We start from the raw sequence: 46,886 nt of genomic DNA, 5'->3' as shown, positions 1-46,886 counted from the left end.
GAGACGAGGGGGAGCGGCGCACGGCCGTCGCGCAGGACCACGGTGCCGCCGTCGGGGGAGCGGGTGGTGAGCACCAGCGTGCCGCCGCGCCGCACGGAGCCTGTGAGCCCGCGGGCCGGTCCGGTTCCGAGCGGTCCGGCCCGCGGGCGGTCGGTGGGGCGGTCAGGCCCTGGGCCGTCAGGCCTCCAGCGCGGCGCGCGCGTCCACGAAGGCCGCGACGGCGCGCTCGACGTCCTCGGTGGAGTGCGCCGCGGACAGCTGGACCCGGATCCGGGCCTGGCCGTGCGGCACCACCGGGTAGGAGAAGCCGATCACGTACACGCCGCGCTCCAGCAGCAGTTCGGCGAGCCGCCCGGCCTTGGCCGCGTCGCCGATCATCACCGGGGCGATCGGGTGGTCGCCGGGCAGGATCTCGAACCCGGCCTCGGTCATCTTCGAGCGGAACAGCGCGGTGTTGGCCGCCAGCCGCTCGCGCAGCTCGTTGGACTGCTCGACCAGGTCGAGCACCTTCAGCGAGGCGGCCGCGATCACCGGGGCCAGCGAGTTGGAGAACAGGTACGGGCGCGAGCGCTGGCGCAGCAGGGCGACGATCTCCCGGCGGGCGGCGACGTAGCCGCCGGAGGCGCCGCCGAGCGCCTTGCCCAGGGTGCCGGTGATGATGTCCACCCGGTCCATCACGCCGTGCAGTTCGGGGGTGCCGCGGCCGCCCGCGCCGACGAAGCCGACGGCGTGCGAGTCGTCGACCATGACCATCGCGTCGTAGCGGTCGGCCAGGTCGCAGATCTCGCGCAGCGGGGCGACGTAGCCGTCCATCGAGAACACGCCGTCGGTGACGATCAGGCGGCGGCGGGCGTCCTGGGTCTCCTTGAGCTGCTGCTCCAGGTCGGCCAGGTCGCGGTTGGCGTAGCGGTGGCGGCGGGCCTTGCTGAGCCGGATGCCGTCGATGATGCTGGCGTGGTTGAGCGCGTCGGAGATGACCGCGTCGCGGTCGTCCAGCAGGGTCTCGAACACGCCGCCGTTGGCGTCGAAGCACGAGGAGTAGAGGATGGTGTCCTCCTGGCCGAGGAAGGCCGAGAGGCGGTCCTCCAGCTCCTTGTGCACGTCCTGGGTGCCGCAGATGAAGCGGACCGAGGCCATCCCGTAGCCCCAGCGGTCCAGCGCGTCCTTCGCCGCGGCCAGCACCTCGGGGTGGTCGGCCAGGCCGAGGTAGTTGTTGGCGCAGAAGTTCAGCACCCCGCCGGGGCGGCCGCCGGAGGTGACGGTGACCTCGGCGCTCTGCGGGCTGCCGATCACCCGCTCCGGCTTGAACAGCCCGGCCTCGCGGATCTCGTCGAGGGTGGTGGCGATGTCGGCGCGCACGTTGTCGAACACGAACGGTCTCCTAGTCGGTCGCGGGGGCTCAGGCGGTCCAGTCGAGGATGATCTTGCCGCAGTTGCCGCCGGCCGCGTCGTCGAAGGCGGCCTCGAAGTCGTCGGCGGCGTAGCGGCCGGTGATCACCGGGCTGAGGTCCAGGCCGCCCTCCAGCAGCACGGACATCGCGTACCAGGTCTCGAACATCTCACGGCCGTAGATGCCCTTGATGGTGATCATCGAGGTGACGATCGAGGCCCAGTCCACCGGGAAGTCCTCGGCCGGCAGGCCCAGCATGGCGATCTTCCCGCCGTGGGTCATGTTGGCGATCATCGACTGCATCGCCTCGGGGCGGCCGGACATCTCCAGGCCGACGTCGAAGCCCTCGCGCAGGCCCAGCTTCTGCTGGCCCTCCTCGATGGTGTGCTCGGCGACGTTCAGCGCCAGCGTCACGCCGACCTTGCGGGCCAGGTCCAGGCGGTACGGGGAGACGTCGGTGATCATCACGTTGCGGGCACCGGCGTGCTTGGCGACCGCGGCGGCCATGATGCCGATCGGGCCCGCGCCGGTGACCAGCACGTCCTCACCGACCAGCGGGAAGGAGAGCGCGGTGTGCACGGCGTTGCCGAAGGGGTCGAAGATCGCGGCCACGTCGAGGTCGACCGGCACCCGGTGCACCCAGACGTTGGAGGCGGGCAGCGCCACGTACTCGGCGAACGCGCCGTCCCGGTTGACGCCCAGGCCGACGGTGTTGCGGCACAGGTGGCGGCGCCCGGCCAGGCAGTTGCGGCACTTGCCGCAGACCAGGTGGCCCTCGCCGCTGACCAGGTCGCCGATCGCGATGTCCGCGACCCCGGCGCCGATCTCGGCGACCTCGCCGACGAACTCGTGGCCGATCACCATCGGGGTCCGGATGGTCTGCTGCGCCCAGCCGTCCCACTTGCGGATGTGCAGGTCGGTGCCGCAGATGCCGGTGCGCAGCACCTTGATCAGCACCTCGCCGGGGCCGATCTCGGGCTTCGGGACATCGATCATCCAGAGGCCGGGCTCGGCGTTCTGCTTGACGAGTGCCTTCACGGGCGACGGCTCCTGACGTGCTTCGGGAACGGCCTTCGAGGGTTGCGGGGCCGTGGTGGCGCGGTTCGGCCGCTCCTGACGGGCACGCTCCGGCAGGCAGAAATCTGCCTGGTGGGAGGGGGTGCGGTCCATCGAGGAATTCTTAAGGGCGGCCACAGCTGGGCTAAACGATCGTGCCCGAGCAGCGGCCGGGGACGGCCGCGGCGTGCCGCCGCTCACCCGTCCGGCCGAGCGCGGGCCACCCGTCCCGACACCAACCGACCGCCCGGCCCGGGTACTTGACAGCGGTCGCCACCCGGGTTGGGGCAGTCGGCTGACGGCGCTCCCGTTCGGATCAGCCGGGCCCCGACCCGCGCGCGGCCGGGCCCCGACGGTGCTTACGGTGGCGACGCTCCGTGCGGCCCCGTGGAGCAGCGGCCGGTGTGCGCGCTCCGGGGCCCTTCGCCCCAGAGAGGCGCCTCGACCCATGACCAAGACCCGACGGCCGCGTCCGGCCGCCCCCCGCCCCGCCGGCCGCGCCGCCGTCCGCCGCGCCACCGCCGCCGCCCTGGCCCTGACCGGTCTGCTCGCGACCGCGGCCTGCTCCGGCTCCTCCTCCGCGCCGCGGGCCGACCGCCCGGCGCTGACCGCCGAGCCGGCCGCGCTCAGCCCCTCCGGCGGCCCGGGCTCGCCCGGCCCCTCCGGATCCGCCTCCAGCAAGGTGGTGCCGCTGACCTCGGACGTCACCGCCAAGCTGGACAGCGCGATCCAGCAGGTGATGAGCCAGGCCTCGATCCCCGGTGTGACGGTCGGCTACACCACCCCCGACGGCAGCTACCAGAAGTCCTTCGGGGTGGCCGACAAGAGCGCCGGCACCCCCATGTCGACCGACCTCTACACCCGGATCGGCAGTGTCACCAAGACCTTCACCGCCACCGCCGTGCTGGAGCTGGTCGACCAGGGCAAGGTCGGCCTGGACGACCCGGTCTCCAAGTACGTCCCCAACGTGCCGAACGGCGGCGGCATCACCATCCGCCAGCTCGGCGACATGCGCAGCGGGCTGTACAACTACAGCGACGACCCGGACTTCCAGCAGGCCTTCTTCAAGGACCCGAACCAGGTCTTCACCCCGGACCAGTTGCTGGCGTACTCCTTCAAGCACCCGGCGAACTTCCCGCCGGACAGCAACTTCGAGTACTCCAACACGAATTACGTGCTGCTGGGGCTGGTCGTCGAGAAGGCCGGCGGCCGGCCGCTGGGCGACTACCTGAAGGCCCAGGTGTTCACCCCGGCCGGGCTGACCAAGACGGTCTTCCCGACCGACGCGACCTTCCCGGACCCGCACGCCCACGGCTACACCGACCAGAGCGCGAGCGGGCAGCTCACCGACGCCACCACCTGGAACCCGTCCTGGGGCTGGGCGGCCGGCGCCGCGATCTCCAACCTGGCCGACCTGACCACCTGGTCCAAGGCACTGGCCACCGGGAACCCGCTGCTCAAGCCCGCCACCCAGGCCGAACGGCTCAAGGGGCGCTCCACCGGCACGCCGGGCATCGGCTACGGCTTCGGGATCTTCAACACCCACGGCTGGATCGGCCACAACGGCTCGCTGCCCGGGTACGAGAGCGTCGTGGTGTACCTGCCGGACGCCCAGGCCAGCCTGGTGATCCTGCTCAACACCGATGTGCAGTACCAGGGTGCGGAGCCGTCGACGCTGCTGGCCAAGGCGGTCACCCAGATCGTGTCGCCGAACAACGTCTACACGCTGCCCGCCACGGCCACCGCGCCGCCGAGCGGTACGGCGTCCGGCTCGCCCTCCGGTTCGGCGTCGGGCTCGGCGTCGGGCTCGGCGTCCGGTTCGGCCTCGGGGTCCGGCTCGCCGTCCACCGGCGCGACGGCCAGCGGCACCGCCCCGGGCTCGCTGCGCGTCTCCTGAACCCGCCGAGCACACCGAGGGCCCGACCGGGACGACCGGTCGGGCCCTCGCACTCCTCGTCAGATCCCCAGCACCTTGCCGAGGTCGTACGAGACCGGCTCCTCCAACTGCTCGTAGGTGCAGCTCTCCGGCGCGCGGTCCGGCCGCCAGCGACGGAACTGCGCGGTGTGCCGGAACCGGCTGCCCTCCATGTGGTCGTACGCCACCTCGACCACCCGCTCGGGGCGCAGCGGGATCCAGGACAGGTCCTTGCCGCCGGTCCAGCGGCTGACCGCCCCCGGCAGCCGGCCCTCGGCGTGCGCGGACTCCTCCGCCCAGGCGCCCCAGGGGTGTCCGGCCAGGTCGTCGGTGCGCAGCGGGGCCAGCTCCTCGACCAGTTCGCGACGGCGGGCCATCGGGAAGGCCGCGCAGACGCCGACGTGCTGGAGCCTGCCCCGGTCGTCGTGGATGCCCAGCAGCAGCGAGCCGACCACCGGGCCGCTCTTGTGCTCGCGGTAGCCGGCCACCACGCAGTCGGCGGTGCGCTCGTGCTTGATCTTGTACATGGTCCGCTCCCCCGGCCGGTACGGCTGGTCCAGCGGTTTGGCCACCACCCCGTCCAGCCCGGCGCCCTCGAACTCGGCGAACCAGCTCTGCGCCAGGTCGCGGTCGGTCGAGGCGGGGGCGGTGAACACCGGGTCGGCGGCGTGCGCGAGGGCCGCCTCCAGGGCCGGTCGGCGCTCCGAGAGCGGCCGGTCCACCAGCGATGCGTCGCCCAGGGCGAGCAGGTCGAAGGCGACGAAGGAGGCGGGCGTCCGCTCGGCGAGCAGCCTGACCCGGCTCGCCGCCGGGTGGATCCGCTCCAGCAGTTCCTCGAAGCGCAGCCGCCCGTCCCGGGCGATCACCACCTCGCCGTCCAGCACGCAGCGCGGCGGCAGCTCCCGCCGGAGGGCCTCGACCAGCTCGGGGAAGTACCTGGTCAGCGGCTTCCCGGTGCGGCTGCCGAGTTCCACCTCGTCGCCGTCGCGGAACACGATCGTGCGGAAGCCGTCCCACTTGGCCTCGTACTGCATCCCCGGCGGGATCCTGGCCACCGACTTGGCGAGCATCGGCGCCACCGGCGGCATCACGGGCAGGTCCATGCGTCCGATCCTCGCCCCGTTCGCCCCGGGGCGCGCGCCGGGCGCGGCGCCCTTAGCGTGGGGGGATGGGCGCAGCCGTGGAACTGGAAGTCGCCGGGCGCACCGTCCGGCTGTCGAACCCTGACAAGGTCTACTACCCCGAGCGCGGCTTCACCAAGCTGGACGTCGCGCAGTACTACCTGGCCGTGGCCGACGGGGTGCTGCGCGGACTGCGGGACCGGCCGACCACCCTGCAGCGCTTCCCGGACGGCGTGGACGGCGAGTTCTTCTACCAGAAGCGGGCGCCCAAGGGCCTGCCGGACTGGCTGCCCACCGCCCGGATCGAGTTCCCCAGCGGCCGCTCCGCCGACGAGGTCTGCCCCACCGAGCCCGCCGCCGTGCTGTGGGCCGCCAACCTGGGCTGCCTCACCTTCCACCCCTGGCCGGTGCGGCGTTCCGACACCGACCACATCGACGAACTGCGCATCGACCTGGACCCGCAGCCCGGCACCGACTTCCACGACGCCGTCCGCGCCGCCCACGAACTGCGCGCCCTGCTCGCCGAGTTCGGGCTGCGCGGCTGGCCCAAGTCCTCCGGCGGGCGCGGCCTGCACGTGTACGTCCCGCTGGTGCCCGAGTGGACCTTCACCGACGGCCGGCACGCGGTGATCGCCCTCGGCCGGGCGCTGGAGCAGCGGATGCCCGGCCGGGTCACCACCGCCTGGTGGAAGGAGGAGCGCGGCGAGCGGATCTTCGTCGACTACAACCAGATGGCCCGCGACCGCACCATCGCCTCCGCCTACTCGCTGCGCGCCCGCCCCCGGGCCACCGCCTCCGCCCCGCTGCACTGGGAGGAGCTGGACGACGCCTCCCCCGAGGACTTCGACCTGCGCACCCTCCCCGCCCGCTTCGCCGAACTCGGCGACCCCAACGCGGAGATGGAGGAGCACGCGTTCCGGCTGGACGCCCTGCTGGAGCTGTACGACAAGCAGCTGCACGACGAGGGCCTCGGCGAACTCCCGTACCCGCCCGACCACCCGAAGGCCGCCGGCGAACCACCCCGGGTCCAGCCGAGCCGGGCCCGGAAGAAGCCCTGACGCGGCGGAGGCCCTCCGCCCCCGCACTGTTCACCGCCCGGTCAGCGCGGAGGCCCCGCCGCCGCCCCGGGGCGCCCGAAGCGGACCCGGTCCGCCGAGTGGTCGTACCAGAGGAACGGGCCCGTACCGCGGTCGGGCGTCGGCACCGACCGGCCCAGCCGCCGCCCGACCTTGGCCAGGAAGCCGCACAGCACGGCCAGGCCCTCCTGACCGCCGAGTCGCTCCACGTTGATGCCGAGGTCGATCCGCTCCGCGCTGCGGAACCGGAGGACGACCGCCACCTCCGGGCCCGGGAGCACGCTCAGCACCGGCCGTGCCGCCCCGTGCGGCCAGGACAGGATCTCCTCGGCCCGCGGCAGCGGCATCTCGAAGCAGCCCACCAGGAACGTCCGGTCCCAGCCCCGCTCCACCACCAGGTCGAGCAGCGCCTGCCAGTCCGCCACCGTGGTGTCCGCGACGCCCTCGCCGGGCAGCCACCCGTCGGAGGCCGGGTCGAGCAGCCACCCGGCGTGGTCCTCCCGGCTCGGCCCGAACACCTCAGTCCCCCTCCGGCGTCCACAGCACCCGCACCCGGTCGGCGTCGGGGTCGTACCCGAGGAACGGCGCCCGGGTGTCGCCCTGGAAGTACAGCGGGACCGGCTTGCCCAGCCGCCGCCCGATCGCGGCCAGGAAGCCGCACAGCACGTCCAGCCGCTCCTGGCCCTGGAGTTCGCGCAGGTCCAGGTCGAAGTCGATCTCCTGCTCGCCGAGGAACCGGAAGATCGCGCAGACCTCCGGGGCGGGCCGGACCTGCAGGGTGGGGCACTCGGCGTCGGCCGTCCGGGACAACACCGCCTCCGCCCGGGGCAGCGGCAGCACCGCGGCCCCCTCCGCGTACTCGACGGCCCAGCCCCGCTCCACCACCAGATCGAGCAGCGCCTGCCAGTCCGCCACCGTGGTGTCGGGGACGTACCCGTCGGGCAGGCAGCCGGATTCCGAGGGGTCGAGCAGCCACGCCACGTGGGCGTCCCACGGCAGATCGGTCATGCCGACATCCTGCCCGGCAGGGCACGGGCCGCCGAGCGGTTTTCGGCGGCCCGGACCGTACGCGGTCCGCGGAGCTCGGTCGCGCACCGCTCGACGTTCTCGGCCCCCGACCTCACGCCCTGATCCGCGGTCAGCCCCGGGCGGCCGGTGGGGCCAGGTCAGCGATGGTCCGGACGGCCTGGACGATCTGAGCGTCCGTGAGGTCCGCGCGGGCGGTCAGCCGCAGCCGGGAGATGCCGTCCGGGACGGACGGCGGGCGGAAGCAGCCCACCGCGAGGCCGGCCCGGCGGCAGTCGGCCGCCCAGGCGAGGGCCTCCTCCGGGCCCGGGGCGCGGACCGAGACCACGGCCGCGTCCGGCTCGCAGGCGTGCAGGCCCGCCGCGGTCAGCCCGGCGGCCAGGGCCCGGGCCACCTCGCGGGCCCGCTCGGCGCGCTCCGGTTCGGCGCGCAGCAGGCGCAGCGCCGCGAGGGCGGCGCCGGCCGCCGCCGGGGCGAGACCGGTGTCGAAGATGAAGCTGCGGGCGGTCTCGGTCAGGTGCCGGATCACCCGGCGCGGGCCGAGCACGGCGCCGCCCTGGGAGCCGAGCGACTTGGACAGGGTGACGGTGACGACGGTGTCCGGCTGTCCGGCCAGCCCGGCCGCGGCCGGCGCGCCGCGGCCGCCCGCGCCGAGCACGCCCAGCCCGTGCGCGTCGTCCACCAGCAGCGCGGCGCCGTGCGCCCGGACCGCCTCGGACAGTCCGCGCAGCGGCGCGGCGTCGCCGTCCACCGAGAACACCGAGTCGGTCACCACCAGCGCCCGCGGCTGCGCCCGCCCGGCCAGCGCCTCGGCGACCGCCGCCGGGTCGCTGTGCGGCGCCCGGTGCACGTCGGCGCGGGCGAGCCGGCAGCCGTCGATCAGCGAGGCGTGGTTGTAGGCGTCGGAGACGATCAGGGTGTCCGGGTCGGTCAGCGCGGTGAGCGCGGCCAGGTTCGCCGTGTACCCGGAGGAGAACACCAGCGCGGCCTCCGTCCCGCAGAACTCGGCCAGCTCCCGCTCCAGTTCGGTGTGCAGCGCGGTCGTGCCGGTGACCAGCCGGGATCCCGTCGCGCCGCCGCCCCAGCGCAGCGCCGCCGCCCCGGCCGCCCGGGTGACGGCCGGGTGCCTGGTCAGCCCGAGGTAGTCGTTCCCGGCCAGGTCGAGCACCGGGTCCTCGGCCGCCCGGCTGTTCAGCGTGCGGGTCAGCCCGGCGTCGGCCCGCAGCGCGGCGGCCTCGTCGAGCCAGTCGAAGACGTCTGCCGGGGCGGGTGGGGCGGCGGGGCGGGGCTGGGACGCGAGGGGGTGGGCCATGCCCGGCACTCTGGCACGGGCCGCGAGACGGCGGCAATGTGCGACTCGGCACAACTGACCGGCGGATTCCTGTCGGCGTCCTCACCGGTTCACCCCGCGTGAATACCGAAAATGCCGAATCGACCGTTCCGCATTCTCATTCGACCGTTCCCGTCCGATTCACCGACGGAGCGTCGATGAATTCGATACGCTCCGTGCTTGTCTCCCTTGGAGGACAGGCACATGCCAAAGTTCGAATTCGATCGTCGAATGCGTCCCCGGCACTTAGCCGGCACGGCCGATTCGGCCGGGACAGCGAGACGACCATTCCCGGCACCGGCCCCCACACCCTCGATACGGACGGAAAGCTGAACCATGGTCGACGTCGCGCACATCGTTCCGAACCCGTCCGACGCCGCACGGCCCCGGCGACGCTGGGTGCCCTGGTCGGTGGGGGTCCTCGGGGTGTCCCTCATCGCGGGCAGCGTGCTGTGGGTGTGGCGGCCGTGGCAATCCCTGGAGATTCCGCCCAGCGCCTGCTGGTCGGCGCTCTCCGGATCGGACCTCCGACCGCTCGCCGGTACGCACGGAAAGGTTTCCGAAGTCGCACCGCGCCCCCGGATCCAGACCCCGGCCTCGCCGGAGGAGAACGAGATCCGCAGCAATGCGTGCCACCTCTCCTGGCACGGCGAGGACGGCCGCCAGGGCCGCATGCTGGCCGTGCGGGTCGAACCCGCGTGGAACGGCATCGAGGCGGACCGCGCCCAGGATTCCGCGCACGACCGCCGGGTGACCGCACTCGACGGCGGCCCCGGCGCGACCTGGCTGGCCACCGCCGACGGCAGCCACCGCGTCCGGCTGTACGTGCGCTGCGACTTCCAGGTCCCCGCCGGGAACGACCCCAAGCGCAAGGCCCCGCCGTACTTCCGCGTCGACGTCGGCAGTGACGCGGCCTTCGCCTCACCCTCCGAGCAGAACCGCCAGGCGTACGGCGACATCGCGCTGAAGATCGCCCGGGCCGCCGCCGCCGAGTACCAGTGCGCCAACCAGGTGCAGCTGCCCGCCACCGCACCGGCGCTGCCCGACCTGGTGCAGGAGAAGACCCATGGCTGAGCGCCCGCGCCGGCGCGCGCTGCCGGCCGCCCTCGGCGCGGCGGTGCTGGCCGCCGGCCTCGGCGGCGGCACCTGGTGGTGGCGGGCCACCCAGTCCGTCGACGTGCCCCGCGACGCCTGCTGGAACGCCTTCACCCACGACGACCTCGCGGCACTGTCCGGCAAGGGGCACGAGGCCGTCGTCTGGCAGGGGAAGGACCGGCTCGACAGCCGGGACGCGCTCGCCGATCCGGTCTGCGCCGTGGACTGGAAGGGCGACGACGCCCGGACCCACTGGGTCGCGAAGATCGAGGTCGCGCACGCGGACGAGCGGTTCCAGCGGGCGAAGTCCGACGCGGAGTCCCTCGGCTGGGCGCCGGTCCGCCCCGCCCAGCTGGCGTTCGGCGCCGACGCCCAGGGCTGGCTCTTCCACGACGGCACGGTGCAGTTGCTGCTCCACTGCGTCACCCCGAGCCCGACCGCCACCACGGCCGCCAAGCCCGGTGCACCCGCCACACCGGCCGCCAAGGACGCCGCCACCGCGCTCGCGTACCGGAAGATCACGATCACCGGCGACCGGGGGTCCGCCGGGACCCCCGCCGCCCGGGTCCACCAGATCCGGGTGGACGCCGCGCTGCGCACCGCCCGGGAACTGGTCCGCGCCCAGGGCTGTACCAACGACCCCCAACTGCCCGGGCAGCCCCCCACCGCACCGTTCTGACGCCGCCGCCCCGCCCCCGGGCTTTGCCCGGGGTGGCGGCGAGCAGGCAAGATAGCCCGGTGACCCTCCTTGATCTGATGCCGAAGCCCGCCACCCCCGATGCGCTGTACGAGACGTTCGCAGCCTGGGCGGAGGAGCGCGGGATCACGCTCTACCCGGCTCAGGAGGAGGCCCTGATCGAGCTGGTCTCCGGGAACAACGTGATCCTGGCGACGCCGACCGGCTCGGGCAAGTCCCTGGTGGCGGCGGGCGCCCACTTCGCGGCGCTGGCCGAGGGGCAGCGGACGTTCTACACCGCACCGATCAAGGCGCTGGTGTCGGAGAAGTTCTTCGACCTGGTGAAGATGTTCGGCACCGAGCAGGTCGGCATGATGACCGGCGACGCGAGCGTCAACCCGACCGCGCCGATCATCTGCTGCACGGCCGAGGTGCTGGCCCAGATCGCGCTGCGGGACGGCCTGCGGGCGGACATCGGCCAGGTCGTGATGGACGAGTTCCACTTCTACGCGGAGCCGGACCGCGGCTGGGCCTGGCAGATCCCGCTGCTGGAACTGCCGCAGGCGCAGTTCCTGCTGATGTCGGCGACCCTCGGCGACGTGCGCCGCTTCGAGGAGGACCTGACCCGCCGCACCGGCCGGCCGACGACCGTGGTGCGCAACGCGACCCGCCCGGTCCCGCTGTTCTACGAGTACCGCCGCACCACCATGCACGACACCCTGGAGGAGCTGCTGACGACCGGTCAGGCGCCGGTCTACGTCGTGCACTTCACCCAGAAGGAGGCGGTGGAGCGGGCGCAGTCGCTGATGAGCATCAACATGTGCTCGAAGGCGGAGAAGGACGCCATCGCCGAGCTGATCGGCAACTTCCGCTTCACCACCAAGTTCGGCCGCAACCTGTCCCGGTTCGTCCGCCACGGCATCGGCGTGCACCACGCGGGCATGCTGCCGAAGTACCGCCGACTGGTCGAACGCCTCGCCCAGGCAGGCCTGTTGAAGGTGATCTGCGGGACGGACACGCTGGGCGTGGGCGTCAACGTGCCGATCCGCACGGTGCTGTTCACCGCGCTGTCGAAGTACGACGGGCAGCGCGTGCGGATCCTGCGCGCCCGGGAGTTCCACCAGATCGCCGGGCGGGCCGGCCGGGCCGGCTTCGACACCGTCGGCCAGGTGGTCGCCCAGGCGCCGGAGCACGTGATCGAGAACGACAAGGCGATCGCCAAGGCCGGGGACGACCCGAAGAAGAAGCGCAAGGTGGTGCGGAAGAAGGCGCCGGAGGGCTTCGTCGGCTGGACCGAGGAGACCTTCGAGAAGCTGATCGCCGCCGACCCGGAGCCGCTGGTCTCCCGCTTCAAGGTCAGCCACGCGATGCTGCTGTCGGTGATCGGCCGCCCGGGCAACGCCTTCGAGGCGATGCGCAAGCTGCTGACCGACAACCACGAGGACAAGGCCGCCCAGCGCCGCCACATCCGCACCGCGATCGCCATCTACCGCTCGCTGCTGGAGGGCGGCGTGGTGGAGCGGCTGCCGGAGCCGGACGCCGAGGGCCGGATCGTCCGCCTGACCCTGGACCTCCAGGAGAACTTCGCGCTCAACCAGCCGCTGTCCACCTTCGCGCTGGCCTCCTTCGAACTCCTCGACCCGACCTCGCCCTCGTACGCGATGGACGTCGTCTCGGTCGTCGAGGCGACCCTCGACGACCCGCGCCAGATCCTCGCCGCCCAGCAGAACAAGGCGCGCGGCGAGGCGATCGGCGAGATGAAGCGCGACGGCATCGAGTACGAGGAGCGGATGGAGCGGCTCCAGGAGATCACCTACCCGAAGCCGCTGGAGGAACTGCTCACCCACGCGTACGAGGTGTACCGGCGGGCGCACCCGTGGATCGGCGACCACCAGCTCCAGCCCAAGTCCGTGGTGCGCGACCTGTACGAGCGGGCGATGACCTTCTCGGACTACGTCGGCTTCTACGAACTCGCCCGCACCGAGGGCATCGTGCTGCGCTACCTGGCCGGGGCGTACAAGGCGCTGGAGCAGACCGTCCCCGAGGACGTGAAGACCGACGACCTGAAGGACGTCATCGCCTGGCTCGGCGAGCTGGTCCGCCAGGTCGACTCCAGCCTGCTGGACGAGTGGGAGCAGCTGGCCAACCCGACCGAGGCGGCCACCGCCGAGGTCACCCTGGACGACAAGCCGGCGCCGGTCACCGCCAACGCCCGGGCGTTCCGGGTGCTGGTGCGCAACGAGATGTTCCGCCGGGTCGAGCTGTGCGCCCTGGAGCACTGGAACGAACTCGGCGACCTGGACGGCGAGTACGGCTGGGACGCGGACCGCTGGGCGGACGCCATGGACGGCTACTGGGACGAGTACGACGACCTCGGCACCGGTCCGAACGCACGCGGCCCCAAGATGCTGATCATCGAGGAGGAGGACTCCGCCTGGAAGGTCCGGCAGATCTTCGACGACCCGGAGGGCGACCACGACTGGGGCATCAGCGCCGAGGTCGACCTGTACGGCTCGGACGAGGAGGGCCGCGCGGTGGTCCGGGTGACCGCCGTGGACCGCCTCGGCGGCTGACCCGCCGTCGGTGGACGACCGCCTGGGCCCGGTGCGCGTGCGCACCGGGCCCGGGTCCGTTCGGGCGCGCGGGACCGGATCGGGTCCGTTAGGGCGGGCGGGACCGGATCGGACCCGACCTGAGCGGATCAGATCCAGACGAGGGGCTGGCCCGCCGCGTACGACAGCGCGCGGGTGGCCTCCTCCAGGTTCGGCTCGCCGCCGGAGGTCGGGGTGGGGGACGCCGGGGTCGAGGCGGTGCCGCTCGGGCGGCTGTCGCCGGTGCGGGAGGCGGTGACGGTCACGTAGTGCCCGACCGCCTCGACCCGGGGCACGCTGCCCGGCTTGGCGTCGCCGCCGGTCAGGGCGGGCGCGATGTTGGTGTCGGCGAGCATGAAGGCGACCGCGCCGGGCTTGGCCCGCAGGGCGTCGGCGGCCCGGGCGGCGGTGGACTGGTCGGCGAAGCGCAGCAGGGTGACGCTGCTGCGCACCGGGTGGTCGACGCCGGTGAAGCTGACGATCAGGTAGGCCTGGCAGCCGCTGTCCTTGAGCAGCTCCTGGGTACGGTCCTGGAGCACCTCGTCGCACTTCTCACCCTGCCGGATGCCGCCGCGCCGGGCCTTGTAGCCGGCGACCTCGACCGGGCGCTGGGCGGGGAAGAGGTTGTCGGCGTTGAGCGCCTCGGGGTCGGTGGTGGCGGGCGGGGAGCCGACCACCGGCGGCAGCCGGGCCTGGTCCTTCTTGGAGGGCCCGAGGCCGGGTATGTAGTCGCCGGGCGTCGGGCGGGTGATGATCCATCCGCCGGCGACGACCACGCCCACCACGGCGACCCAGCCGACCGCGCGACGGCCGGTCAGCCGCCGACCGCGCTTGGGCCCGGTCGGTGCCGCCCCGCCGGCGCCCCCGCCGGTCCGCTGTCCTGCCCGGCCGTCCTGGCCCTCTCCCGGAGTCGGGGTGCGCTCCCCCTGCGTGGTCATGGCGCAGATTCTAAGCACCCGTCGAGTGGCCGGGATCACTGGGTCGGGGCTTGTCGATCTTCGCCCCGACGCCCCCTCCGGCACGTCCTGCGCCGCCGCCGGGCCACCCGCTCGACTACTCGTCGGTAACCTTCGGTCGAGGCCGTCGTCAAGCGCGTGACCAGCGCCGACGCCGTGAGCTTCGACACTGTGGCAATCGGCACATCCTCACCGGGATCTTCTGGTGGGTTTGCTCTGGCGCCATTCGCGCGCCAGCAGGCAGGATCGGCCCCATGGATCTGCTCGATACCCTCACCGCCAAGGGCCTGCGCGGCGACGTCCCGACCCGCGAGGAGGCCCTGGCCGTCCTCGCCACCACCGACGACGAGCTGCTCGACGTGGTCGCCGCGGCCGGCAAGGTGCGCCGCCGCTGGTTCGGCCGCCGGGTCAAGCTCAACTACCTGGTGAACCTGAAGAGCGGCCTCTGCCCCGAGGACTGCTCCTACTGCTCGCAGCGGCTGGGGTCCAAGGCCGAGATCCTCAAGTACACCTGGCTCAAGCCGGAGCAGGCCGCCGACGCCGCCCGTGCCGGGGTGGCCGGCGGCGCCAAGCGGGTCTGCCTGGTCGCCAGCGGCCGCGGCCCGACGGACCGTGACATCGACCGGGTGACGGACACCATGGCGGCCATCAAGGACGCCGACCCCGCGGTGGAGATCTGCGTCTGCCTCGGCCTGCTCTCCGACAACCAGGCCGAGCGGCTCAAGGCGGCGGGCGCCGACGCCTACAACCACAACCTGAACACCTCCGAGAACACCTACGGGCAGATCACCAAGACCCACACCTACGCGGACCGGGTCGACACCGTCCAGAAGGCGCACGGCGCCGGGCTGTCCGCCTGCTCCGGCCTGATCGCCGGCATGGGCGAGAGCGACGAGGACCTGGTCGACGTGGTCTTCGCGCTGCGCGAGCTCGGCTCGGACTCCGTCCCGGTCAACTTCCTGATCCCGTTCGAGGGCACCCCGCTGGCCAAGGAGTGGAACCTCACCCCGCAGCGCTGCCTGCGGATCCTGGCGATGGTCCGCTTCGTCAACCCGGACACCGAGGTGCGGATCGCGGGCGGCCGCGAGGTGCACCTGCGCTCGATGCAGCCGCTGGGCCTGCACATCGCCAACTCGATCTTCCTCGGCGACTACCTGACCAGCGAGGGCCAGGCCGGGCAGACCGACCTCGACATGATCAAGGACGCCGGCTTCGAGGTCGAGGGCGCCGGCGAGGCCACCCTGCCGCGCCACCGCGCCGACGTCGCCGAGGCCGTCGCCGCCTCGGGCTGCGGCACCACGGCCGGGGGCTGCGGCACCGCGGCTCCGTCCTGCGGCAGCGGCGGCGGCTGCGGGCCGTGCGGCGGTCACGCGGAGCACGCGGCCGCCCCCGCCACCCCGGCGGAGGCGACCAACGACGAGCTCCGCGACGACCTCGTCAAGGTCCGCCGCCGCGGCGCCGGCACCGAACTCGCCCCCAACGCCTGACCGTTCGGCGCCCGACCGCGCACCGCCCCACCGCCCGGCGCCCGACCCTCCGGAGAGATCCCACCATGCCCCAGCTGTCCGCGGACACGCTGCTCGCCCTCGACCGGGCGCACGTCTGGCACCCGTACGGGCCGATGCCCGGCACCGCCACCCCGTACGTGGTCGAGTCCGCCTCCGGCGTCCGGCTGCGCCTGGCCGCACCCGTCGCGGGCGGCCGGCGCGAGCTGGTCGACGGGATGTCCTCCTGGTGGGCGGCGATCCACGGCTACCGGCACCCGGTGCTGGACGAGGCGGTGCGCGAGCAGTTGGGGCGGATGAGCCACGTGATGTTCGGCGGGCTCACCCACGAGCCCGCCGTCCGGCTCGCCACCCGCCTGGTGGAGATCACCCCGGAGCCGTTGCAGCACGTCTTCCTCGCCGACTCCGGCTCGGTCGCGGTCGAGGTCGCGCTGAAGATGTGTCTCCAGTACTGGCGGTCGACCGGGCGCCCGCAGAAGCACCGGCTGCTGACCTGGCGCGGCGGCTACCACGGCGACACCTTCCACCCGATGTCGGTCTGCGACCCGGAGGGCGGGATGCACCACCTGTGGGGCGGGGTGCTGCCCGGGCAGCTGTTCGCCCCGGAGCCGCCGGCCGGCTTCGACGCCCCGCTCGACCCCGCGTACGCCGCCCGGTTCGAGGAGTTGATGGCCCGCCACGCGGACGAGCTGGCCGCCGTCATCGTCGAACCGGTGGTCCAGGGCGCGGGCGGGATGCGCTTCCACTCCCCCGCCTACCTGCGGATGCTGCGCGAACTCTGCGACCGGTACGGGGTGTTGCTGGTCTTCGACGAGATCGCCACCGGATTCGGCCGCAGCGGCGCCCTGTTCGCCGCCGACCACGCCGGCGTCTCGCCGGACGTGATGTGCCTGGGCAAGGCGCTCACCGGCGGGTACCTGACCCTGGCCGCCACCCTGTGCAGCGGCGAGGTCGCCGACGGCATCAGCCGGGGCGAGGTGCCGGTGCTGGCCCACGGGCCGACCTTCATGGGCAACCCGCTGGCCTGTGCGGTCGCCGACGCCTCGCTGGACCTGCTGCTCGGGCAGGACTGGACGGTGCCGGTCAAGCGCATCGAGGCCGGGCTGCGGGACGGCCTGGCCGCCGCCGCGGGCCTTCCCGGCGTCCTGGACGTACGGGTCCAGGGGGCCATCGGCGTCGTGCAGTTGGACCACCCGGTGGACGTCCGGGCGGCGACCGAGGCGGCCGCCCGCGAGGGCGTCTGGCTGCGGCCCTTCCGGGATCTGGTCTACACCATGCCCCCCTATGTGACGGAGGACGAGGACGTGGCCCGGATCGCCGCCGCCGTGACCGCCGCGGCGGTGGCCGGATGAGCGCCCGCATCCTGTTCGTGACCGGCACCAACACGGACGTCGGCAAGACGGTCGCCACCGCGGCCGTCGCCTCGGCCGCCCTGCGGGCCGGCCGGAGGGTCGCCGTGCTCAAGCCCGGACAGACCGGCGTCGCCCCGGGCGAGCCCGGGGACGCGGCCGAAGTGGGGCGCCTGGCCGGTGAACTGACGGTCCGTGAGCTGGTGCGCTATCCCGAGCCGCTGGCCCCGGACACCGCCGCCCGCCGGGCCGCGATGCCCTATCTCGCGCCCGCCGACGTGGTCGCCGAGGTCCGCGCGCTCGCGGCCGACCACGACCTGGTGCTGGTCGAGGGCGCCGGCGGCCTGCTGGTCCGCTACGACGACCGCGGCCGCACCCTCGCCGACCAGGCCCGGGCCGTGCTCGACGCGGGCCTGGACGCCGAGGTCCTGCTGATCGCCTCGGCCGGGCTCGGCACCCTGAACATCGTCTCGCTCACAGCGGAGGCGCTGGCCGCCCGCGCGCTCCCGCTGGCCGGTGTGCTGATCGGCTCCTGGCCGGCCGACCCCGGCCTCGCCGAGCGCTGCAACCTCGCCGACCTGCCCCGCTCCGCGGGCGCCCCGCTGCTCGGCGCCCTGCCGGAACGCGCGGGCACGGCACGGGACTTCGCGGCCCTGGCGGCCGCCTCGCTGGCCCCCGCCCTCGGCGGCAGCTGGGACCCGGAGCACTTCACCCGCGCCCACCGGCCGGAACCGGCCCCGCTTCGCTCGAAGGTGTGAAGCCGGTCCCCGAACCGGGCACGGTGCGGGTACCGGCTCAATACCGTTCCTTCCATGACAGACGGGCTGACCATGGACGAGGCCCTGCGGGCCTTGGCCGCCCTGGAGGCGGCGTGGAAGGACGACGACGAGGCGCTGTCCGCCCTGGCGGTGGGCCGGGCCGACGAGCGTCCGCTGCCGTCGCTGGTCGCCGCGTACGGCGAGCACGCGATGGACACCCTGATGGCGCTGGCCTTCGGGCTCAGGTCGACCATGAGCGACGAGGAGATCGCCGAGCTCACGGACGCCGTCAGCGCCAACATCGGCGCGCGGATGAGCGCCCTGCTCACCCAGACCCTCAAGGCCTGGGGCACGGTCTCCGCCCCCGACGACCTCTCCGTCACGAAGATCATCGCCCACACGGTGATCGACGCGATGCGGGCCGTCACGGAGGACCCGAGCAAGACCGAGGTGCTGCCGCTGCTGGCGACCTTCCGCACGTACGCCCTCAACGGCGTCTGAGCGGCACCGGCCGGTCCGCGCCGCCCCCCGGCCGCCGTCAGAGCGGCCGGGACATCACCAGATCGGTGGTGGCGAAGCCGAGCGAGGTGTAGAGCGCGACCGCCACCTCGTTGTGGGCGAACACGTGCAGTCCGATCCGCACCGCACCGAGCCCGCGGGCGAGGTCCGCGCCCGCGAGCATCACCGCCCGGCCGTAACCGCGACCGCGCAACCCGGCGTCGACCTCGATGTCGTGGACGAAGGCGGCGGTCTCCGTGCCGTGCGGGCGCAGGTGCAGCCAGAAGATGCCGACCCGCTCGCCGCTCACCGCGTCCCGGGCCAGGCAGAGCCGGGTGTCGGGGGTGGCGAGCCCCCCGGGCAGCAGTTCGCGCAGCTTCCGGTCGGACTTCGCGGCGGCCTCCTCGGCCGCCCAGTTCCCCGATGTCACGTTGCTGGCGGCGTACTTGGCCACGATGTGGTCGAAGTAGGCCTGGAATTCGGCCTCGGTCATCGGGTCGAGTCGCACCTGCGCGGTTGTCATCGTCCGGACGCTACCCGAACCCCTGCCACCGATCCAGACCGATCCGGACCGTGCCGGACCAGGGCCTTCCCGGTAGCCGCTCGGCGCGCGGACCCCGAACACCCGAGGCCATCCGTTCGTCGAAGCGAACGAGGCGACGGCCGGGCGCACCTCACCTCCCCGGGCAGGGCGGCGCCTGCTCCCCCGCCTCCCCCGCCCCGCCCGGCTCCGCGAGGTGCAGCCGCTGCTCGGCGCGGTACTGCAGCAGGAGCACCGAGCGCACCGGCTCCCCGCTGAGCGCGGTGTAGGAGTGCGGGAGCGAGGCGTCGAACCCGATGTAGTCGCCCGGGTCGAGCTCCACCTCGCAGCGGCCCGCCCGGACCCGCAGCCGGCCGGACTGCACGACGGTGTGCTCGGTGCCGGTGTGGCCGCCGGAGATCTGCGTGCCGTCGGTGCGCACCTGCTGGTCGTAGACCTCGAACACCACGTCCCCGGCCTCGATCCGGCGCAGCGGGCGCAGGTCGACGCCGCGCCCGCTGAGCACCTCGGCGTCGGCCGCCCGGACCACCGTCACCTCGCCGGACGACCGCCCCTCGACCAGGTCGGAGATCGGCACGCCGAGCACCCGGGAGAGCCCGAGCACCGTCTCCAGGGTCGGGTTCCCGGCGCCGGACTCCAGCTGGGAGAGCGTCGCCTTGCCGATGCCCGCACGCCGGGAGAGCTCGGACAGCGACAGTCCGCGCTGGGTCCGGATCCACTTCAGATTGGCGGCCAGGACACCCCGCACCGATCCCTCGGAGTCGTTCATCCTCAGCCTCTTCTCTCCGGGCGCCGTTCGATATACCGTACAAAACGCTTGTTGCGCACCCGGCAGGACAGCGTAGCGAAGCACCCGGCTTTCCCCCTCCCCCGACTGGAGAGTTCGCAGTGACCGAGCCCACCGAGCCGATCAAGTACCGCAAGAACGGCCTGACCCGCGGGGTCACCGACGAACTCGCCCGGAACATGACCCAGGGCTGGGCCGACACCGAGCGCCACGCGCTGGCGCCGATCGCCCAGTCCGAGCACACCGCGCGCCGCCGGGCCGCGCTCTCCGCCGCCTTCCCCGGCGAGCTGCTGGTCGTCCCGTCCGGCAACCCCAAGGTGCGGGCCAACGACACCGACTACCCGTTCCGCCCGTCCTCCGACTACGCCTACCTGACCGGCGACCAGTCCCAGGACGCCGTGCTGGTCCTGGAGCCCACCGGGGAGAGCGGCCACCTCCCCGTGCTCTACCTGCGCGACCGCTCCCGCACCGACAACGGCGAGTTCTGGCTGGACACCCACGGCGAGCTGTGGGACGGCCGCCGCAACAGCCTCACCGAGAGCGAGAAGCTGTTCGGCCTGCCCTGCCGGGACGTCCGCACGGTGCGCGCCGACCTGGCCGCGGCCACCGCCCCGGTCCGGGTGCTGCGCGGGCACGACGCCGGGGTGGAGGCCGCGCTCCGGACCGCGGCGGTCGCCGACCGGGACGCCGCGTTCGAGGTCTTCCTGTCCGGGATGCGCCTGGTCAAGGACGAGTTCGAGATCAACGAGCTGCGCTCCGCCTGCGAGGCGACCGCCCGCGGCTTCGAGGACGTGGTGCGCGTCCTCGGCACCGACACGGCGACCCCGGAGCGGCTGATCGAGGGGACGTTCTTCGTCCGGGCCCGGCTGGAGGGCAACGACGTCGGTTACAGCAGCATCGCCGCCGCCGGCCCGCACGCCACCACCCTGCACTGGGTCCGCAACACCGGCCGGGCCCGCCCCGGCGACCTGCTGCTGCTCGACGCGGGCGTGGAGACCAATGAGCTCTACACCGCCGACATCACCCGCACCCTGCCGGTCTCCGGCCGCTTCACCGACATCCAGCGCAAGGTCTACGACGCGGTGTACGCCGCCCAGGAGGCCGGCATCGCCGCCGTCCGGCCCGGCGGCGACTTCCGCGACTTCCACCGCGCCGCCCAGCGCGAGCTGGCCGAACACCTCACCGCCTGGGGCCTGTTCGGCGACCTCACCGCCGACCGGGTGTACGAGCTGGGCCTGCACCGCCGGTTCTCGCTCGCCGGGACGGGCCACATGCTCGGCATCGACGTCCACGACTGCGCCCACTCCCGCACCGAGGAGCACCTCGACGGGCAGCTGCTGCCGGGCATGGTCCTCACCGTCGAGCCCGGCCTGTACTTCCAGCCGAACGACCTGACCGTGCCGGAGGAGTACCGCGGCATCGGCGTCCGGATCGAGGACGACATCCTGGTCACCGCCGACGGCAACGAGAACCTCTCGGCCGCCCTCCCCCGCCGCTCCGACGAGGTCGAGGCCTGGCTGGCCCGCCTGCGCGGCTGACGGCCGGACCGCCCCCGGTTACCGGGTGCCGGGGCCGCTCCCGTGGACGGCCGGCGCGCTACCCCGCCCCGCCGGGCAGGGGCTTGACCCAGCGGGTCCACTGGGGTTCGGGGCGGTAGCCGGCGGCCTGCCAGGTGCGGTGGCCGAGGGTGTTGTCGTCCAGCACCATGGCGTCGGCCCGGCGGCCGCCGAGGGCGGCGAAGCGCTGCTCGGCGGCCGCCAGCAGGGCGGTGCCGATGCCCCGGCGGCGGTGGGCCGGGTCGACGGCGAGGCGGTAGAGGTGGCAGCGCCAGCCGTCCCAGCCGGCGATCACGGTGCCGAGCGGGGTGCCCGGGTCGTCGGCCGCGGCGGCGACGATCAGGCACTCCCCGTCCCGGGCGAGCAGCGCGGCCACGCCCGCCTCGTCGTCGGTGATGCTGGTGCCCTTGGCGGCCCGGGCCCAGAGGGCGAGCAGCGCGGGGATCTCCTCGGGCGCGGCGGGGCGCAGCACGATCGGTGGGGTCATGTCGGCCTGTCTAGCAGGGAGTTCGGCCGCGCCGCCGGGATTTTCGGATCATGGACGCAGGCGCCACACCGTGGTGGTCTTGACCGAGGCGTCCTCCAGGTCCGCCACCACCGGCACCTGGTAGGCGGCGACCGCGGTGAAGCGGTCCCGGGGCAGGTAGGCGCGGCCGGGGTCGCCGACGATCACGGTGGCGCCGCGCGCGGCGGCGCGTTCCAGGAAGGGCAGGAAGCGGCCGGCCATGGCCCGTTCGTAGAACACGTCCCCGGCGAGCACCACGTCGGCCGGGGCGCCGTCGCCGTCCACCAGGTCGACCAGCGCGGCGGCCACCCGGACGCCGTTGGCCCCGGCGTTGAGGCCGACGGCGGACACCGCGTAGGCGTCGATCTCGGCCGCCCGGACGTCCCGAGCGCCGCGCAGCGCGGCCGCCACCCCGACCAGGCCGGAGCCGGCCGCGATGTCCAGCACCGCCTTGCCGTCGACCAGTTCGGGGTGGTCCAGGACGTAGCGGGCGACCGCCACCCCGCCCGCCCAGGCGAACGCCCAGAACGGCGGCGGCAGTCCGGCCTCGCCGCGTTCGCGTTCGGTGCTCTCCCAGAGGGCGATGGCGTCCGGCGCCATGTGCAGGCGGATCTCGGGCACGAAGGGAACGGGCGTCAGTTCGGTCTCCCGCAGGATGAACGCCCGGTCGGTGTCCGCTTGATGAACTCGCAGCTCACTCGGCATGCCCCGCAGCATAGGCCCCGCCGCGACCGGGGCCGCTCAGCCGTCGGCCGCACGTGCTCACGCCCGTGCAGCCGTGCGCCCGTGCGGCTCGGTGGCCGTACGGCCGCCGCCGAGCCGCTCAGCGGGGCCGCTCGTCGACCACCCGCCTGATCTTCCCGACCGAGCGCTCCAGCGTGTACGGGTCCACCACCTCGACCGCGACCGTCACGCCCACGCCGTCCTTGACCGCGCGGACGACCGCCTCCCGGGCGGCCTCCCGCAGCGCGGCCGGCGCCTCCGGCCGGGCCTCCACCCGGACCGTCAGGTGGTCCAGCCGCCCCTGCCGGGTCAGCCGCAGCTGGAAGTGCGGGGCGACGCCCGGGGTGCGCAGCAGGATCTCCTCGATCTGGGTCGGGAACAGGTTCACCCCGCGCAGGATGACCATGTCGTCGCTGCGCCCGGTGACCTTCTCCATCCGCCGGAAGGCCGGCCGTGCGGTGCCGGGCAGCAGCCGGCTGAGGTCCCGGGTGCGGTAGCGGATGACCGGCAGCGCCTCCTTGGTGAGCGAGGTGAAGACCAGTTCGCCGCCCGTCCCCTCGGGCAGCACCTCGTCCGTGAACGGATCCACGACCTCCGGGTAGAAGTGGTCCTCCCAGATGTGCAGCCCGTCCTTGGTCTCCACGCACTCCTGGGCGATGCCCGGGCCGACCACCTCGGAGAGGCCGTAGATGTCGACGGCGTGCAGGTCGAGCCGCTCCTCGATCTCCCGCCGCATCTCCTCCGTCCAGGGCTCGGCGCCGAAGATGCCCACCTCCAGCGAGCTCGCGCGCGGGTCCAGGCCCTGGCGCTCGAACTCGTCCAGCAGGGTGAGCAGGTAGGACGGGGTGACCATGATGATCTCGGGGCGGAAGTCCTGGATCAGCTGCACCTGGCGCGCGGTCATGCCGCCGGACGCCGGGATGACGGTGCAGCCGGCCCGCTCGGCGCCGTAGTGGGCGCCGAGTCCGCCGGTGAACAGCCCGTAGCCGTAGGCGATGTGCACCTTGTGGCCGGGCCGGCCGCCGGCCGCGCGGATCGAGCGGGCGACCACGTCGGCCCACATGGACAGGTCGTTCTCGGTGTAGCCGACCACGGTCGGGCGCCCGGTGGTGCCGCTGGAGGCGTGGATCCGGCGGACCCGCTCCATCGGGACGGCGAACATGCCGAAGGGGTAGCCCTCGCGCAGGTCGGCCTTGGTGGTGAAGGGGAAGCGGGCGAGGTCGTCCAGGGTCCGGCAGTCCTCGGGGTGCACCCCGGCGGCGTCGAACTTGCGGCGGTAGAGCTCGACGTGGTCGTAGGCGTGCCGCAGGGTGGCCCGGAGCCGGTCCAGTTGGTGGGCGCGCAGTTCGTCGACGCCCATCCGCTCCCCGGCGTCCAGCAGTGCGGGCGCAATGGGCTCCCCCAGGCGCCGGTCCGGGTCGGGTGCGCTGCCGGTCATCATCGCTCCTCCGCAGGTCGGCCTGGGCCCGAGGGCCAACCGATCGTTCGGTCAGGCCAAGCCCAGGCCAAGTAATCCAGCACCCGAACCACCTGTCAAGGGAAGGGGCAACAGTTCCGGAATGTGAACTTCCGACGTGTTCGTGGCAGGGTCGTGCCCGCCGCTTGGATGTCCGATATGAAAATCATTACGGAAGTTTGACTCTGCGGCGGGCTCCACCGGCCCGGCCGCATGGTTCAGTAGTGCGGCTTCTCCCCCGCACCCCGGAGTGATCACCTTGGCCTCGACCCCTGCGCTGGTCAGCGCGCTGCGCGAGCTCGGCGACCGGCCCGCCGTCGTCGCCGACGGACGCGCGATCAGCGGCATCGGCCTGCTGCTCGGCGTCTCCCCGCCGGGCGGCCTGCCCCGGGCCCTCGCCGAACGCGTCGCCGCACACGCCTCCCTGCCGCCCTCCACCGCCCGCGCCGCCGAGGAACGGCTGCGGCACTGGGCCGGCGTGCTCGGCCCGCCGCCGATCCGGCACACCGTGCTGCACCCGGCCACCGAACTGGCCGTCGAACTCTCCCTCGCCACCCTGCTGGCCGGCGGCACCGTGCACTGCGCCGACCCCGAGCAGCCGCCCGAGGACCAGCTCAGCGCCCTCGCCGCCAACGGCACCACCCACCTCAGCCTGCCCTCCGCCCTGCTCTGGCGGCTCAGCCGGCAACCCGGCCTCGCCGACCACGACCTCGGCGCCCTGCGGCTCGTCCTGCACGTCGGGCCCGAACCCCGGCAGGACGACGTCTACGCCGCCGTCGACGCGCTCGGCGCCGTCCTCGCCCACGTCCGCGCCCCCGACAACCGCGCCGAGGCCGCCGACCGCCGACTGCGCGCCGACACCGAGGCCGCCACCGCCGCCGCGTGGAAGCACAGCATCGGCCTCACCGCCGACCAGATCACCGGCTTCGGCGCCCACCTGGACCGGGCCGTGCTCACCGCCCTCCTGCACACCCTCCAGCAGGCCGGCGTGCTCACCGACCCCGGGCACGGCTGCTCCGAGGCCGAACTCCTCGCCACCGCCCAGGTCACCCCCGCCCAGCGCCCCCGGGTCGGCCGCTGGCTCGACGCGCTCGCCCGGCACGGCCTGCTCACCCGCCGAGACGGCGGCGCCCAGGGACCGGTGTACTGCGGCGCCCCCGAACTCACCGCCGCCGAGGTCCGCGATGCCTGGCGACCCGCCGCCGAGGCCTGGGCCGACGGCCTCGGCACCGCCGCCGTCCTCGACCGGGTCCGGCGCGGCGCCCTGCGCCTGCCCAAACTGCTCACCGGCGAGGAGACGCCCCGGCCGGCCGCCGCCCCGGTCCGCTGGGCCGCCGCCCGCGGCTACCTCGGCACCGCCCTCGGCGCCCTGGTCCGCGCCACCGGCGAGGCCCACCCCGGCCCGCGGCCGCTGCGGGTGCTCGAACTCGACCGGGAGGGCGCCGAGACCGTCGTCACCCGCGCCCTCGCGGCCCGGCCCCGGCAGAACGCGGAGCACCACCTCGCCCCGGACGGCGGGCGCTACGACGTCGTCGTCGCCACCGCCCTCGGGCGGCCGGAGGAGGAGGTTCCGGCCCTCGTCGACCTGCTCGCCCCCGGCGGCCGCCTGCTGCTGCTCGCCCCCGTCACCGAGCACCTCGACCTGCTGATCACCGGCGACCCCCGCGGCCTCGCCGCCCACCCGGCCGACCACTGGCGCGCCGCCCTCACCGCCGCGGGCTGCCCGACCGTGATCACCCTGCCGGAGGACGGGCACCCGATGGGGCTGCTGGGGCAGGGGCTGTTCGTGGCCCGGACGGACTGAGGCCCGCGCCGGGGCGGGCTCGGGCCCCGGGGCGGGCCGGGCTCCGGCGCGGGCCGCCGGACGGTCCTGGTTCCGCGGCGGGCCGCTGCCCCGCGGGGTGGACCGAACCCCCGGTGGAGCGACGGGGTCCCCGTTACGATCGGGCGCATGGCCGCTCCCGTCCCCTCCCCCACCCCCTCCCGCTCGATCCGCTCCCGGGCCTCCCTCGGCTCGATCGGTTCCATCGGTTCCATCGGCTCGCTGCTGTCCATCGGCTCGGTCGGATCCGTGCTCTCGATCGGCTCGGTCGGCAGCGTGCTGTCCGTCGGCTCGGCCGGCTCGGTCCTCAGCGCGTTCTCGGGGTGCTCCTGGCTCAGCGTCGGCTCGCTGCTGTCGGTGCGGGCCCGCTGGTCCGTCCGGGGACGGCGCCCGGGGCGGGGGCCCGCTGCGGCCGGCCGGTGAAGCCGGGGTCACGTACCACCACCCGATCCGTACCATTTCGATACCGAAGCCCGGGTGAGCTGGGGGAATCCTCGCCGCGCCGGGCGGTCCCCCGGTAGGCTCCGGACAGTCCTCCGGGCCCCTCGTACGGGGTGGCGGCGCGCCGCCCGTGCCGTGTCCCGGGGGCAGACCCCCGCGGGCCATTCGGTGGGCTCCGCGCACTCGACACCGCGCGCCACTGCAGTCGCGCGAACGGCGAAGGGCATCGCTTTGGCGGATCGGCTCACCGGAGGAGACTCCTCGCTGCTGCGGCGGATCAACGCGGCGGTCACGCTTCGGGCGCTGCGGACCGGCCACTCGGTGACCCTCACTCAGCTCGTCGGCGAGACCGGGCTCTCCCGGCCGACCGTCGAGGGCGTGATCGAGGGACTGGTCGAGACCGGGCTCGTGGCCGAGGTCGAGCAGCCCCGGGAGGACGGCCCGCCGGGCACCGGCCGCCGCGGCCGCCCGGCCCGCTGGTTCCGCTTCCGCGCCGAGGCCGGGCACATCCTCGGCATCGAGATCGGCGTGCACGACGTCCGGGTCATCCTCGCCGACCTCACCGGCGAGGTGGTGGGCAGTCACTTCAAGCCCGTCGACGAGACCCTGGAGGCCGAGGACCGGCTCTCCGCCGTGCGCACCGCCGTCGCCGAGGTGCTGCGCAAGGCCGGCATCTCCCGGGACAACCTGTGGTCCGTCGGCATCGGCACCCCCGGCATCGTCGACCGCGAGGGCACCGTCCGGCTCGGCACCGCGATGCCCGGCTGGACCGGGCTGGACCTCGGCGCCCGGCTGCGCCGCTCCTTCCGGTGCCCCGTCCTGATCGAGAACGACGCCAACCTCGCCGCCATCGCCGAGCACTGGCAGGGCGCGGCGGTCGGCGCCGACGACGTGGTCTTCGTGATGGCCGGCCTCAGCCCCGGCGCCGGCTCCCTCATCAACGGCCGGCTGCACCGCGGTTACGGCGGCGCGGCCGGCGAGATCGGCGCCCTGCACCTGCTCGGCCAGGAGGTCACCCCGGAGCGGCTGCTCTCCACCACCGGCAAGCCCCTCAACCCCCTGGACGAGGCCGCCGTCGCCCGCGTCCTGCGGCTGGCCCGGGAGGGCGACGAGGTCGCCAAGGTCGCCATGGACCGCTTCCTCACCCGCCTCGTCCAGGGCGTCGCCGCCCTGGTCCTGGCCATCGACCCCCAGCTGGTCGTCATCGGCGGCTGGGCGGCCGGCCTCGACGGCGTCCTGGAACCGCTGCGCGAACGCCTCGCCCAGTTCACCCTCCGCGCCCCCGAGGTCGCCCTGGCGGCACTGGGCTCCGAGGTCGTCTCGATGGGCGCCCTGCGGGTCGCCCTGGACCACGTCGAGGACCAGCTCTTCGCGGTGGACCCGCCCCGGGTGTGAGGGCTACGGGGCGGCGTACTCGGGGGCGGTCAGGTCGAGGGTGAGGGTGCTACCCCAGTCGTTGACGAAGTGCGCCGACGGCCATTCCACGGTGGCCCGCAGGAACGGGTTGCCGGTCGAGGTGGTCAGCAGCCACACCAGCTCACGGTCCGGGCCGAGTCGGGCGATGAAGCCGAGGTGCCCCAGGCCGCCGTCGCCGCACTGCAAGTAGCCTCGGCCGTCCGGCAGTTCGGTCTCGCTGTTGAGGTCGAGATCAGGCTCGCCCGACGACGGCTCGGCTGCCAGCTCCGCCACATCCACCGGGTCGCCCAGCTCCAGCCGGAGGTGTTCCGGCCCGTCGAACTCCGCCTCCCGGGCCGTGCCGTCCGCCCGGAACAGGCAGTCGAACGCCAGCACTTCGCCCCTTGCCCACCACTCCAGCACCGGGTTCACCGGCCACCCCCTCCTGAGTCCGTCTCCCCGCACGGTAACCAGCCATCGGGGTGGCGGTCAACGACACCGGCCCGGACGCCAGTTGGGCGTCCGGGCCGGTGTCCGAGGGTGTCGGGGAGTGGTTCAGGAGGCGGTGCGGACCTCGGGGGTCGCACCGACCGGGGTAACCTCGACCAGGCCGGTCTCGCCGAAGGTCAGCTTGCAGGTGTCCGCGCGGTAGGTGGCGACGGCGAGCGCCACCAGGCGGCCGGCCGCGGCGTACTGGGTGGTCATGACCAGCACCGGGGTGCCCGGGGGGCGCTCCAGCAGCACGGCCTCGTCGGCCTCGGCGACGCCGAGCTCGACGGAGCGGGACTCGCCGTCGACCTCCAGGCGCTCCAGCTGGCGCAGCACCGACCGGGCGCGGTCGCTCTCGGCGCGGAAGCCGGGCAGGTGCGGCAGGGCGGCGGCCGGCACGTGCAGGGACTCGGAGGCCATCGCGCGGCCCTCGACCAGGCGGACCCGGCGGACGGTGTGCACGGTCGCGCCCTCGGCGATGCCGAGGCTCCTGGCCAGCGGCGCGGCGGCGGGGGCGGTGGTGCAGTCCACCGCGCGCCAGGCCTGGCTGCGGCCGGCGCCGGGCCAGCCCTCCTCCTGCCGGTTGACCGGGACGCCGACCCGCGGCGCGGCGATCAGGGTGCCGATGCCCCGGCGGCGGACCAGTCGGCCCTCCAGCTCCAGCTGGTCCAGGGCCTGGCGCAGCGTCGCCCGGGCCACCCCGAAGCGGGCGGAGAGCTCGCGCTCGTTCGGCAGGACCTGGCCGGTGGAGAACTCCGTGTCGATGGCCCGCAGCAGCACCGTGCGCAGGTGCCAGTACTTCGGCTCCGGTACCGCCGAGAGCTGTCCTGTCGTCCCCACCGTGTCCTCCACCCTGCTGTTGTCCGCCCTGCGACAAGGAGGGCGGATCCCTGACCCGCTGCCCGCTGTTGCGGCAGGTGGGAGAGCGGGCCTTTATCCGTCCTTCTTTATTAAAGGTCTTTGCAGTAAGCGACCCTAGGTGCTCCGTCCGGAGATGGTCAAGACCAATGGCACGGCTTGATGCGGCCGTCGCGAACATTCATGCCACGTTCACGACAGCCCTCCCGGGGCCGCTCCCGGCCGCGCGTCACGGTTCGGGACGGAGCCGCCAGTGGGTAGGCTGCCCGGGTGATCGTGGTGACGAGTGTGAACGTGAACGGAATCCGGGCGGCGGCCAGGAAGGGCTTCGTCGAGTGGCTGGCCGGAACGGAGGCGGACGTGATCTGCCTCCAGGAGGTGCGCTCGGAGCCCGGGCAGCTGCCCGTCGAACTGCGCGACCTGGACGGCTGGCACGCCCTCTGGGCCCCGTCCGTCGCCAAGGGCCGGGCGGGCGTCGCGGTCCTCTCCCGCCAGGAGCCCCAGCGCAGCGCCATCGGGTTCGGCTCGGCGGAGTTCGACGACGCGGGCCGGTACCTGGAGATCGACCTGCCGGGTCTGACCATCGCCAGCCTCTACCTCCCCTCCGGTGAGGTCGGCACCGAGCGCCAGGACGAGAAGGAGCGCTTCATGGCGGAATTCCTCGTCCACCTCACCGCCCTGCGCGCCCGCGCCGCCGCCGACGGCCGCGAGGTCGTGGTCTGCGGCGACTGGAACATCGCCCACCGGCCCGAGGACCTCAAGAACTGGAAGGCCAACCAGAAGTCCGCCGGCTTCCTCCCCGAGGAGCGCGCCTGGCTCGACCGCGTCTACGACGAGGCCGGCTACGTCGACGTCGTCCGCGCCCTCCACCCCGACCGCACCGGCCCCTACTCCTGGTGGTCCTACCGCGGCCGCGCCTTCGACAACGACTCGGGCTGGCGGATCGACCTCCAGGTCGCCACCCCCGGCCTCGCCGCCAAGGCCACCGACGGCCGGGTGGAGCGCGCCGAGACCCACGCCGAGCGCTGGAGCGACCACGCCCCGGTCACGGTGGCGTACGACCTGGACAACTGACCTCAGCACCACCGCAGTTGCCTTGCCCCCACGGAGCCCGGGCCATCGCCCGGGCTCCGCTGCGTCCCCGGCCGCGGCGGGGGACGCAGCGGCTCGAGCGGCTCATGACGGAGGGACGCTACGGCCGGAGCGGGCCAGTGTCAGTCCGGATGGTTCCGGGTTCTGTGGTCGGGGGTGGGTGGTTAGCGTCCCTAGCGCTCGACATCCGGCGGTCGGGAGCGGCCGTCGGCAGGCGCTTTCCAGGAGGTCGTGTTGACCGCGCACCACCCCACCCGTAGGAGCATCCTCAGGTCGGCCGGCGGGCTCGGCGCCGCCTTGGCGTTCGGGGCGGCGGGGTCGCTGCCCGCGGCGGCGGCCGACAACGGGTTCGGCCTGACCGTCGTGGACCGCAACGAGAGCGACCCGCGGATGCGGTACTACCGGTTCCGGACCGCCGCGATCGGGTGGAACCCCGCCGTGAACGTGCTGCTGCCGGACGACTACTGGTCGAGCGGGCGCACCTACCCGGTGCTGTACCTGTTCCACGGGGGCGGCACGGACCAGGACTTCATCACCTTCGACCGGATGGGCGTCCGGGACTGGACCGCCGGGAAGCCGATCATCGTGGTGATGCCGGACGGCGGCCACGCCGGCTGGTACTCCAACCCGGTGAGCTCCAACGTGGGGCCGCGCAACTGGGAGGAGTTCCACATCAACCAGCTGCTGCCGTGGGTGGAGGCGAACTTCCGGACCTTCGCCGAGTACGACGGCCGCGCGGTGTCCGGCTTCTCGATGGGCGGGTTCGGCGCGTTGAAGTACGCCGCGAAGTACTACGGCCACTTCGCCTCGGTCAGCGCCCACTCCGGGCCGGCCAGCCTGCGGCGGGACGGCGGCCTGGTGGCGCACTGGGCGAACGCCTCGTCCGCGGCGCTGGACCTGGCGGGCGGCACGGTCTACGGCGTGCCGCTCTGGGACCAGGCGCGGGTCAGCGCGGACAACCCGGTGGAGCGGATCGAGAGCTACCGCAACAAGCGGGTGTTCCTGGTGGCCGGCACCAGCCCCAGCCCGGTCGACTGGTTCAGCAGCGTCAACGAGCCCCAGGTGCTGGCCGGCCAGCGGGAGTTCCGCTCGCTGCTGGACCGGGCCGGCATCCCGCACGACTCGCACGAGGTGGACGGCGGCCACATCATCCGGCCGGACCTGATGCGGCTCGACATCGACGGCATCATCGACCGTCTGCGCAAGGCGTGAAAGGCGTGAAAGGCGTGAATGGCGCGAGGGGAGTGAGGGGCCTGAGGGGCGCTCGGGCGGAAGCCCCGCTCCCCCGCCGCGTCGCGCGGCTGGCGCTGGCCGTGGCCGCCCTGCTGCTGCCGGTCGGCGTGCCCGCCGGCCCGGCCGGGGCGTCGACCGCCGCGACCGCCGGGTTCGCGGCGTCCTGCCCGGCCGCCGGTCCCATCACCCAGGGCTACACCCCGGAGCACAACGGCATCGACATCGCCAACGACTACGGCACCCCGATCTACGCGGTCGGCGACGGCCAGGTGGTGGCCTCCGGGCCGGCCCAGGGCTACGGCCAGTGGATCCGCGTCCTGCACCCGGACGGGACCATCACCGAGTACGGGCACATGCGGGAACGGGACGTGGCGGCCGGCGACCACGTGACGGCCGGTCAGCTGATCGCGCGGATGGGCAGCGAGGGCGAGTCCACCGGCCCGCACCTGCACCTGCGGGTCTGGGCGGACGCGAACGCGACCGTGCGCACCGACCCGGTCGGGTACCTGGCGGACCGCGGGATCGGCATGCCCTGCACGCCGGGCACCGGCCCCCGCCCCGCCCCGCCGGTGTACCCGGCGCAGTCCGGGAAGGTGGTGTCGGCGCGCTCGGCCGACGGGCGGCTGGAGGCCTTCGCCGCCGGGGCCGACGGCGTTTCGCACGCCTGGCAGACGGCGGTCAACGGCGCCTGGTCCGACTGGGAGTCCCTGGGCGGGCCGGGCGGCGCCGAGTTGGCGATCGGCCCGGACCAGGACGGGCGGCTGGAGCTGTTCGCCCTGAACGGCAGCACACTGCAACACCGCTACCAACTCCAGCCCTCCGGCACCTGGTCCGGCTGGGACACCTTCGGCAGCGGCGGCCACGGCATCGCCGTCGGCGCCAACCAGGACGGACGCCTCGAAGTCCTCGCCTCCGGCCCGACCGGACTCTTCCACAAGTACCAGACCGCCCCCAACAGCGGCTGGTCCGGCTGGGAATCCACCGGCGGCGGCCCCGCCGACAGCCAGGTCGCCCTCGGCAAGGCCCCCGACGGACGCCTCGAAGTCTTCGCCCTCAACAGCACCACCTTCCAACACCAGTGGCAGACCGCCGTCAACGGCGCCTGGTCCCCCTGGGACACCTTCGGCAGCGGCGGCCACAGCCTCACCGTCAACCACAACCAGGACGGCCGCCTCGAAGTCTTCGCCTCCGGCCCGGTCGGGGTCTTCCACAAGTACCAGACCGACCCCACCACCTGGTCCGGCTGGGAAGCCACCGGCGGCCCCGCCGACTCCCGACTCACCAGCCAGCCGACCGCGGACGGCCGGGTCGAGGTCTTCGCGATGAACGGCAGCACCGCGCAGCACACCTGGCAGACCGGCCTGAACGCCCCGTTCAGCCCGTGGGACTCCTTCGGGGGCCCCGGCACCGGGATCACCGCCACCGCGAACGCCGACGGCCGGATCGAGGTCTTCGGCACCAGCAGCACCGGCATCCACCACCGGTGGCAGACCGGCTTCTCCACCTGGTCCGAGTGGGCCTGGCTCAACACCACCGCCGGCCCCGCCGTCGGCTGAGGAGCGATCACGTGACGAGCACGCACCGCGCCCGCCGGGCGCCGCACCGCATCCTGCTGTCCGCCGTGGCCGCGCTCGGCGTGGCGGCGGGCCTGATGGTCGGGGCCGCGCCCGCGCCGGCCGCCACCGGCATCGACCTGTGCGCCGAGGTCGGCTACCAGGCCGGGTTCCGGGGCGACGCCCTGGTGACCGCGATAGCCGTCGGCATGGCCGAGTCCAGTTGCAACCCGTCGGCGTCCAACGTCCAGAACAACACCCCGCCGTCCCGCGACCGCGGCCTGTGGGAGATCAACGACTACTGGCACCCCGAGGTCAGCGACGCCTGCGCCTTCGACGCCCAGTGCAACGCGAACGCGGCGTTCCGGATCTCCAACGGCGGCACCAACTGGCAGCCCTGGTCGACCTACAACCAGGGCGCCCACCAGCGGTACCTGGGCGCGGCGCAGGCCGCCGTGGACCGGCTCGGCCACCACGACCCGGGGCCGGCGCCAGTGGTGTACCCGGCGCAGTCCGGGAAGGTGGTGTCGGCCCGGTCGGCGGACGGGCGGCTGGAGGCCTTCGCGGCCGGCGCGAACGGCGTTTCGCACGCCTGGCAGACGGCGGTCAACGGCGCCTGGTCCGACTGGGAGTCCCTGGGCGGGCCGGGCGGCGCCGAGTTGGCGATCGGCCCGGACCAGGACGGGCGGCTGGAGCTGTTCGCCCTGAACGGCAGCACACTGCAACACCGCTACCAACTCCAGCCCTCCGGCACCTGGTCCGGCTGGGACACCTTCGGCAGCGGCGGCCACGGCATCGCCGTCGGCGCCAACCAGGACGGACGCCTCGAAGTCCTCGCCTCCGGCCCGACCGGACTCTTCCACAAGTACCAGACCGCCCCCAACAGCGGCTGGTCCGGCTGGGAATCCACCGGCGGCGGCCCCGCCGACAGCCAGGTCGCCCTCGGCAAGGCCCCCGACGGACGCCTCGAAGTCTTCGCCCTCAACAGCACCACCTTCCAACACCAGTGGCAGACCGCCGTCAACGGCGCCTGGTCCCCCTGGGACACCTTCGGCAGCGGCGGCCACAGCCTCACCGTCAACCACAACCAGGACGGCCGCCTCGAAGTCTTCGCCTCCGGCCCGGTCGGCGTCTTCCACAAGTACCAGACCGACCCCACCACCTGGTCCGGCTGGGAAGCCGCCGGCGGCCCCGCCGACTCCCAACTGACCAGTGAGCGCTCGCCGGACGGCCGGGTGGAGGTGTTCGCGATCAACGGCAGCACCGCCCAGCACACCTGGCAGACCGGCGTCAACGCGCCCTACGGCCAGTGGGAGACCTTCGGCGGGCCCGGCACCGAGGTCGGCGCGGCGACCAACGCCGACGGCCGGATCGAGGTCTTCGGCACCAGCACCGCCGGCGTCCACCACCGGTGGCAGACCGGCTTCTCCACCTGGTCCGAGTGGGCCTGGCTCAACACCACCGCCGGCCCCGCCGTCCCCTGACGGCCCGCCCACCGCACCACCGGGCCCGCGGACGGGAGTGCTCCCGTCCGCGGGCCCCGCCGTTGCACCCCCGGCGACGGCTTCACCCGCCCTCCCCGTCACGTGGCGTGCACCACCATACGGTTTATTGTCATGCCCAAGGAGGTAACGTTCGTCCGTCTGCCCACCACCGGCAGGCGGAACGGTGCGACGGGGGAGCAGTGCGCGGGACGGAGGAACGGTGAGCGGAATTCTCGTCCACCTGCCGGAGGGGAACGGCGAGGACCCGGTGACCCTGCGGCTCGGTCCGGGGGAACGGGCGCGCTTCGGCCGCGGCTCCGCGCGGACGCCGGTCGAGCTCCGGCTCGGTGACGAGACCGTCTCCCGGCTCGCCGGGGAGATCCACGCGACCGACGACCACTGGCAGTTGAGCAACCTCAGCAGCACCCACGCCTACCTGGTGGAGAACCCGGAGGGCGCCGGCGAGTACCTGCGGGTGCCGCCGCGGCGGATCGGCGCACCGATCCCGTTCGAGTTCTCCCGGGTGGTGCTGCCCTCGCGGCGGGAGACGCCGCTGTCCTTCCAGGTGTTCGCGCCCGACCACGTCTACCTGGACGCCCAGGCCCTCGGCCGCGGCTCCTGGGAGAGCCGCACCATGACGGCGTACTCGCTGGACGAGACCGCCACCTACTTCCTGGTCCTGGTCGCGCTCTGCGAACCGTGGCTGCGCGACCACTCCCCCGCCGCCGTGCCCACCACCCCCCAGGTGGTCGAGCGGCTGCGGCTGCACCCCGGCTGCGCCCGGCTCACCGCCCGCGCGGTCAGCTCGCACCTCGACTACCTGGCCGACGAGAAGCTCCGCATCGACCTGCCCGACGGCGCGGGCCGCGCGGACCGCCGCAACGGCAAGCGCGAGGCCGTCGTCGGGCTCGCGCTGAAGTTCGGCATCGTCCGCGAGGAGCACCTCGCACTGCTGCCGCGCCCCGAAGCCGCAGAGCCGGGACGGTAGGAGGGCCCGATGGCGCACGACCCGTCCTGTCCCGCGGACGGTGAGGACCTGCTGCCGCCCGGCCACCGGGTCGGCGAGTGGATCGTCACCGAGCCCATCGGCGAGGGCGGGTGGGCGGTCGTCTACGCCGCCCGCCGGGCCGACGACCCGGCGGACGGCGGGAACGGCGTGGGCGACGGCGGCGACGGGGACGGCACGGTCGCCCTCAAGGTGCTGCCGACCGCCGGACTCGCCCCCCGCCAGGCCCGCCAGGTCGCCGAAGCCGTCCGCCGCGAGGTGGAGTTGGCCCGCACCGCACCGCACCCCCGGCTGGTCCGGCTGCTCGACACCCTGGTGCTGGCCGCCCCCGACCACCCCGCGCTCGACGGGGCGACCGTCCTGGTCATGGAACGCGCCCGGGGCACCCTGCGCGATCTGCTCGCCACCGGCGTCGACGAGGCCCGGGGCGCCCGGATCATCACCGGCATCTGCGAGGGCCTGGCCCACCTGCACCGCTCCGGCTGGGTGCACACCGACCTCAAGCCCGAGAACGTCCTGATCGGCCGGGACGGCGAGGTCCGCCTCTCCGACTTCGGCCTCGCCATCGAACTCACCGGCACCCACGGCCACTCCGCCCCGATGGGCACCCCCGACTACCTCCCGCCGGAACGCTGGAAGGCACCGCTCGGCGCGGACGGCGTCAAGATCCGGACCACCGCCGACATCTGGGCGCTCGGCATCGTGATCCACGAGGTGTTCGCCGCCGGTGTCCCGCCCTTCCCCGGTGCCACGCCCACCGCCCGCAGCGCCGCCGCCCAGCAGTACGCCGAGGGCCGTGCCGCCCTGCGACTGGCCCCGGCCGTGCCCCCGTTCTGGCGCGAGCTCGCCGCCGACTGCCTCGCCCCCACCCACGCCGACCGCGCCCCGCACACCGCCGAGAGCCTGCTCGCCCGGATCGCCGCCCACCGGTCCGGCCGGCGCCGCAGGCCGCGCGCCGCGCTGCTGGTGCTCGCGACCTGTGCCGCGGTCGCGGCCACCGCCGCCGCGCTCTGGCCGCACGCCGGCCCGGTGGGGCATCCGGCCGACGGCCCGGCCCGCATCCGGGTCTTCAACGCCGAACGCAGCTGTCAGGACCGGGCCGACCGCGACCCCCAGTGCAGCCTGGGCCTCGCCGTCGACCCGACCCGCCCGTACACCGCCGACAACGTCATCCCCACCCGGGTCTGGCACGGCGACGTCCTCGACGCCGACTGCCAACTCGCCACCGGCCTCCCGGTCATCGACGAGGAGGACCGCACCTCCGCCCTCTGGTACCGCATCCGCCTGCCCGGCCCCGCCACCGCCTGGCTGCCCGCCGTCCGCACCAAGGACCGGCCCACGCTGGTCGGGTGCCCCTGAGCCGGGCGCCCTCGAGCCGGGCGCCGCTGACCTGACGCTCCCGGCCGGGCGCCTCTGACCAGGCGCTTCTGCCCAGGGGCCGAGGGCGCGGACCGTCCGGCACGCGCCTCCGGATCGTTCCGGATTCCGGGCCCCGCGCTCCCGTCCCTACCGTCGACGGTGTCCGCCGGACCGGCCGGCCCGGAGCCCAGGGAGCAGCGATGCCGACCACCGTCACCCCCCGCCGGCCGAGCACCACCGTGCTCGGCCCCCAGGAGCGCGAGGTGCTCCGTGCGGTCGGCTGCGGCCTGCGGGACGACGAGATCGCCGTCGCCCTGGCCCTCACCGAGGACGCCGTGGCCGGACAGCTCGCACGGATCCTCGGGACGCTGGGGCTGCGCGACCGGGCCGCCGCCATCGTCCACGCCTTCGACTGCGGGCTGGTCTCCCCCGGCCGCGGCCCCCGCGGCGGGCCGGCCGGCCCGGTGCCGCAGCACCCCGCCCGCCGGGCGGCCGGGCCGAGGGTGCAGATCTCGCTGCTGGGGCCGCTGCGGGCCTGGCAGGACGGGCGGCCGCTGGACCTGGGGCACCTGCGCCAGCAGGCGGTGCTGGCGGCGCTGGCGCTGCGCGCGGGGCGGACGGTCAGTCAGCAGGAGCTGCTCGACGGGGTGTGGGGGTCGGAGCCGCCGGTCACCAACGTGGTGCCGGTGCACGTCTACCGGCTGCGCAAGACGCTGCGGATCGGGGACAGCCCGGACTCGGTGATCGGGCACGACCGGCGCGGCTACCGGCTGGTCCCCGGCGCGGCCGAGGTGGACCTGGTCCGGATGGAGGCCCTGGTCACCGAGGCGGGGGCGGCCCGGCGGGCGGGCGACCCGGCCGAGGCGGTGCGGCTCTGCGCCCGGGCGCTGGACCTGTTCCACGGGGAGTTGCTGGCCGGGCTGCCCGGTCCGCTGGCCGAGTTGGAGCGGGTGCGGCTCACCGAGCGGCGGATCGCCGTCGCCCAGCGGAAGGCGGAGTGGCAGCTGGGGCTGGGCCGGTGCGCCGAGGTGATCGCCGAGTTGTCGGACCTCTCCGCGGAGCACCCGCTGAACGAGCCGGTGGCGGCGATGCTGATGGGTGCGCTCTACCGGTGCGGCCGGCAGGCGGACGCGCTGGCCGTGTTCGAGCGGGTCCGCCGCCGGCTGGCCGGGGAGCTGGGGGTTCCGCCGAGCCCGCTGCTGCGGCGGACGTGCCAGATGATCCTGCGCGGGGACGAGGCCGGGCTCACCGCCGTCGCGCGGTGAGCCCGGCCCGGTCGGGGCGCGGCGGTCAGGAGGCGAAGGAGCGCTCCAGCCGGGGGATCAGGTCCCGGAGGTCCTGTTCCCAACAGCCGCCGTTGTGGCCGCCGTTGCACTGGGTGCCCCAGGCGGCGCCGTCCCCGTAGTCGACGTAGTGGTAGGGCATCCCCAGCGCGTCCAGGTGGTCCTTGACGTGCTTGGAGGCGCCTTCCAGCCAGAACTCCAGGTCGGTGGCCACACCGCGGCCGTTGCCCACGTAGATGGAGATCCCGACTCCGGCGAGCTTGTCCATGTGCTGGGACGGGTCGGCCGCGTTCCACCGCCAGTCGGCGTTGAACACCGGGTAGGGCGTGCCGAACAGGGCGTCGCTGTCCACGCCGGGCTTGTACGGGTCGTTGGTCGGGTCGCCGCAGAAGCCGGAGGCCGAGCCGCAGAGCGCGCCCTGGGCGTCGATCAGCGAGGCGACGACGGCCAGCCGCAGGTCCATCGAGTCGGCCGACAGGTCGATGTCCCCGGACAGCGAGGCGGTCTGGCTGAACAGGTCGGGGCGGTCCTGGGCGTAGTGCAGGGCCCCGAACCCGCCCATGGAGACGCCGGCGACGGCCCGGCCCTTCTTGGTGGCGACGGTCCGCAGGTTGGCGTCGATGAACGGGATCACCTGGTCGAGGTGGAAGTTCTCCCAGTTCTGGGCCCCGACCTGGGTGTTCTGGTTGAGCCAGTTGGCGTACCAGCCGCGGGCGCCGCCGTCCGGGATGACGGTGATCATCGAGGTGGAGGTGCGCAGCGCCGGGTAGTTCTGCTGGAGGGGGTCGTCGGGCGAGCCGTGCAGGAAGTACAGCACGGGGTAGCGCCGGGCGGGGTCGTCGTAGTAGCCGCTCGGCAGGATGACCTTGATGTGGTGCTTGCCGGTGACCTGGGGCGTGGTCACGGTGAGGTTGAACTCGGTCGCCCCGCCGGTGGCCGGCTCGACCTGGGTCAGGCCGAACCGGTCCGCCATCGGCGGCGGCGTGCCGGTTCCTCCGGGGCCGCCGGCGGCCCCGGCCGTGCCCGTGGTGGTGGCGGTCGCGACGACGGCGGCCACCAGGGCCACCACCGTCCGCCACCGGTTCCATGTCCTGCTCACTGTGCTCCCCCTCGGTGGGTGGTGTGGTTGCGCGGGACGGTGCATCAGTCCAGCACCTTGGTCTCCAGCACGGGCGAGGCCGCGATCTGGTCCTCGGTGTACCGGTCGGTCACCCACTGCCCGGCCGAGAACAGCCTGGTCTGGTCCGCGTAGTGCGGTGAGTTCGGGTTCGCGGACTGGGAGTAGGTCAGCAGCGAGGCGGACTGCGGCGGACCGTCGGCGGTGAAGCTCGTCTGCTGGATGAAGCTGGAGCCGAAGGTGACGTCCGACGCGCCGTCGACCAGGCCGAAGGTCACCACGTTCAGCACGCCCAGCTCGTGGATCGCGCCGTGGATCGGGAGCTGCTCGCCGTTGCGGGTGATCTTCTGGGCGTCCGACAGCGGCGCGTTCAACGGGACGCCCGCCTTGCGCAGCGCGAGGACGGCCCGGGCCAGCGAGTTGCGGACGGCGTCGTTCCCGGCGTCCAGCGAATTCGGGGTGTGGGTCGGGTCCTTGGGGTCGAACGGGACCTTCCAGGGCAGTTTCTCGATCGCCTGCCCGTTGCCCAGGAGGTACCAGAAGTTCTCGAACAGCAGCGAACCCCGGCTGTCCGCACTGAACTTGTGGTTCCAGGCGGCCAGGATCGGGCACGCCTCGCTGATGTTGACCAGGTTGCCGTCCACCAGGACGAGCCCGAACGGCGCGCCCTGGCAGGCGCTCACCGTCGCGTCGAGGGCCAGGTCGGCCGCCCGGCTGTTGTCGGCGAACAGCAACTGCCGCATGTTCTCCGGGGTGAAGCCCCGGCCCGGCAGGCCGTCGTTGCCGTCGATCCGGTTGCGCGCCGTCCGGATCAGCTCCTGGGTGCGCAGCGTCCGGGCCGTCCCGGTGTCGCCCATCACCCGGGGGTAGGACAGCGGCTGGTCCGGATTGGCCAGCCAGGCGCTGTCGTTGGCGTTGCCGACGAAGTCGGAGCGGATCAGCCGCGGCTGCTGGTGCGGGTCCAGCAGGCCGGGTGCGACGGCGTTCGGGTCGTTCGGCCAGTCGCACGCGCTGCGCTTGCCGTCGAAGATGGAGATCGGCGGCACCCCGGGCAGTCGCAGCGCCTGGTTGAACAGCGCCTGGCCGGTCAGGGTGAGGCAGGACGTGGCGTGCTCGTCGGTGATGTTCGGGGCGGACTGGATGTCCGCGTACAGGGCGTTGCCCTTGCGGTCGGCGGCGACGGTGTTGAAGAAGGGCACGCCCTCCGTCGTCTCCAGGGCGGTCACCACGTCGTGGACGTCCTTGGCCTGGTCCAGGTGGAACCAGGTGTTCAGGGCCCGCAGGTTGTCCATGTTGGCGTCGCGCACCGCGTGGGCGCTCACCACCCAGGGCAGCGGGTAGCCCTGCATCGCGGTGGTGATCGGGCCGTAGCGGGTGGACCAGAGCGTCCTGGTGACCCGGCCGACGGAGCCGTCCGGGTTCAGCACGTCGACGCCGACCTGCTGCGAGGTCATCGGCGTCCAGACGCCGTCCACCAGGTAGTTGGTCGGGTGCAGCGGGTCCACCTGGACGTCGAACAGGCCGAACGGGGCCACCGTGGCGACGGTGTGGCTCCAGGCGACGTCGTCGGTGTGCCCGATGTTCACCGCGGGGAGCCCGAGCAGGCTGGCCCCGGAGACGTTGAACTTGCCGGGGATGGTCAGCTGGCTCTGCCACATCCGGTTCTTGCCCTGCCACGGGAAGTGCGGGTTGGCCAGCAGCATGCCGGTGCCGGCGCCCGGCGCGACCCCCTGCGCGCCCACCGCCAGGGCGTTGCTGCCCATGGCGCCCTGCTGGTGGCTCGCGGCGATCGCCTTGCTGATCCCCGCGGCGGTCTCCTGCGGCGAGGCGGCCGGTGCGGCCGGTGCGGGCTGGGCGCCCGGTGCGGCGGCGGCCGAGGCCCCGGGCGGTGCGGCGTTGACCTCGCCGTCCAGCAGCGGGTCGGCGCTGCCCATGATGATCTCGGCGTGCGCGTGCCGGTAGACGTCGAGTTCGGTGATCGGCCGCACCCAGGCGGCGCCGCGGCAGGCCGGGTCGGAGATGTTGTTCACGCCGGTCTCGGCCAGGTACCGGTTGTACCCCTGGACGTAGCCGCGGATCGCCTCCTTCACCTCCGGCTCCGGCCCGTTGGGGGCGGGCTGTTCGAGCAGCCGCTCCACCACCCGGTTGTTGTTGATCCGCTGGAAGTACAGGTCGCTGTTGAGGTTGCTGGTGGTGTTCTGGTTCTGGCCGGGGCTCGCCCTGCCGTCGGGCCCCAGGTAGCGGGACCGCTGGGCGTTCACCATCAGGTAGGTGTCGGCCAGGGTGCAGATGTTGTCCTTGGCCGCGGCGTAGCCGTAGCCCTCCCCCAGACCCGCCAGGGTCGAGGCGATGATGTGCGGGATCCCGTACTCGGTGTAACGGATCGTCGGCCGGTCCGGCCCGGCGCCGGTGGCCGGTGCGCCGGTGGCGGGCCCTCCGGCGGCCACCGCCGTGCCGATCAGCGCCGCGGCGACCACGGCCGCGACCGGCAGTCTCGTCCTGCGTTTCCTCCGTGCCATCGCGCCGTCCTTCCCCTGTGGTCCGGACACCTGTCCGGACCCGGCCACGCTAGGAAGGAGCGATGACAACCCGATGAAGCGCTCGTCCGAGGCGGTCCGGAGCGCTCGTCGGCCGGGCAGCGGCCGACGAGCGCCCGACGGCTACGCGGGGTACCAGGCGCCGTTGTACCAGACCTCGTTGGCACTGTCGTTGTGGTGGTCCATGTTGAAGTCTTCGGGGTAGTTGTGGACGTGGTTGTACGGGTAGGTCCAGATGCCGGCGGACTCGTCGCAGACGTAGTCCCAGTGGCAGATCGTCTTGACCGGGATGTTGCCGAAGAACTTGTCGGCACCGGCGAGCGGGGCGCCGATGATGCCGCCGAACGGCACCGCCCCGCCGTTGGCGCCGGGCGGGCCCTGGCGCTTGGGGTCGGCGACCAGGATGGCGTTGACGTTGCCGAAGGTCTGCCAGTTCTCGGTCACCCAGACGTGCACCACCCCGGCCCCCAGGGAGTACCCGGCCATCTTGACGTGCTGGTCCGGACAGGCGGCGCGCTGGTCACGGACCAGCCGGTTCAGCTCGTTGACGCCGGCCCGGGTGCTCGCGCCGTTGGGGATCTGGGTGGGGTACCCGACGTGCTGCTGGATGTTGCCGGTGAAGCCGTCGTTGTTCCAGGAGCTGCCGGTGCCCCCGACGACGATCGTGTAGGTGCCGTCGCACGGCGCGGTCACCCGCGTGCCGGCCGCCTGCGCGGTGGTCGCCTGTGCCGCGGTGAGCCCGACGGTCAGCAGGAGTCCGGCTGCCGCGGCCACGGTCCTTCGTGCTCGCATTCAATCCTCCAGGGCAGGGGCCGACCCGTCGTCCGCGCCGACGCGGCGCCGGGTCGACCGGGGTCACCCGACGACCGTGGCAGCGGGCGATGACATCGCGATGAAGTCCCGGCCGCCGGGCTCACGGCCGCCGGGCCCAGAGCAGCCGTGCCCAGGGCAGCCGGGCTCAGGGCAGCCGCGCCGCGGTCGCCAGGCAGGCGGCCACGGCGGGTTGGTCGGCCGTGCCGTGGCGGACCGCGGTCTCGATGGTGCGGCTGAGCGTGCGGTCGGCGACCGGCCGTGCGGTCAGGCCCGGGGGGAGGTGGCGGGCGGCGAGGCGCGGGACCAGGGCGGTGTGCCCGCCGCCGGCGGCGAGGGCGACCATGGCGGAGAAGTCGGTGCAGGTGTGCCGTACCCGGGGGGTGAAGCCGGCCGAGCGGCAGGCCTGGAGCACGGCGTCGCCGCAGGCCGTCCCGGGCGGGGCGGTGATCCAGCCGGTGTCCGCGAGCTCCCGCAGGTCGACCGGGGCGCCGGCCGGGTCGGCGGAATCGGTCGGGTCGGCGGGGCCGGTCGGGCCGGCGGCCGGGTGGTCGTGGCGCAGGACGGCGACCAGCGGGTCGGCCCGCAGGGTGCGGGTCTCGATGCCGGCGGGCCGGGGCGCGGCGAGGTTGGTGTAGCGGTAGACGAGGGCGACGTCGACCCGGCGCTGGAGCAACAGCCGTACGGCGGCCTCGGGTTCGGCCTCGGTGATGTGGAGCCGGAGGTCCCGGTGGGCGGCTTCGAGGGCCTCGCCGAGCGGGGCGGCCAGCGGGACGAGGGCGCTCGGGAAGCAGGCGAGGTGCAGCGGGCCGGTCGGTTCGCCCGCTCCGGCGCGCAGTCCGCTCCGGGCCCGGTCGAGGGCGGCGAGCACCTGCTCGGTGTCCTCGGCCAGGCGGCGGCCGGCGGCGGTGGGGTGGACCGAGCGGCCGGAGCGTTCCAGCAGTGCGGTGCCGGTCTCCTCCTCCAGCAGCCGGAGCTGCTGGGAGACGGCGGAGGGGGTGACGCCGTGGAGTTCGGCCACGGCGGTCACCGTGCCGTGCGCCACCAGGTCGCGGAGGAGGACGAGTCGTCGGACATCGAGCATCAGCCCAGCTTAAGGAGGTGCTGTAGGAGATGTAGCTGGACACGCGAACACCCGGCCGGGGAGGCTGGCCGCCGCAATCCGAGTCCCCGAGAACCGCAGGAGTGTTCCGTGCGCGCCACCGTGATCCACGGCCCCGACGACATCCGGATCGAGCAGGTGCCGGACCCGGTGATCCAGCAGCCGACGGACGTGGTCCTGCGGGTGGTGAACGCCTGCATCTGCGGCAGTGACCTGTGGGCCTACCGCGGAGTGGCCCAGCGGGTGGCCGGGCAGCGGATCGGACACGAGTTCCTGGGCATCGTCGAGGAGGTCGGCGCCGAGGTGCGCGACGTCGCGAAGGGCGACCTGGTGGTGGCCCCGTTCGTCTGGTCGGACGGCACCTGCGAGTTCTGCCGCGCGGGCCTGCACACCTCCTGCCCCGAGGGCGGCTTCTGGGGCTCGATCGGCTCGGACGGCGGCCAGGGCGAGGCGGTGCGGGTGCCGTTCGCGGACGGCACGCTGGTGAAGCTGCCGAAGGAGGCGGCGGGCGAGGAGAAGCTGCTGCCGGGGCTGCTGGCGCTGTCCGACGTGATGTCCACCGGCCACCACGCGGCGGTGTCGGCCCGGGTGCGTCCGGGCGCGACGGTGGCGGTGGTCGGCGACGGCGCGGTGGGCCTGTGCGGCGTGCTGGCGGCGCACCGCCTGGGCGCGGGCCGGATCATCGCCCTCGGCCGCCACGAGCAGCGCACCGCGATCGCCCGCGACTTCGGGGCGACGGACGTGGTGGCCGAGCGCGGCGAGGCCGCGGTCGAGGCGGTCCGGGAGCTGACCGGCGGGCTGGGCGCGCACGCGGTGCTGGAGGCGGTCGGCACCGAGGAGTCGATGCGGACGGCGATCTCGATCACTCGGGACGGCGGCGCGGTCGGCTACGTCGGCGTACCGCACGGCGGCTCCGCGGGCGTCGACATCGGCCGGATGTTCGACCGGAACGTCGCCCTGGTGGGCGGCGTCGCCCCGGCCCGCGCCTACATCCCGGAGCTGCTGCCGGACGTGCTCTCCGGCGCCATCGACCCCGGTCGGGTCTTCGACCGCACCGTGGACCTGGACGGCGTCCCGGACGGCTACCGGGCGATGGACGACCGCAGCGCGCTCAAGGTCCGCATCGCCTTCTGACCTGGCCCGCCCGGCGGCCGCCCCGCGCTCCGTGCGCGCGGGGCGGCCGCGGCGCGTTCGGCCCGCCCCGCCCCCGGGGCCCTCAGGCCGGGGCGTCCAGGTGCCGGCGGGCGGCGGCGAGGATCTCCTCGGACAGCTCCCGGTCCTCGCTCGCCCGGGCCAGCAGGATGGCGCCGACCAGGGTGGACAGCTCGGCCAGGGCGGTCTCCCGGTCGGCGCGGCCGTCCGCCCCGTCCGTCCCGTCCGCGCCGTCCTGCACCGCGGTGAGCTGCCGGTAGCCGTCGACCAGGTCGCTCAGACCGGCCGTGAAGGCGGTCCGGATCGGGGCCCCCGGTTCGGCCCGGGCGGCGTCGGCGGCCAGGGTGGCGGCGGCGCAGCCGGCCGCGGGGTGGTCGCGGTGGAGGCCGGAGAGGTACCGGGCCAGGAACTCGTCCCGGCCGGAGCGGGCTTCCGGTCCGGCCTCCTCCGGGGCGGCCTCGGCGAGCCGGTCCATCGCCTCGCGGCGCTCGGTGAAGGCGGCCCGGAGGGCCTGGACGACCAGGTCGTCCTTCGACGCGAAGTGCCGGTAGAAGCCGCCGTGGGTGAGACCGGCGGCGGCCATCGCCTGCGGGACGCTGACCTGGTCGGCGCCCTTCTCCCGGATCAGCCGGGAGGTGTGGTCGATCACCTGCTGCCGGTGCTGCTGGGCCTCGGCTCGTGACACGCGGGGCATGGTCGGCGGTCCCTCCTTCGTCCTTCGTCCTCGTCCTGAGCCGTCGTCCCCGTCCTCGTCCTCGTCCGCATCCGGTCGAGGCCCTCGCGGAAGGCTCCCGGGGATCCTACTTCCGCATCCGCTTTAGATGATGGTAATAATCTAAAAGCCATCCTAGAGCGAGGGGAACGCACATGACCGTGATCGAAGGCTCTGTCGCGCTGGTCACCGGAGGCCGCCGCGGCATCGGCCGGGCATTCGTCGAGGAACTGCTGCGGCGCGGCGCGGCGAAGGTCTACGCCACCGCCCGCACGCCCGTCCCGGACCCGGACCGGCGGATCGAGGTGCTGCCCCTCGACGTCACCGAGGACGCCTCCGTCGCCGCCCTGGCCGAGCGGGCCCCGGACGTCGACCTGGTCTTCAACAACGCCGGCGTGCTGCACCCGGCACCGCTGCTCACCGCCGACCTGGCAGGCGTCCGGGAGACGTTCGAGACCAACGTCCTCGGGCCGCTGCGGATCGCCCGGGCGTTCGCTCCGGTGCTCGCCGCCCGCGGCGGCGGCGCCCTGGTGGACATCCACTCGCTGCTGTCCTGGGGTTCCGGCTCCGGCGCGTACGGCGCCTCCAAGGCCGCCCTGTGGTCGCTGACGAACTCGCTGCGCCTCGAACTCGCCGCGCAGGGCACCCAGGTGGTCGGCGTGCACCTGGGCTTCGCGGACACCGAGATGGTCGCGGCCCTCCCGGTCGAGAAGATCGCGGTCGCCGACGTCGCCCGGATCGTCCTGGACGGCGTCGAGCGCGGGGACACCGAGGTGCTCGTCGACGACGCGACCCGCGCGGTCAAGGCCGCACTGTCCGGACCGGTCGAAGGCCTCGCCGTCCTCGGCCGCCGCTGAACGACCACAGCTGAACAACCACCGCTGAACGACCGGCACCGCACGACCATCACCGCACCCCACCGAGGAGCACCATGCCGCTCTGGCACGTCTACCACCCGCCCGGCGCCTACACCCCGCCGCAGAAGAAGCAACTCGCCGACGACGTCACCGGGTTCTACACCCGCTTCGGGCTGCCCCGGTTCTACGTCATGGTGCTCTTCCACCAGGTCGAGGCCGACTCCTTCCTCGTCGGCGGCGAGCCCGCGCCGGACGCCGTGCGCATCGTCGTGGAGCACATCGCCCGGCACACCGAGGACCCGGAGCTGCGCCGGCGCACCAGGGAGCGGCTCGCCGAACTGCTGGCGCCGCACACCACCGACCGCGGCCTGTACTGCGAGTTCCACATCGACGAGACCCCGCAGGACCTCTGGATGATCGACGGCCTGACCCCGCCCCCGCCCCAGAGCGAGGCCGAGCGGCGCTGGGCCCGGGAGAACCGTCCGAGCCCGTACTGACCGGTCGGCCCCGTACCCGGCGAGCCCTTCCGGCCTGCGGGCCGCCACCCGGCGCGACCACGGCGGGGCGGCCCCGGGTACTTGGAACACCGGCGCCAGGTACTGGAGCAGGCCCATGACGGTCAGCGGCACCCGGACGGCGGCCGCGCCGAAGAACAGCAGCGGGATCGCGGTGAT

Annotated in this window: 42 protein-coding genes; 23 read left to right on the top strand and 19 right to left on the bottom strand. The window is 73.9% G+C overall.

Annotation, left to right across the window (positions count from 1 at the left end):
• Nucleotides 1-177: 177 nt before the first annotated feature.
• Both AB0O91_RS37340 and tdh read right to left on the bottom strand, forming a co-directional pair.
• Nucleotides 178-1,371, bottom strand: a complete 1,194-nt coding sequence (locus AB0O91_RS37340) for a glycine C-acetyltransferase (protein WP_363442922.1) — start codon at nucleotides 1,369-1,371, stop codon at nucleotides 178-180.
• Between the two features lie 28 nt (nucleotides 1,372-1,399).
• On the bottom strand, nucleotides 1,400-2,428 hold the full coding sequence (tdh, locus tag AB0O91_RS37335) for an L-threonine 3-dehydrogenase (protein WP_363442920.1): 1,029 nt from the start codon (nucleotides 2,426-2,428) through the stop codon (nucleotides 1,400-1,402).
• Between the two features lie 466 nt (nucleotides 2,429-2,894).
• On the opposite strand from tdh, the gene AB0O91_RS37330 reads away from it, so the two are divergent.
• Nucleotides 2,895-4,343, top strand: a complete 1,449-nt coding sequence (locus tag AB0O91_RS37330) for a serine hydrolase domain-containing protein (protein WP_363442918.1) — start codon at nucleotides 2,895-2,897, stop codon at nucleotides 4,341-4,343.
• 59 nt (nucleotides 4,344-4,402) lie between these two features.
• On the opposite strand, the gene AB0O91_RS37325 is transcribed toward AB0O91_RS37330, so the two are convergent.
• Nucleotides 4,403-5,464, bottom strand: a complete 1,062-nt coding sequence (locus AB0O91_RS37325) for an ATP-dependent DNA ligase (protein ID WP_363442916.1) — start codon at nucleotides 5,462-5,464, stop codon at nucleotides 4,403-4,405.
• A 65-nt stretch (nucleotides 5,465-5,529) separates the two neighbouring features.
• Between AB0O91_RS37325 and ligD the strand changes: the two genes are divergently transcribed.
• Nucleotides 5,530-6,540: a non-homologous end-joining DNA ligase gene (ligD, locus tag AB0O91_RS37320; RefSeq protein ID WP_363442914.1), complete on the top strand. Its 1,011-nt coding sequence runs from the start codon at nucleotides 5,530-5,532 to the stop codon at nucleotides 6,538-6,540.
• A gap of 41 nt (nucleotides 6,541-6,581) precedes the next feature.
• Here ligD and AB0O91_RS37315 read toward each other — a convergent pair whose 3' ends face one another.
• The 3 genes from AB0O91_RS37315 to AB0O91_RS37305 all read right to left on the bottom strand — a co-directional run bounded on the left by AB0O91_RS37315 (nucleotide 6,582) and on the right by AB0O91_RS37305 (nucleotide 8,896).
• Nucleotides 6,582-7,076, bottom strand: a complete 495-nt coding sequence (locus AB0O91_RS37315) for a hypothetical protein (protein ID WP_363442912.1) — start codon at nucleotides 7,074-7,076, stop codon at nucleotides 6,582-6,584.
• 1 nt (nucleotide 7,077) lies between these two features.
• Nucleotides 7,078-7,566, bottom strand: coding sequence for a hypothetical protein (locus AB0O91_RS37310; RefSeq protein WP_363442910.1), 489 nt, complete (start codon nucleotides 7,564-7,566; stop codon nucleotides 7,078-7,080).
• Between the two features lie 130 nt (nucleotides 7,567-7,696).
• Nucleotides 7,697-8,896 carry an 8-amino-7-oxononanoate synthase gene (locus AB0O91_RS37305; protein WP_363442908.1) on the bottom strand — a complete coding sequence of 400 codons (1,200 nt, stop codon included), beginning with the start codon at nucleotides 8,894-8,896 and terminating at the stop codon, nucleotides 7,697-7,699.
• Between the two features lie 354 nt (nucleotides 8,897-9,250).
• Here AB0O91_RS37305 and AB0O91_RS37300 point away from each other — a divergent pair, with 354 nt between their 5' ends.
• The 3 genes from AB0O91_RS37300 to AB0O91_RS37290 are packed head-to-tail and all read left to right on the top strand — an operon-like array spanning nucleotide 9,251 to nucleotide 13,258.
• Nucleotides 9,251-9,988 carry a hypothetical protein gene (locus AB0O91_RS37300; RefSeq protein WP_363442906.1) on the top strand — a complete coding sequence of 246 codons (738 nt, stop codon included), beginning with the start codon at nucleotides 9,251-9,253 and terminating at the stop codon, nucleotides 9,986-9,988.
• Entirely contained in the window at nucleotides 9,981-10,688 is a 708-nt protein-coding gene (locus tag AB0O91_RS37295; RefSeq protein WP_363442904.1) for a hypothetical protein, read from the top strand. The genes AB0O91_RS37300 and AB0O91_RS37295 overlap by 8 nt, the downstream gene beginning before the upstream one ends.
• Nucleotides 10,689-10,747: 59 nt before the next feature.
• The gene (locus tag AB0O91_RS37290) at nucleotides 10,748-13,258 is read left to right on the top strand and encodes a DUF3516 domain-containing protein (protein WP_363442902.1); all 2,511 of its coding nucleotides are present in this window, start codon (nucleotides 10,748-10,750) and stop codon (nucleotides 13,256-13,258) included.
• Between the two features lie 128 nt (nucleotides 13,259-13,386).
• Here the strand turns inward: AB0O91_RS37290 and AB0O91_RS37285 are convergent, their stop codons facing one another.
• Nucleotides 13,387-14,214, bottom strand: coding sequence for a hypothetical protein (locus AB0O91_RS37285; RefSeq protein ID WP_363442900.1), 828 nt, complete (start codon nucleotides 14,212-14,214; stop codon nucleotides 13,387-13,389).
• A gap of 272 nt (nucleotides 14,215-14,486) precedes the next feature.
• Between AB0O91_RS37285 and bioB the strand changes: the two genes are divergently transcribed.
• The 4 genes from bioB (at nucleotide 14,487) to AB0O91_RS37265 (ending at nucleotide 18,345) form a co-directional block, all read left to right on the top strand.
• Nucleotides 14,487-15,719: a biotin synthase BioB gene (gene bioB / locus AB0O91_RS37280; RefSeq protein WP_363442898.1), complete on the top strand. Its 1,233-nt coding sequence runs from the start codon at nucleotides 14,487-14,489 to the stop codon at nucleotides 15,717-15,719.
• A 65-nt stretch (nucleotides 15,720-15,784) separates the two neighbouring features.
• A complete protein-coding gene (locus tag AB0O91_RS37275) occupies nucleotides 15,785-17,089 on the top strand; it encodes an adenosylmethionine--8-amino-7-oxononanoate transaminase (protein WP_363442896.1) in 1,305 nt (434 codons plus the stop codon).
• Nucleotides 17,086-17,844, top strand: coding sequence for a dethiobiotin synthase (bioD, locus tag AB0O91_RS37270; protein ID WP_363442893.1), 759 nt, complete (start codon nucleotides 17,086-17,088; stop codon nucleotides 17,842-17,844). Before AB0O91_RS37275 ends, bioD begins: the two co-directional genes overlap by 4 nt.
• Before the next feature lie 54 nt (nucleotides 17,845-17,898).
• Nucleotides 17,899-18,345 (top strand): hypothetical protein, encoded by a 447-nt coding sequence (locus AB0O91_RS37265; RefSeq protein WP_363442890.1) that lies wholly within the window; start codon nucleotides 17,899-17,901, stop codon nucleotides 18,343-18,345.
• Between the two features lie 37 nt (nucleotides 18,346-18,382).
• Here the strand turns inward: AB0O91_RS37265 and AB0O91_RS37260 are convergent, their stop codons facing one another.
• Complete coding sequence (locus tag AB0O91_RS37260) at nucleotides 18,383-18,865, bottom strand: GNAT family N-acetyltransferase (RefSeq protein ID WP_363442887.1); 483 nt, start codon at nucleotides 18,863-18,865, stop codon at nucleotides 18,383-18,385.
• A 151-nt stretch (nucleotides 18,866-19,016) separates the two neighbouring features.
• Complete coding sequence (locus AB0O91_RS37255) at nucleotides 19,017-19,652, bottom strand: XRE family transcriptional regulator (RefSeq protein WP_363442884.1); 636 nt, start codon at nucleotides 19,650-19,652, stop codon at nucleotides 19,017-19,019.
• 119 nt (nucleotides 19,653-19,771) lie between these two features.
• Between AB0O91_RS37255 and AB0O91_RS37250 the strand changes: the two genes are divergently transcribed.
• Nucleotides 19,772-21,208, top strand: a complete 1,437-nt coding sequence (locus AB0O91_RS37250) for an aminopeptidase P family protein (protein WP_363442881.1) — start codon at nucleotides 19,772-19,774, stop codon at nucleotides 21,206-21,208.
• Nucleotides 21,209-21,266: 58 nt separating this feature from the next.
• On the opposite strand, the gene AB0O91_RS37245 is transcribed toward AB0O91_RS37250, so the two are convergent.
• From AB0O91_RS37245 to paaK, 3 genes are all read right to left on the bottom strand, one after another.
• On the bottom strand, nucleotides 21,267-21,713 hold the full coding sequence (locus tag AB0O91_RS37245) for a GNAT family N-acetyltransferase (protein ID WP_363442878.1): 447 nt from the start codon (nucleotides 21,711-21,713) through the stop codon (nucleotides 21,267-21,269).
• A 48-nt stretch (nucleotides 21,714-21,761) separates the two neighbouring features.
• Nucleotides 21,762-22,436, bottom strand: a complete 675-nt coding sequence (locus AB0O91_RS37240; protein ID WP_363442875.1) for a 50S ribosomal protein L11 methyltransferase — start codon at nucleotides 22,434-22,436, stop codon at nucleotides 21,762-21,764.
• A gap of 118 nt (nucleotides 22,437-22,554) precedes the next feature.
• Complete coding sequence (gene paaK, locus AB0O91_RS37235; RefSeq protein WP_363442872.1) at nucleotides 22,555-23,892, bottom strand: phenylacetate--CoA ligase PaaK; 1,338 nt, start codon at nucleotides 23,890-23,892, stop codon at nucleotides 22,555-22,557.
• A gap of 277 nt (nucleotides 23,893-24,169) precedes the next feature.
• Between paaK and AB0O91_RS37230 the strand changes: the two genes are divergently transcribed.
• The 3 genes from AB0O91_RS37230 (at nucleotide 24,170) to AB0O91_RS37220 (ending at nucleotide 27,568) form a co-directional block, all read left to right on the top strand.
• On the top strand, nucleotides 24,170-25,714 hold the full coding sequence (locus AB0O91_RS37230) for a hypothetical protein (protein WP_363442869.1): 1,545 nt from the start codon (nucleotides 24,170-24,172) through the stop codon (nucleotides 25,712-25,714).
• A gap of 147 nt (nucleotides 25,715-25,861) precedes the next feature.
• Nucleotides 25,862-26,155, top strand: coding sequence for a hypothetical protein (locus tag AB0O91_RS37225; protein ID WP_363442866.1), 294 nt, complete (start codon nucleotides 25,862-25,864; stop codon nucleotides 26,153-26,155).
• A gap of 249 nt (nucleotides 26,156-26,404) precedes the next feature.
• Entirely contained in the window at nucleotides 26,405-27,568 is a 1,164-nt protein-coding gene (locus AB0O91_RS37220) for an ROK family protein (protein ID WP_363442863.1), read from the top strand.
• A gap of 3 nt (nucleotides 27,569-27,571) precedes the next feature.
• On the opposite strand, the gene AB0O91_RS37215 is transcribed toward AB0O91_RS37220, so the two are convergent.
• The gene (locus AB0O91_RS37215) at nucleotides 27,572-28,000 is read right to left on the bottom strand and encodes a hypothetical protein (protein ID WP_363442860.1); all 429 of its coding nucleotides are present in this window, start codon (nucleotides 27,998-28,000) and stop codon (nucleotides 27,572-27,574) included.
• 123 nt (nucleotides 28,001-28,123) lie between these two features.
• Nucleotides 28,124-28,897, bottom strand: a complete 774-nt coding sequence (locus AB0O91_RS37210; protein WP_363442857.1) for a GntR family transcriptional regulator — start codon at nucleotides 28,895-28,897, stop codon at nucleotides 28,124-28,126.
• Between the two features lie 288 nt (nucleotides 28,898-29,185).
• Between AB0O91_RS37210 and AB0O91_RS37205 the strand changes: the two genes are divergently transcribed.
• The 7 genes from AB0O91_RS37205 to AB0O91_RS37175 all read left to right on the top strand — a co-directional run bounded on the left by AB0O91_RS37205 (nucleotide 29,186) and on the right by AB0O91_RS37175 (nucleotide 37,907).
• Nucleotides 29,186-29,989, top strand: coding sequence for an exodeoxyribonuclease III (locus AB0O91_RS37205; RefSeq protein ID WP_363442854.1), 804 nt, complete (start codon nucleotides 29,186-29,188; stop codon nucleotides 29,987-29,989).
• A gap of 252 nt (nucleotides 29,990-30,241) precedes the next feature.
• Nucleotides 30,242-31,219 carry an esterase family protein gene (locus AB0O91_RS37200; protein WP_363442852.1) on the top strand — a complete coding sequence of 326 codons (978 nt, stop codon included), beginning with the start codon at nucleotides 30,242-30,244 and terminating at the stop codon, nucleotides 31,217-31,219.
• Between the two features lie 41 nt (nucleotides 31,220-31,260).
• Nucleotides 31,261-32,796: a peptidoglycan DD-metalloendopeptidase family protein gene (locus AB0O91_RS37195; protein WP_363442926.1), complete on the top strand. Its 1,536-nt coding sequence runs from the start codon at nucleotides 31,261-31,263 to the stop codon at nucleotides 32,794-32,796.
• A 95-nt stretch (nucleotides 32,797-32,891) separates the two neighbouring features.
• Complete coding sequence (locus tag AB0O91_RS37190) at nucleotides 32,892-34,277, top strand: hypothetical protein (RefSeq protein ID WP_363442924.1); 1,386 nt, start codon at nucleotides 32,892-32,894, stop codon at nucleotides 34,275-34,277.
• A gap of 220 nt (nucleotides 34,278-34,497) precedes the next feature.
• The gene (locus AB0O91_RS37185) at nucleotides 34,498-35,265 is read left to right on the top strand and encodes a serine/threonine protein kinase (RefSeq protein WP_363442849.1); all 768 of its coding nucleotides are present in this window, start codon (nucleotides 34,498-34,500) and stop codon (nucleotides 35,263-35,265) included.
• 9 nt (nucleotides 35,266-35,274) lie between these two features.
• The gene (locus tag AB0O91_RS37180; protein WP_363442846.1) at nucleotides 35,275-36,642 is read left to right on the top strand and encodes a serine/threonine-protein kinase; all 1,368 of its coding nucleotides are present in this window, start codon (nucleotides 35,275-35,277) and stop codon (nucleotides 36,640-36,642) included.
• 200 nt (nucleotides 36,643-36,842) lie between these two features.
• Nucleotides 36,843-37,907 (top strand): BTAD domain-containing putative transcriptional regulator, encoded by a 1,065-nt coding sequence (locus AB0O91_RS37175; RefSeq protein WP_363442843.1) that lies wholly within the window; start codon nucleotides 36,843-36,845, stop codon nucleotides 37,905-37,907.
• 25 nt (nucleotides 37,908-37,932) lie between these two features.
• Here AB0O91_RS37175 and AB0O91_RS37170 read toward each other — a convergent pair whose 3' ends face one another.
• The 4 genes from AB0O91_RS37170 to AB0O91_RS37155 form a co-directional block, all read right to left on the bottom strand.
• Entirely contained in the window at nucleotides 37,933-39,024 is a 1,092-nt protein-coding gene (locus tag AB0O91_RS37170) for an alpha/beta hydrolase-fold protein (RefSeq protein WP_363442840.1), read from the bottom strand.
• A 44-nt stretch (nucleotides 39,025-39,068) separates the two neighbouring features.
• The gene (locus tag AB0O91_RS37165; protein ID WP_363442837.1) at nucleotides 39,069-41,561 is read right to left on the bottom strand and encodes a penicillin acylase family protein; all 2,493 of its coding nucleotides are present in this window, start codon (nucleotides 41,559-41,561) and stop codon (nucleotides 39,069-39,071) included.
• Nucleotides 41,562-41,702: 141 nt separating this feature from the next.
• Entirely contained in the window at nucleotides 41,703-42,371 is a 669-nt protein-coding gene (locus tag AB0O91_RS37160; protein ID WP_363442835.1) for a cutinase family protein, read from the bottom strand.
• Nucleotides 42,372-42,537: 166 nt separating this feature from the next.
• Complete coding sequence (locus tag AB0O91_RS37155) at nucleotides 42,538-43,473, bottom strand: LysR family transcriptional regulator (RefSeq protein ID WP_363442832.1); 936 nt, start codon at nucleotides 43,471-43,473, stop codon at nucleotides 42,538-42,540.
• A 108-nt stretch (nucleotides 43,474-43,581) separates the two neighbouring features.
• Between AB0O91_RS37155 and AB0O91_RS37150 the strand changes: the two genes are divergently transcribed.
• A complete protein-coding gene (locus AB0O91_RS37150) occupies nucleotides 43,582-44,625 on the top strand; it encodes a zinc-dependent alcohol dehydrogenase family protein (protein WP_363442830.1) in 1,044 nt (347 codons plus the stop codon).
• Between the two features lie 82 nt (nucleotides 44,626-44,707).
• On the opposite strand, the gene AB0O91_RS37145 is transcribed toward AB0O91_RS37150, so the two are convergent.
• Nucleotides 44,708-45,337 (bottom strand): TetR family transcriptional regulator, encoded by a 630-nt coding sequence (locus AB0O91_RS37145; RefSeq protein WP_363442827.1) that lies wholly within the window; start codon nucleotides 45,335-45,337, stop codon nucleotides 44,708-44,710.
• Nucleotides 45,338-45,510: 173 nt separating this feature from the next.
• Here AB0O91_RS37145 and AB0O91_RS37140 point away from each other — a divergent pair, with 173 nt between their 5' ends.
• Together AB0O91_RS37140 and AB0O91_RS37135 are read left to right on the top strand one after the other, a co-directional pair.
• Nucleotides 45,511-46,212, top strand: a complete 702-nt coding sequence (locus tag AB0O91_RS37140) for an SDR family oxidoreductase (protein ID WP_363442824.1) — start codon at nucleotides 45,511-45,513, stop codon at nucleotides 46,210-46,212.
• A gap of 74 nt (nucleotides 46,213-46,286) precedes the next feature.
• Entirely contained in the window at nucleotides 46,287-46,709 is a 423-nt protein-coding gene (locus AB0O91_RS37135; RefSeq protein WP_363442821.1) for a tautomerase family protein, read from the top strand.
• Nucleotides 46,710-46,886 lie beyond the last annotated feature (177 nt).

This window comes from Kitasatospora sp. NPDC089797 (assembly GCF_040684795.1).
Classification (GTDB): domain Bacteria; phylum Actinomycetota; class Actinomycetes; order Streptomycetales; family Streptomycetaceae; genus Kitasatospora.
The sequence above is the reverse complement of the archived record's forward strand: the minus strand, read 5'-3'. Positions and strand labels throughout refer to the sequence as shown.

Excerpts from the sequence above, each read along its gene's own strand:
- AB0O91_RS37310 (WP_363442910.1), bottom strand. The coding sequence starts at position 7,566 with ATGACCGATCTGCCGTGGGACGCCCACGTGGCGTGGCTGCTCGACCCC.
- AB0O91_RS37245 (WP_363442878.1), bottom strand. The coding sequence starts at position 21,713 with ATGACCCCACCGATCGTGCTGCGCCCCGCCGCGCCCGAGGAGATCCCC.
- AB0O91_RS37325 (WP_363442916.1), bottom strand. The coding sequence starts at position 5,464 with ATGGACCTGCCCGTGATGCCGCCGGTGGCGCCGATGCTCGCCAAGTCG.
- AB0O91_RS37275 (WP_363442896.1), top strand. The coding sequence starts at position 15,785 with ATGCCCCAGCTGTCCGCGGACACGCTGCTCGCCCTCGACCGGGCGCAC.
- AB0O91_RS37155 (WP_363442832.1), bottom strand. The coding sequence starts at position 43,473 with ATGCTCGATGTCCGACGACTCGTCCTCCTCCGCGACCTGGTGGCGCAC.
- AB0O91_RS37190 (WP_363442924.1), top strand. The coding sequence starts at position 32,892 with ATGGTCGGGGCCGCGCCCGCGCCGGCCGCCACCGGCATCGACCTGTGC.
- AB0O91_RS37135 (WP_363442821.1), top strand. The coding sequence starts at position 46,287 with ATGCCGCTCTGGCACGTCTACCACCCGCCCGGCGCCTACACCCCGCCG.
- AB0O91_RS37330 (WP_363442918.1), top strand. The coding sequence starts at position 2,895 with ATGACCAAGACCCGACGGCCGCGTCCGGCCGCCCCCCGCCCCGCCGGC.
- AB0O91_RS37180 (WP_363442846.1), top strand. The coding sequence starts at position 35,275 with ATGGCGCACGACCCGTCCTGTCCCGCGGACGGTGAGGACCTGCTGCCG.
- AB0O91_RS37300 (WP_363442906.1), top strand. The coding sequence starts at position 9,251 with ATGGTCGACGTCGCGCACATCGTTCCGAACCCGTCCGACGCCGCACGG.
- bioD (WP_363442893.1), top strand. The coding sequence starts at position 17,086 with ATGAGCGCCCGCATCCTGTTCGTGACCGGCACCAACACGGACGTCGGC.
- ligD (WP_363442914.1), top strand. The coding sequence starts at position 5,530 with ATGGGCGCAGCCGTGGAACTGGAAGTCGCCGGGCGCACCGTCCGGCTG.
- AB0O91_RS37305 (WP_363442908.1), bottom strand. The coding sequence starts at position 8,896 with ATGGCCCACCCCCTCGCGTCCCAGCCCCGCCCCGCCGCCCCACCCGCC.
- AB0O91_RS37165 (WP_363442837.1), bottom strand. The coding sequence starts at position 41,561 with ATGGCACGGAGGAAACGCAGGACGAGACTGCCGGTCGCGGCCGTGGTC.
- AB0O91_RS37140 (WP_363442824.1), top strand. The coding sequence starts at position 45,511 with ATGACCGTGATCGAAGGCTCTGTCGCGCTGGTCACCGGAGGCCGCCGC.
- paaK (WP_363442872.1), bottom strand. The coding sequence starts at position 23,892 with ATGACCGGCAGCGCACCCGACCCGGACCGGCGCCTGGGGGAGCCCATT.
- AB0O91_RS37225 (WP_363442866.1), top strand. The coding sequence starts at position 25,862 with ATGGCCGCTCCCGTCCCCTCCCCCACCCCCTCCCGCTCGATCCGCTCC.
- AB0O91_RS37175 (WP_363442843.1), top strand. The coding sequence starts at position 36,843 with ATGCCGACCACCGTCACCCCCCGCCGGCCGAGCACCACCGTGCTCGGC.
- AB0O91_RS37285 (WP_363442900.1), bottom strand. The coding sequence starts at position 14,214 with ATGACCACGCAGGGGGAGCGCACCCCGACTCCGGGAGAGGGCCAGGAC.
- AB0O91_RS37260 (WP_363442887.1), bottom strand. The coding sequence starts at position 18,865 with ATGACAACCGCGCAGGTGCGACTCGACCCGATGACCGAGGCCGAATTC.
- AB0O91_RS37255 (WP_363442884.1), bottom strand. The coding sequence starts at position 19,652 with ATGAACGACTCCGAGGGATCGGTGCGGGGTGTCCTGGCCGCCAATCTG.
- AB0O91_RS37160 (WP_363442835.1), bottom strand. The coding sequence starts at position 42,371 with ATGCGAGCACGAAGGACCGTGGCCGCGGCAGCCGGACTCCTGCTGACC.
- bioB (WP_363442898.1), top strand. The coding sequence starts at position 14,487 with ATGGATCTGCTCGATACCCTCACCGCCAAGGGCCTGCGCGGCGACGTC.
- AB0O91_RS37265 (WP_363442890.1), top strand. The coding sequence starts at position 17,899 with ATGACAGACGGGCTGACCATGGACGAGGCCCTGCGGGCCTTGGCCGCC.
- AB0O91_RS37240 (WP_363442875.1), bottom strand. The coding sequence starts at position 22,436 with ATGCCGAGTGAGCTGCGAGTTCATCAAGCGGACACCGACCGGGCGTTC.
- AB0O91_RS37145 (WP_363442827.1), bottom strand. The coding sequence starts at position 45,337 with ATGCCCCGCGTGTCACGAGCCGAGGCCCAGCAGCACCGGCAGCAGGTG.
- AB0O91_RS37295 (WP_363442904.1), top strand. The coding sequence starts at position 9,981 with ATGGCTGAGCGCCCGCGCCGGCGCGCGCTGCCGGCCGCCCTCGGCGCG.